The organism is Mycobacterium sp. NBC_00419 (assembly GCF_036023875.1).
Classification (GTDB): Bacteria; Actinomycetota; Actinomycetes; order Mycobacteriales; family Mycobacteriaceae; genus Mycobacterium.
This window is the reverse complement of sequence record NZ_CP107931.1, coordinates 4,799,807-4,857,138: the sequence shown is the minus strand read 5'-3', so window position 1 is coordinate 4,857,138 and position 57,332 is coordinate 4,799,807. Positions and strand designations below refer to the sequence as shown.

The following is a 57,332-nucleotide window of genomic DNA, read 5'->3' as shown; positions in this document are numbered from 1 at the left end:
ACCGAAGTCGGTGGTCTTGACCACGGTTCCGAGGAAACGCTCGCCGGTCTTCGGCAGCTGCGGGTTGGCGATCGCGTTGATCATGTCGATCGCCGCCTGGGCCGAGAGGCCGTCGGTGGCGCCCACGAACACCGTGCCGTCGTCCTCGATGGAGATCGAGGCGCCGGTCTGCTCGGTGATCGAGTTGATCATCTTGCCCTTGGGCCCGATGACCTCGCCGATCTTGTCCACCGGGATCTTGATCGCGGTGACACGCGGCGCGTACGGGCTCATCTCGTCGGGGGCGTCGATGGCCTCGGCCATCACCTCGAGGATGGTCAGACGCGCGTCCTTGGCCTGCGACAGCGCCCCGGCCAGCACCTGCGAGGGGATGCCGTCGAGCTTGGTGTCCAGCTGCAGGGCGGTGACGAAGTCCTTGGTGCCTGCGCACTTGAAGTCCATGTCGCCGAACGCGTCCTCGGCGCCGAGGATGTCGGTCAGCGTGACATAGCGGGTCTCGCCGTCGACCTCGTCGGACACCAGGCCCATCGCGATACCGGCGACGGGAGCCTTCAGCGGCACACCGGCGTTCAGCAGCGACAGGGTGGATGCGCACACCGATCCCATCGAGGTGGAACCGTTGGAGCTCAACGCCTCCGACACCTGGCGGATTGCGTACGGGAAGTCCTCGACGCTCGGCAGCACCGGCATGAGCGCCCGCTCGGCGAGCGCACCGTGGCCGATCTCGCGGCGCTTGGGCGAGCCGACGCGGCCGGTCTCACCGGTCGAATACGGCGGGAAGTTGTAGTGGTGCATGTAGCGCTTGGACTTCTCCGGCCCCAGCGAGTCGATCTGCTGAGCCATCTTGACCATGTCGAGGGTGGTGACGCCCATGATCTGGGTCTCGCCACGCTCGAACAGTGCCGACCCGTGCGCGCGCGGGATGATGGCCACCTCGGCCGAGAGCGCGCGGATATCGGTGACACCGCGACCGTCGATGCGGAAGTGATCGGTCAGGATGCGCTGGCGCACCAGCTTTTTGGTCAGCGAGCGGTAGGCCGCGCCGATCTCCTTCTCGCGCCCGGCGAAGGTCTCGCCGAGCTCGCCCAGGACCTCGTTCTTGATCTCGTCGGTGCGGTTGTCCCGCTCGTGCTTGCCGGCGATGGTCAGCGCCTGCGACAGCGAGTCGCCGGCCGCGTGGGCAACCGCGGCGTAGACGTCGTCCTGGTAATCGGGGAACACCGGGTAGTCGGCGGTCTCCTTGGCGGCCCGGCTGGCCAGCTCACTCTGCGCGGCGCACAGCGCGGCGATGAACGGCTTGGCTGCCTCCAGGCCCTCGGCCACGACGGCCTCGCTCGGCGCCTGGGCACCGCCTGCGATCAGCTCGATGACGTTCTCGGTGGCTTCGGCCTCGACCATCATGATCGCGACGTCGCCGTCTTTGACCACCCGGCCGGCGACGACCATGTCGAACACCGCGCCTTCGAGCTGCTCGACGGTCGGGAACGCGACCCACTGGCCGTTGATCAGTGCGACGCGCACGCCGCCGACCGGGCCGGAGAACGGCAGGCCGGAGATCTGGGTGGATGCCGACGCGGCGTTGATCGCCAGCACGTCGTAGAGGTCCTTGGGATCAAGGCTCAGGATCGTGACGACGACCTGGATCTCGTTGCGCAGACCCGAGACGAACGACGGGCGCAGCGGCCGGTCGATGAGGCGGCAGGTCAGGATCGCGTCGGTGGACGGCCGGCCCTCCCGGCGGAAGAACGAGCCGGGGATGCGCCCGGCGGCATACATGCGCTCCTCGACGTCGATCGTCAAGGGGAAGAAGTCGAAGTGTTCCTTGGGGCTCTTGCTGGCGGTGGTCGCCGACAGGAGCATGGTTTCGTCGTCCAGGTAGGCGACGACCGAACCGGCGGCCTGCTGGGCCAGCCGGCCGGACTCGAAGCGGATGGTGCGGGTGCCGAAGCTCCCGTTGTCAATGACGGCGGTCGATTCGAACACGCCTTCGTCGATTTCAGCTACAGACATAGACGTCCGTACAGCCTTTCTGCAATTCAACTGTTTCGCGATGTCACAGATGAACCCAGGTATCCCCGGGTGCGACGAGGCTTGAACCGAGATACGGCTACGGCCGTCGATCGAAGCGGCCGGGCACTCCCCGATTGAGATTGGGGCCCGGCAGCCACTACCGAAGACCGCCCGATTCGGGAAGCTTCGCTATGACACGCGGGAACGGGACACGCGGATGTGCGTGAACCGCACCCGATTTGTTCGCACCGTCACACGGCGCGTAACGACCCCATGTTACACGGTGGGTACTGCGCTCAGCGGCGCAGACCCAGCCGTTCGATCAACGAGCGATAGCGCGCCACGTCGACGTCGGCAACATACTTGAGCAGCCGGCGGCGACGGCCGACCAGCAGCAGCAGACCGCGCCGCGAGTGGTGGTCGTGCTTGTGCAGCTTGAGGTGCTCGGTGAGATCGGTGATCCGCCTGGTCAGCAGTGCGACCTGGGCCTCCGGCGAGCCGGTGTCGGTCTCATGCAGGCCGTAGGAGCCCAGGATTTCCTTCTTCTGCTCGGCAGTCAACGCCACGAGAATCTCCATCAATCGGTACCGCGTTTGGGTAATCAAGCAAGGCCACCGCGGACTGCAGCACATGCCGTGTCGGGTCGAACTCTAGCAGCGCGGGCGCCTCGAACCGAAATCGCGCCAGGTCAGCGGCAGGCCCTTGACAACATACAACCAATTGGTTGTATGTTGGACGGGTGATCGTGGACGAGGAGGACCGGGCCGACGCCCTGTTCCACGCCCTGTCCGACCGCACGCGGCGAGACATCATGCGCCGCGCCCTGGCCGGGGAGCACTCGGTGTCCGCGCTCGCACTGAAATACGAGATGAGCTTCGCGGCGGTGCAGAAGCACGTCGCCGTGCTGGAGAAGGCAGGCCTGCTCACCAAGCGACGCAGCGGTCGTGAGCAACTGGCCAGCGGCGACGTGACGGCTGTGCGGTCGGTGGCCTCGATGCTCGGTGAGCTGGAGCAGATCTGGCGGGGCCGGATCGCGCGCATCGACGACCTCATCTCGGCCGACGAAACCCAGGAGGATTGACCGCCATGCCCGTGACCGATGTGCAGCACGACCTCGACACCCTGACCCTGACCATCACCGCCGATTTCGCTGCGCCGGTCGAGCGGATCTGGCAGGTCTACGCCGACCCGCGTCAGCTGGAGAAGATCTGGGGCCCGCCGGACTATCCGGCGACCGTCGTCGACCACGACCTGAAGGCCGGGGGCCGGATGACGTACTTCATGACCGGTCCGGAGGGCGACAAGCACGCCGGCTACTGGGACATCGCCACCGTCGACGAGCCGAGCAGCTTCTCCTTCACCGACGGCTTCGCCGACCTGGACTTCAACCCGGTCCCCACCATGCCGACATCGCACTGCGTGTTCAGCTTCACCGAGCACAACGGCGGCACCAGGGCCACCTACGTGAGCACGTACCCGTCGGCCGACGCGCTGCAGACGGTGCTCGACATGGGCGTCATCGAGGGCGCCACCGGCGCGATCAACCAGATCGACGGCCTGGTCGGGTCACGCGGCTGATTACGACGAGGACAGGATCTGGCGGGCCTTGTCGGTGTCCTTGCCCATCGCCACGACCAGATCCTGTACCGAGTCGAACCGCAACTGGCCGCGCAGGCGGCTGACGAAGTCGACGGCGACGTGCTGGCCGTACAGGTCGGCCTCGGAATCGAGGACGAACGCCTCGACCGTGCGGGTGCGACCGGAGAACGTCGGGTTGGTACCCACCGACACCGCCGACTGGTACCGCTCACCCGGGATCACCGAACCGGTGATGGGTCCGTGACCCAGCACGGTGAACCAGGCGGCGTAGACGCCGTCGGCCGGGATCGCCGAGTACATCGGGGGCGCCACGTTGGCGGTCGGGAAACCCAGGCCACGGCCGCGACCGTCGCCGCGAACAACCACGCCTTCGACCCGGTGCGGGCGGCCCAGCGCCTCGGCGGCGGCGACCACGTCACCGGCGTCGACGCAGGAGCGGATATAGGTCGAGGAGAAGGTCACCGTCTCGCTCTTGTGGTGCTCGGCGACCAGGGACATGCCCTCGACGGCGAAGCCGAAGCGTTCGCCGGCCTTACGCAGGCCCGCGACGTTGCCGGCCGCCTTCTTGCCGAAGGTGAAGTTCTCCCCCACCAGCACCTCGACCACGTGCAGCCGTTCGACGAGCAGTTCGTGGACGTAGCGCTCCGGGGTCAGCTTCATGAAGTCGGTGGTGAACGGCATGACCAGGAAGACGTCGATGCCGAGTTCCTCGACGAGTTCGGCGCGCCGGGCCAGTGTCGTGAGCTGGGCCGGATGGCTGCCCGGGAAGACAACTTCCATCGGATGCGGGTCGAAGGTCATCAGCACCGTCGGCACGCCACGTTCGCGACCCGACTTCACCGCGCGGGCGATCAGTTCGACATGCCCGCGGTGCACGCCGTCGAAGACGCCGATGGTCAGTACGCACCGGCCCCAGTCCGAGGGGATCTCTTCCTGTCCCCGCCACCTCTCCACGTCGGCAAGCCTACGACCCGGCGCCACCGGCCGAGGCGCTAGATCCCCAGATCAGGTAATGAATGCCTAAACTTTCGGGTGTGAGTCCTGACGAGAACCCCAACAGCGGGGTACGCGACCTGACGATGGTTGCCCAGGACTACCTCAAGGTCATCTGGACCGCCCAGGAGTGGTCGCACGAGAAGGTCAGCACCAAACTGCTCGCCGAGCGTCTCGGTGTGTCGGCCAGCACAGCCTCGGAATCCATCCGCAAGCTCGCCGACCAGGGCCTGGTGCACCACGAGAAGTACGGTGCGGTCACCCTGACCGACCGCGGCCGCCAGGCCGCCCTGGCGGTGGTGCGTAGGCACCGACTGCTCGAGACGTTCCTGATGCGCGAGCTGGGCTACGGCTGGGACGAGGTGCACGACGAGGCCGAGATCCTCGAGCACGCGGTCAGCGACATGATGCTCGACCGCATCGACGCCAAGCTGGGATATCCGACCCGCGACCCGCACGGTGACCCGATCCCGGCGACCGACGGCCAGGTGCCCACCCCGCCGGCGCGGCAGTTGTCGGCCTGCTCCGACGGCGACGTCGCGACCGTAGCCCGGATTTCGGACGCCGACCCCGAGATGCTGCGGTACTTCGACGCGGTGGGGATCAGTCTGGACTCGCGACTCGAGGTCCTGGCCCGGCGCGACTTCGCCGGCATGATCTCGGTGTCGGTGCAGGACTCCGATGGCGCGCTGAGCACCGTGGAATTGGGAAGCCCTGCCGCCCAAGCGATTTGGGTAGTCGGCTCCTAGCTCACGCTTGGCGGATGCGCACCGGCAGCGACGCCGGACCCTGCAGCGACGGCGAGGTCCCCCACCGCACCGGCCCGGCCAGCTCCAGGCCGTCGATCTCGTCGAGCAGATGATTGACAGCGGTGACGGTCTCGAGGCGGGCCAGGTGCGCCCCGAGGCAGAAGTGCAGGCCATGCCCGAACGCCAGATGCCCGGTGGTGTCGCGGTGAATGTCCAAGCGGTCGGGATCGGTGAACCTGGCCGGGTCGCGATTGGCCGAGGCGTAGAACAGCACCACCTTGCCGCCGGTGGGGATCACCGTCCCGCCGATCTCGTAGGGCTGCGTGGCGACCCGGGTCACCCACTGCACCGGTGAGCCCCAGCGTGCGGCCTCCTCGACCGCAGCGGGCACCAGGGCGCGGTCGGCCTTCAACTCGTCGAATAGGTTGGGGTCCTGGGCCATTCGCATCAGCAGCATGCCCAGCAGGTTGGTCGTCGTCTCGTTGCCGGCCACCAACAGGATGGTCGCGTAGAAGAAGGCCTCGTTGTCGGTGAGTTCGCCGGAGGCCCGCGCCAGCTGCAGCCGGGTCAGCAGATCGTCGGCGGGTTCTGCTGCGCGCCTGTCCATCTCGGCGTTGATGAAACTGCGCAGCTGCACGTAGGACTGCAGCATGCCGGCAACCATCCGGGCCACTTCGGGCAGCGTCCTGGGCGCGAACGCCTGCACGATCTGCTCGGAGACCGCGCGGAATCCCGGCCACTGATCGCGCGGAATACCCAGGATCGTGGCGATCACGTTGATCGGCATCGGAACCGTGAGAGCCGACACGAGGTCGACGGTCTTGCCGTCACGCAGCGCCGAGATCGACTCGCCGGCCAGTCGTTCGATGTCCGATGTCAGCGTGTTCACGGCACGTTTGGTGAAGACGGGTGCGGCGATGTGGCGTAACCGGGTGTGCTCCGGTGGGTCGGCCAGCAGCACCGCGCTCGCGGTGAAGCTGCGCAACATGATGCCGTCGCGCGACGAGAGCACCCCACTGTTGCGGGCGGCGGCGTGGACGTCGTCGTAGCGCCCGAGCATCCAGACACCGAGGCGCTCGTTGATGACAACCGGATGCTCGCGGATTCGTTCGAGAGCGGGATAGGGGTTGGCGATATTGCCGGGCAGGGTGGGGTCGAAAGTGGTACGGGGTAAAGCTGATTGAGTCATTCGCGGTCGTGGACGGCGGATGTCCCGGTAGGCGCCGGTGGCTACCGGGCGCCACAGGTCCGACACGGATGCGCGGGCCACAGACGCCACCGCCCGCGGCGGCGGCTTGAGCAGATCAGCAGGCATAACACGGACGCTAGAGCCGGCCAGTACGCAAAAGAATGCCCGTTCCGGACATCCACTTGATACTTTCGGACACGTGGCCGCCATTTCCGGACTGGATATCGCCCGACCCTCGGCGACCGGCCGGCATGTCGTCGAAGCGGCGGCACAGTACGGACTCGACGCCGCGGCCTGTCTGTCCGGGACAGCTCTGTCGCCGGCGGACCTGCTCGACCCCAGCGGCGAGATCAGTCCGACCCAGGAACTGGCCATCATCCGAAATGTCATCGCCCGCTTGGGGAACCGTCCGGGGCTGGGCCTGGAAGTCGGGGCGCGGTACAGCCTGGCCGACACCGGCATCCTGGGTTACGCCTTGATGGCCAGCCCCACATTCGGCGATGCCATCGACGTCGCCTGGCGCTACAGTGCGCTGTCGGCCTCCTATCTGGGCCTCGCAGCGCCCGAGTTCGTCGGAACCGAAGCGGTGGTGGCCATCGACGACACCCAGATTCCTTTCGATGTACGGCAATTCCTGATCGAACGGGACTTCGGCATGGTGGTGCGAGTGATCCCGATGCTGATCGGCACGAATCATCCGCCGATGTCGTTCCGCATCGAACTGGCCACCCTGAGCCTGCCCATCGACGGCGTCGAGATCGACAACGTGACGATCACGGTGGTGAAAGGACCACGCAACGCCCTGGTGTTCCCCGCCGAGTTGATCGACCAGCCGATGCCCGCGGCCGACCCGCAGACCGCGGCGATCTGTATCCGCGAGTGCGAGCAACTGCTCGACCGGCGCCGCACCCGCCGCGGCATTGCCGCCACCGTGCGGACGCGCATCATCGCGAACTCCGCACAGATCCCGTCGATGGCCGACGTCGCCACAGAACTGTGCATCACCGAACGGACTCTGCACCGCAAGCTGACCGCCGAGGGGACGAGCTTTCGGGCACTGCTCGACGAAGTGCGGGTGACGCTGGCCGCGGAGCTACTCGACTCCGGCTTCACTGTGGAGGAAACCGCACGGCGCCTGGGCTATTCGGAGACCTCCGCCTTCACCCGGGCCCACATCCGGTGGACGGGTGAACCACCCAGCAGGCGCAAGACCTAGAGGGTGGCCGGTCGAATGACCACGACCGACCCGGTGCCGGCCGTTTTGTCCTGCAGCAGGGCGATCACGCGACCGTCGGGGTCGGTCGCGGCGTACACGCCGTCGATACCGGCCGCGGGCAAAGTTCGTCCGTGGCTGGCGTCGCCGGCCTGCTCGGCGGTGATGTCGCGGCGCGGGAACGCCAGCAGGCACGCCTCGTCGAGGGTGTAGCTGAGCAACGGCGCCTCGGCCAGCACCTCGAGCGTGCGGGCATGGTCGAGTCCGTACCCGCCGACCCGGGTCCGGCGCAGCGCCGTCAGGTGTCCGCCGACGCCCAGGGCCGCACCGAGGTCGCGGGCCAGCGCCCGGATGTAGGTGCCCGAGGAGCAGTCCACCTCGACGTCGATATCGACGGCCTCTGCAGTGCGCCGGATGTCGAGGACCTCGAAGCGGTCGATACGCACCTGTCGTTGCGCCAGCTCGACCTCCTGGCCCTCCCGGGCCAACTGGTAGGCGCGCACACCGCCGATCTTGATCGCGCTGACCGACGACGGGCGCTGCAGGATGTCACCGCGCAGGTCGGCGATCCCGGCCTCGATCTGGTCATCGGTGATATGTCCGGCCGGAATGTCCTGGAGCACTTCGCCTTCGGCGTCATCGGTCGTGGTGGACCGGCCCAGCCGGATCGTGGCGGTGTACGACTTCGAGGTGGCGGTCAGCAGACCCAGGATCTTGGTGGCCCGCTCGATACCGATGACGAGAACTCCGGTCGCCATCGGGTCCAGGGTGCCGGCATGGCCCACCTTGCGGGTTCCGAAGATGCGCCGGCACCGGCCGACCACATCGTGGCTGGTGATGCCGGCGGGCTTGTCGACGACAACGATGCCGGGCTCAGGCAGGGGACTCACAGCACGATCGCCGTCAACGCCAGTCCCCCGCCCACCGACCAGCGTCCCTCGAGTTCGGTCAGCGGCGGGCCGAACCGGGCGGACGGGTCGATCAGGATCCGGGACACGAAGCTGCCGGACAGACCGCTGGCGTCGATGTCGAAGGTGATGTGGGCGTCCTCGAAGCCCAGCCACCGCGCTGTCAGCGGGAACCACGCCTTGTACGTCGCCTCCTTGGCGCAGAACAGGACTCGGTCCCAGTGCAGTCCGCCGGGCAGCTTCGCGATCTCGTAGCGCTCGACGGGCAGGCTGATGGCGTTGAGGACCCCGTCGGGCAGCACCCCGTGCGGTTCGGCGTCGACACCGACCGAGCGCACCGACTCGCTGCGGCCGACCACCGCACCGCGATACCCCTGGGTGTGGGTGAGGCTGCCCACCACGCCCTCGGGCCAGCACGGCTCGCCCTTGTCGCCCTTGAGGATCGGCACCGGCGGCATACCTAGTTGCTGCAAGGCGACCCGGGCGCAGTGCCGCACCGTGACGAATTCGTTGCGCCGCTTGGCCACCGCCTTGGCGATCAGTGGTTCCTCCTCGGGCAGCGGCGCGAGGTCCGGTGGGTCGTCGTACAACTCCGCGTACACCAGGTCGGTGACATCGGGCAGCACCGCCCGCATGAGCTCGCTCATCCGCGACGGCTGCGCAGCCGGTCCCGGAACTTCTCGGACTGCTCCTTCATTTCCTGGGTGATGACGAAGTGGCCGCCGAAGTCGTTGAGGTAGCCCGGCGCGTACTGCGGATCGGGCAGGATCTGGCGCATCCAGCGATAGGGCTTGCGGCGCCGCCACTCTCGCGGATAGCCGACCGAGACTTCTTCGAATCGCACCCCGTCATACCACGTGGTCCGTGGGATGTGCAGGTGCCCGTAGACCGAGCACACCGCGTTGTAGCGGGTGTGCCAGTCGGCGGTCTCAGTCGTCCCGCACCACAGCGAGAACTCCGGATAGAACAGCACATCGCACGGTTCGCGGCGCATCGGGAAGTGGTTCACCAGGACCGTCGGCGTCATCCAGTCCAGCTCGTCGAGACGCTTTCTGGTGTGGGACAGCCGATCCCGGCACCAGGCATCACGGGTGGCGTAGGGCTCGCTGGACAACAGGTACTCGTCGGTGGCCACGATGTTGGCGGCCTTGGCGATCGCCAGGCCCTCGGCCTTGGTGGTGGCACCGGCAGGCAGGAATGTGTAGTCGTACAACAGGAACATCGGCACGATGGTCGCCGGGCCGCCCTGCTCGGTCCAGACCGGGAACGGATGCTCGGGGGTCACGACACCCATCTCGTCGCACATGTTGACCAGGTAGTCGTAGCGCGCCCGGCCGAAGACCTGCATGGGGTCCTTACCGGTGGTCCACAGCTCGTGGTTGCCCGGTACCCAGATGACCTTCGCGAAGCGGCGGCGCAGCAGATCCAGCGACCACCGGATCTCGTCGGTGCGCTCGGCGACGTCACCGGCAACGATCAGCCAGTCGTCAGGTGTCGACGGGTACAGCGATTCGGTGACCGGCTTGTTGCCGGTGTGACCCGTGTGCAGGTCACTGATCGCCCAGAGGGTGGGGGCCACAACCGACCAGCCTACTTGGGGCCGCGCTGGGTCGTGTTCGGTGCCGCACGGTGACGACAGCGACCCCAATCTCGGACGGGCCACATCAGTCCGTCGGCGCTGCCTATGGTGGACGACGTGACCAACACCGTTGCGCGCAGGAACTATCTCCCGGCGCGTACCCGCGTTCGCCAGTTCGCCGACCGAGCCGTGAGTCGCGCGCTGCGGTTACCGGCACCGAGCACCGACTACGTCGTCGACCACCGGGTCACCATCCCGATGCGCGACGGCGTCGGCCTGCGGGCCACCCACTACGCCCCGCTGACCGACGCGCCGCTGGGCACCATCCTGGTCCGCGGGCCCTACGGCCGGTCGTTCCCGTTCTCCCTGATCTATGCCCAGCTGTACGCCGCCCGCGGCTACCACGTGGTGCTGCAGAGCGTGCGCGGCACATTCGGTTCCGGCGGCGAATTCGTGCCCATGGTGCACGAGGCCCCCGACGCCGCCGACACCGTGGTGTGGTTGCGCGAACAGCCCTGGTTCACCGGAACCTTCGCGACCATCGGGCTGTCGTATTTGGGCTACACCCAGTGGGCCCTGCTGGCCGATCCGCCACCGGAGCTGGCCGCGGCGGTGATCACGGTGGGCCCGCACGATTTCCACGCCTCGTCGTGGGGCACCGGCTCGTTCTCGCTCAACGATTTCCTCGGCTGGTCGGACATGGTGGCCCACCAGGAGGCTCCCCCGCTGCAGCGCCTGGCGTATCAGGTCCGCTCGGGGCGCCGGCTGGAGCGCGGTGTCCTCGGGCTTCCGCTGGGCGGCGCCGGGCGCACCTTTCTGGGTGCCGGCTCGCCGTGGTACGAGTCGTGGATCGAGCACCCCGAGGCCGACGACCCGTTCTGGGAGACCATGCGGATGACGGCGGCACTGGATCGCTGCGACGTACCGGTGCTTCTGCTCACCGGGTGGCAGGACCTCTTCCTGGACCAGACGATTCACCAGTTCCAGCATCTACGTGGCCGTGGGGTCGACGTGGCGATGACGATCGGGCCGTGGACGCATTCCGACATGGTGACCAAGGCTGCAGGCCGGGCCGCCAACGAGACGCTGACGTGGTTGGGGGCGCACCTGGCAGGGGCGAATCCGGCCCCGCAGCGGTCGAGCCGGGTACATGTCCACGTCGACCACCACGGCTGGGTCGATCTGCCGGACTGGCCGCCGGCCACCGGCGAGGGAGTGATGTACCTGCAGCCGGCCGGACGACTGGCCGCCACCCCGCCCGCGACCGACGCCGCGCCGTCGACCTTCCGATACGACCCCGCCGATCCGACGCCGACGGTGGGTGGGCGGCTGCTGGCCCGGATCAGCGGGTACCGGGACGACACCGCACTGGCGCAGCGCGGAGACGTGCTGAGCTTCACCAGCGGGCCGCTGGACGCCGACCTCTACGTGTGCGGCAACCCGGTGATCGAATTGGCCCACGAATCCGATATCGGACACTTCGACCTGTTCGTCCGCATCAGCGAGGTCGACGCGCGGGGCCGCTCGCGCAATGTCAGCGACGGCTATCGCCGGTTCACCGCGAACCCCGACGGCCTGATCCGCATCGAGCTCGACGCGATCGCCCACCGGTTCCGGGCCGGAACCCGGCTTCGGGTCCTCGTGGCGGGTGGCTCGCACCCCCGGTTCGCCCGCAATCTGGGTACCGGCGAGCCGGCGATCAGCGGACACCGGATGGTGCCATCGCGGCACACCGTGCACCACGGCAGCGGAGGGCTCTCGAGGCTGGTCATGCCCGCCTCGGCCGATCCGCCGTCAGCCCACAGCCGCCCGGACGCGCCCGGCGATCGCCGCTAGCGCATCGGTGTCGTGGACCGGCTCGGCGAGCCGCGCCGTGACGGGCAGCTGTACCCAGCTGGTGCATCCGCCGTACTGCGGCTCCCGCGCGAACCGGATCGGCTCGGCGAGCCCGATCGCCTGCACCACCAACACCGTCAGCCGGTGCCGGGGCCGGAAGTCCAGCCGGTCGGCGCGTACCGACTCGGCGGTCCAGATATGCAGGTCTTCGATGTCGGCCAGGCCGTCTTCACGCTGAACAGCCACGGCGGCAACCACTTTCGCCGCAGCGCGGACAACCACCTCGCTCTCGGTGCTGTCCGGCGCACCTGCGGACAACAGTTCGCGATGCTGCGTGCGCACCCGCTCGGCGTGGCTGTGTGCGACGGTCGGGAACAGCAGGAACTCCTGCGCCGCGAGCGCGAACCGCTTCTCGTGGATACCGCCCTTGCGCAGCAAGACCGTCTGGCGGCCATCGAGTAACCCGTGGACCACCGCGCTCCACTCTTTGAGGGCGGGGGTCATCCTGCGGTCAGCCGCGCCCGGACCTCGGGACGGCGCAGCGGCGGAACGGTCTTCGGCGGCTGGCGGCGCGGTGGCAATTCGGCGAGCAGGCGGGTGGTGGCCGCCGCCACGTCGGCGACCGCGGCGTCGAAGGCCCCGGACACCGCATCGGTGGGCCGGGTGATGCCACTGACCTTGCGCACGTACTGCCGGGCCGCGGCGGTGATCTCCTCGGCGGTGGCCGCCGGCTCGAGGCCGCGCAGCTCGGTGATGTTGCGACACATGACGTCCAGCATGCCCCCGATCAGGCCGGATTTCACCGCCGGAGCCTCTGAGTCGATTACTAGGCCGCACACATCTGGCTCACACGTTCGCGTCTTACCGTGGCGACATGGCTTCCAGGCTGGCTCTGGCCGACGCACCGTATACCCCGCAGCAACGCCGTGCTGAGCGCGCTCTGCGTCCGGTGCCGCCGGTGGGAACCCGCCGGGTGGGCCGTCCCCGCGGTTCCAACAGTGACGCGCGCCGCCAGATGATCGTCGCGGCCGGAATTCAGGTCTTTGCCGCCCGCGGCTACGACGCGGCCACCCTCAAGGAGGTCGCCGACCTCGTCGATGTCACCCGGCCTGCGGTGCACCACTACTTCGCCGGCAAGGCTCCGCTGTACCAGGCGTCCCTCGAGCGGGCACGCGAAATCGTCCTGACCAATTGGACCGGGTCGACGGCGGGGCTGTTGGACGGCCGTACCAGCGACGATGAGGTCCGATTCGCCTGCGCACTGCTGGGCACCTCCCTGGCCCAGAGCCGTCGGCTGGCCGAGATCGCGCCCATGATCACCGGGATCGCCGACGAGGTCAGGCAGCTGTGCAAGTCCGCGGGAGCGGGTGTGGGATCGGGCGCGAGCGAGGACATCCTCACCGCCACGATCATCGGTCAGTGGGTGCTGACCGCCGCGACGCTGCCGCCGCTGGACGCCGATCAGGCCTGAGGGCCGCCGCGCTGTCCAGCGCGTGCTCGATATCTCCTGCTCAATGGTGCCAACGTTGCACCGTTTTATCTGTCGCACGTGTAGATTTACGGCCGACTGTCTTGACTAGAAGGCTGGAGGCGCACGTCTGTGAATCCGGCACGTTTGGGCGCCCGACGCCGACGCAGGACGCGAATCGCGTCGGCCGTCGCCCTGCTGATCGGTGTCACCGCGATAGCACCCGGCTGCGGTTCGCCGGGCAGTCTCACCCAGGTTGCCAATGACCTGCAGTCCTCGTTGCTGTCAATGCCCGGTGTCGGCGACGCGTGGGTCTACCACGAGGAGAGCTACGCCGAGGGCGTGATCTTCAACATCGCGGTCGACGTGCCGACTGCCACCCACCAGCAACTTGTCGATATCGCCGACCGCATCGACGCCAACCGCATCGGCCTGATCTCGAACTACACCCAGAACGTCCAGTTCTGGGTGACACCGGACCGGCCGGTGACGCTGCGCCGCCAGGCCCACTTCGACGCGACCCAGGCCGCCGACGACGCTGCGCAGCTGCGCTCGATGGCCGCGGGCACCGACGGCCGGATCGACTGGTTCCGCAGCGACGACGGCACCACCAATCAGCTGTCCATCGACCAGGGCCACGGCCCGGGGGGCGCGCTGCTCGACGTCGTCCGCCACAGCGCGAACCAGGCCGGGCTGACGGTGTCGGCCTCCCCGACGACTCCGTCGCGGCAGAATCCCCGCCTGGTGGTCAACTTCCCGTTCACCAGCGACCAGCAGACGGCGGTGTCGCGGCTGGTCGACCAGGTTCCCCTCGACATCTTCGGGATGCGGGTCGACACCGGTGCGGTCCGCGCGATGGAGGTCGTGACGCACGATCAGGCCACCGCCGAGCAGGATCTGACCGCGGTCATCGAGGCCAGCAGGCCCGTCGCGGCGCAGCAGATGTGGCTGGCCTGGTACTACCCCACGTTCGGCGGCGCGCGAGCGTACGGCGGTGTCGTGGAGGTGCACGACTGTTCGGTGCAGCCCGTCGCCGGCGTGCAGAACGTGGCGCAGCACATGGGCAACGAGGGTGGTATCTCGACACTGCAGGCGCGCCTGCAGGCCAAGATCGACACATGCCCGGCGGCACCCACCACCCCGCCTGTCGAATCGTCAACGGCCGCAAAGGTTCCCGGCAATGCTGTGATCCCGGTTGCGGTGCCGGACCTGAGGAACCAGATCGCCGAAGGGGTACGGCCGCCCGCACCGACGAGGTCGGCGCAAGCACCGTGCCTCGGCCAGCCGAGTTGTATCACCGCGGCCCCGGGACGCGTCACGTCGACCGGCGGTGGACCACGGCCGAGCTTCCCGACACCGCGCCCGCTGCTGCCCGGATCCGGGCTTCCTGCCATCAATCTGCCGCTGCCGGCTGCGGGCCTGCCGTTCTTCCCGCCGCCACCGCCGCCGACCGTCAACGCGGACCCGTCGGCCAACTCCTCGGGGCGCGCCGGCACGACGTCACCGCGGTCCTCGGCCGGCGGCTCGGCCCGCGCGTCCGACGACTGAGCTGGGCAGTTCTCACCCCTAGCCCCTTCCCGATGGCGCGAGACGGTGCCATTACGGTGTCGCTATGACCAGCGACCACATTCTGCTCATCGACACCACCGACCGGGTCCGCACCATCACCCTCAACCGGCCCGGTTCCCGCAACGCGCTTTCGTCGGCGCTGCGCACGCAGTTCTTCGCGGCACTGCGTGACGCCGAGGCCGACGACGACGTCGACGTGGTGATCTTCACCGGAGCCGACCCGGTGTTCTGCGCGGGTCTGGACCTCAAGGAACTCGGCGATACCACTGAACTGCCCGACATCTCGCCGAAGTGGCCACCGATGACCAAGCCGGTGATCGGTGCGATCAATGGCGCGGCGGTCACCGGTGGACTCGAATTGGCGCTGTACTGCGACATCCTGATCGCCTCCGAGCGGGCTCGCTTCGCCGATACCCACGCCCGGGTCGGCCTGATGCCGACGTGGGGCTTGAGCGTGCGACTGCCCCAGAAGATCGGTGTGGGCCTGGCCCGCCGGATGAGCCTGACCGGCGACTACCTGTCCGCCGAGGATGCGTTGCGGGCCGGGCTGGTCACCCAGGTGGTGCCGCACGAGGAACTGCTGCCGACCGCGCGGGCGGTCGCGTCGGCGATCGTGGGCAACAACCAGAAGGCGGTGCGCGCGCTGCTGGCGTCGTACCACCGCATCGACGAGGACCAGACCAACTCCGGACTCTGGATCGAGGCGGCCTCGGCCAAGGCGTGGATGGCCCAGGCCAGCGGCGACGACATCGCGGCCAGCCGTGCCTCGGTGATCGAGCGGGGCCGCGCCCAGGTCAACTAGCCTGCCGTCACACGGCTTTCGCCGCGGCCAGGATGCTCTGCCACTTGGCCAGGGTGGCGCTGTCGTTGGCGACGATGTTGCCTATCTGCAACTGGCGCAGGGTCACACCCTGCAGGGTGTAGCTGTGGTTGTTGCCGACCACGGTGATCACGACCGAACCGGACTTCTCGGTGACGTCGAACTCGGTCGGCTGCATCCAGACGAAATCCAGCTTGTCCTTGGCCGGGTTGAAACTCAGCACCGGGTTGGTGCCCCAACCCCAGGTGATCGTCGTCGTGCTGCCGCCGGTCACCGGGGTGGTGCTGCCACCGCCACCGGTACTGCCGCCACCGCCGGTGCTGCTGCCGTAGGTGACGACGTTGATGGTGCCGTAATCGTTGAACACCTTGCTGAAACTGCCTGCCGGATCGCTCAATCCCGACGCGCCGGTCGAGGCCTGCCCGAGGGTCCCCGGGGTGTCGCGCAGCACCTGCCACATCGACAGCATGCCGATGCCCTTGGTGCGGGCGAAGTCCTCCAACGCCTGCGCATCGGCCACCGTGAATACCTCGGAGACGATGTCGTTGACACCGAGCATCGGGGTGACACCGATCTGGCTCCAGCCGAAGCTCTTGCCGTACTTGGCGTACAGCGACGACAGTTGGGTGTAGGTCGACTGCGCAGACTGAATCGCGTACGCGCCCATGGTCTTTGCACCAGCCCCACTGGTCGGCGCGGCGGATTCGCCATAGTCCATCGCCATCACGTTGACGCCGTCGAGTTTGACCCCGGCCTTGACCGCGGCATCCACCACGTTGACGCCGTCGGCGGTCAACCCGGTCGGCAACACCGGCAGGGTGTACCAGATCTGCACGCTGGGCTTGGCTTTCTGCAGCAGTGCCAGCGCTGCACTGTTGAGTGCGATCGAGGCCGGATCGGCCACCGCGGCACCCTCGATGTCGAAGTCGATGTGAGTGATGCCGTAGGTGTCGATCACCGCCGCGTAGGCGTTGGCCAGATCCTGGGCACTCTTACCCTTGGCCGCGTAGGCCTGGGCGATGCTGGTGCCCGACGCTCCGCCGAAGGAGATCATCACGTCACCGCCGGCCGCCTTGAAGGTGGCGATCGAGGTGTTGATCGCCACCGCCTGTTCGTTGGTGGAACTCGGCTCCAGCGCAGCCAATCCCGCCCAGGCAAGGTTGCCGTTCTGGTCGGCCTGCATGAAGCCGAGCGTCATCAGCGAGGTGCCGTAGGTCTTCGACAGCGCCAACAGGTTAGGCACGGGCCATGCGCCCATGTCGACGTAGGGCGCGAAGAACGAGGTGCCCCACTGCGCGGTGCTGCCGGGGGCGGTGGCGGTGTCGTCGTTGGTGATCGTGCCGGTCGCTGATGCGACGGCGATGCTGGCACCGGTCGGGTTCGAGAGGGTGACGGTGAACGTCTCGGTCGATTCGACCGTCGTGTCACCGATTACGCCGACGGTGATCGTCTGGGAGACCACGCCGGGGGCGAACGTGACGGTGCCCGAGGAGGCCGCGTAGTCCTGGCCGGCCGTCGCCGTGCCATTGGACGTGGCATAGCTGAGGGTGATCGCCGTCGTCGACGCCTTGGACAGCGTCACCGTGAAGGCCATGGTGGAGTTGCCGCTGTTGCCCTCGGCCAGAGAGGCGTTGGCGATCGATACGGTCGGCGGCGTGACGGGCGCGGCGTCGTCATTGGTGATCGTCGCAGTCGCGGTGGCCCGGGCGACAGTGGCGCCGGAGGCATTCGACAGGGTGACGGTGAACGTCTCGTTGGGTTCGTACGTCGCATCACCAGCGACGGCGACAATGATGGCCTTGGAGGTCTCACCCGCCGCGAAGGTCACCGTGCCCGACCCGGCTGTGTAATCCTGGCCGGCGGTGGCCGAGCCGTTGGACGTCGTGTAGCTGACCGTCACCGGTTTGGTGGATGCCTTCGACAGAGTCACGGTGAAGGCCGCGTTGGTGGTGCCGCTGTTGCCTTCGGTGACGGTGGTGTCGGCGACCGAGACACTCGGAATCGCCGTCTGCGCGTTGCTGATCAGGGACTGCCACTTGGCGACGGTGCCGGCGTCCTTGGCAACGATGTTGCTCATCTGCAGTTGCCCGAGACTGACGCCCTGCAGCGTGTAGGTGTGGTTGTTGTCGACGACCCCGATCACCACCGAACCGGCCTTCTCGGTGACGGTGAACTGGCTGGACTGCATCCACCCGAAGTCGAGTTTGTCGGTGGCCGGGTTGAACGCCAGCACCGGGTTGGAGCCCCACGCCCACGTCACCGTCGTCGTCGTGCCGGTCGTCGCCGAGGCCACCCCGGCACCGGCCGTCAGGCTCGCAGTGATTTGAGTGGGCAGCAGTGCCGTGAGCTGTTTGACGAAGGACTCGATCTCCCGGCGCACCAACTCCAGCGCGCCGGTCAGGAATTGCAACGGCGACGCCGGCAGTCCGGTGCCAGCCCCCGACGGGCTCAGCCCCAGCAGCGACAGAAAGCCCGACATGATATTCGTCGAGCGGGCCGCAACCGCCGTGGCCCGCCGAGAGGGAGCCAGCACACTTTGCGGTGCCGGGTCGACAGCCGCCGTCACAGTCGCGGATGCTTCAGCAGGGACAGAAACCTGTTCTGCTGCAGCAGAATTCGTCGCACTGTCGTCGACCTCACCGGCGTGCGCGACAGCGCCGGACACCGCCGCGGTGGCGGCCTTCGGAGTATCCGAGCTGTGTGAGTCCGGCTGCGTAATCGATGCCGCGGCGGCGCGCTTCTTGGGCCCCGCGGCGGCACCACCGGAGTGGGCCGAGGACGCCCGCCGTGATGTGCCGACCGAGCGGGTCGGTGCCGCGGAGTTGTTGGCATCCGACGGATTCGACGATTGCGACGTCCCGGCGGAGTCCGGATTGTCAGCTAACGCGACCCCGGGGCTGCTCGCGACCGCGAGACCCAGGCCCATAGCGAACGCCGCCGAACCGATACGCAATCCAAACGCATTCGAACTCATAGCACCCCCGTCGAAGTTCAATAAGTCAGCAACGCCATTAGTACCGCATCTGGGCGATTGTCACAGCCAATGCAGCGAAGATTTGTGCGGCGAGTCGACAGCGTGTCACCTTGCCGCCGGCCGGTTAGCCGGTACCCGACACCAGCCAGCGGCCCGAAAATGCGCGCCAGCCAACAAACCCGAGCCGCAACACCATGAAGGCGCTCAGCCCGGCCCAGATGCCGAGCAGGCCCCAGCCGAACACCAGCGACAGCCAGATCAGCGGCAGGAAGCCGACCAGCGCGCTGATCAACGTCGCCGTGCGCATGAACGCCGCATCCCCGGCGCCGAGCAGCACCCCGTCGAGGGCGAAGACGATGCCGGCGATCGGCAACTGGGCCACCATGAACCACCACGGCACCCCGATCGCGTCCAGTACCGAGCGGTCATCGGTGAACAGCGCAGGCAACACCGAGGCACCCGCGGCGAATACCGTCGCCAACCCCGCCGCGGCGATCGTCGAGAACGTCGTCACCCGCCATGCCACCGACTTGGCGTGCTCGGTGCTGCCCGCCCCGAGCGCCGCGCCGACCAACGACTGCGCGGCGATCGCCAGCGAATCAAGCACCAGCGCAAGGAAATTCCACAGCTGCAGTACCACCTGGTGGGCGGCCACCGCGGCGGCACCGAACCGGGCGGCCACCGCAGCCGCCGAGACGAAGCAGGCCTGGAACGCCAGGGTCCGCACCACCAGATCACGGCCCATGACGACCTGTGCCCGCAGCACCGACAAGTCCACCCGCAGCGGCACCTTCTCGGCCAGCAGCGCGCTGCAGAACAGCACCGCCGCCAGCCACTGCCCCACCAGGTTGGCCACCGCCGAGCCGGCCAGCTCCAGGCGCGGCAGCCCGAGCCAGCCGTAGACCAGCAGCGGGCACAGCACCGCCGACGTACCGAAGCCGACGAGCACGTAGCGAAGCGGTCGCATGGTGTCCTGCACGCCGCGCATCCAGCCGTTGCCCGCGGCCGACACCAGGATCGCCGGCACCCCGAAGATCGCGATGCGCACCCAGGGCAGCGCGGCAGCCGCGATGCCCCCGCCACCGGACTTGCCCCCGGCGATCGCCGACACCAGCGGCACCGCGGCCAGTTCGACGGCGGCCACGATCACCGCCCCCATGGCGAACGCCAGCCAGGTGGCCTGCACCCCCTCGCCGACTGCCGCAGGCCGGTTGCCTGCGCCGAAGAACCGCGCCGAGCGGGCCGTGGTGCCGTAGGACAGGAACGTCAGCTGCGAGCTGACCACTGACAGGATCAACCCACCGATCGCCAATCCGGCCAGCGCTACGGCGCCAAGCCGGCCGACGATCGCGAGGTCGAACAACAGGTAGAGAGGTTCGGCGGCCAGAACGCCGAGAGCCGGGATTGCCAGCGCCGCGATCCGCCGCGGGGACGCCGCGTCCGAGTCAATCAATGCAGACCACCGTCATCATCGAGATCGAGTTTCACCTTGTGCACTCGAAGTGCGAGTAGGTCCCTACCAAAGGTGAAATTCGATTGTGGGCGACGGCCTGGTCAGCCGAGGGCGGCGGTCAACTCCGCCACCACGTCGTCGAGCGAGCCTGCGGTCGAGTAGCCGGCGGCCAGCCTGTGCCCGCCGCCGCCGAAACCGCTGGCCACCGTGGTCAGGTCGTAGCTCTTGGCACGCATCGACACCGACCAGTGCGCCGGCTCGATCTCCTTGAAGACCGCCGCCACTTCGGCCTCGTGTGCGGTGCGCACGATGTCGACGATGCTCTCGATCTCCTCGGAGCGGCTGGTCATCCAGTCGTCGTGGGTGACCACCACGTACACCAGGCCGTCACCGCCTGCCGCCTCGGGCGCCAGCCGCGCGGTGGACAGCACCCGGGACAGCAGCGGCAGCCACACGAACGGATGGGTGTCGAACAGTTCGCGGCTGATCGCGGCGTTGTCGACGCCCAGCTCGACCAGCCTGGCCGCCAGCCGCAACGCCCGCGGGGTGGCCCAGCGGAACGATCCGGTGTCGATGGTCAGCCCCGCATACAGACACGAGGCGACGTCGCAGTCGATGGGCTTGTCCCAGGCGTCAAGCAGGTCAGCCACCAACATGGTGGTCGAATCCGCTTTCGGGTCAACGTAATTGGCGCTACCGAACAGGGTGTTCGACTTGTGGTGGTCGATGACCAGGACCTCGCGGTTACCTTCGGTCAGCACCGCCAGTCCGCCGAGCCGGTTGATGCTCGGGGCGTCGACCGTGACCACCAGATCCGCGTCGGGGCGCATCTCGCCGGGAGCCACCATCAGGTGCCCGCCGGGCAGCATGCGCAGCGACTCCGGCAGCGTCGACGGTGTCGCGAAACTCACCTGTACCGCGGTGCCCGCACGCTCGAGGACGAGGGCCAGCGCCAGACCGGCACCCACGCTGTCGGCATCGGGATGGACATGGCAGATCACGGCAACCGACCGCGCAGCGGTCAGCAGCCCAACCGCACCGTGGGCATCCACCCGCCTGCCGAGGCGAGTGATCTCAGTCGTCGAGTCGATCGTGGTCACCGGCGTCCTGGTCGTCGTGCGCGGCGGAGACATTCCCCGGGTCGCGCTCCTGCTGCTCAGCGCTCCCCTCTTCTCCTACCACACGGTACGGCTGTGCGTCTCCCGCAGGAGTGGCACCAGCGCGAATCCGGGCCACGTCGGCGTCGGCGGCGCGGGCGCGAGCCAGCAGTTCCTCCATCTTCTGCGCAGTGTCGGGCACCTTGTCCAACACGAACGACAGCGTCGGGGTGAACCGCACACCGGTGCCGGCACCGACCTTGGTGCGCAGCGTGCCCTTGGCCCGCTCCAGCGCCGCGGCCGCGGCCGCGTAGTCCGGCTCCTCGTCGAGGGTGTTGCCGCGCACCGTGTAGAACACGGTCGCGTCGTGAAGGTCACCGGTGACCTTGGTATCGGTGACCGTCACGAACGCGAGCGGCGGATCCTTGATCTCGAACTCGATCGCCGAGGCGACGATGGTGGCGATGCGCTTGGAGAGGCGCTTCGCCCGCGCGGGGTCAGCCACGCCGGCCTCTGCTCTTCCAGCAAGCCGTCATCGCCACTAGACCCGCTCTTTCTCGACCAGCTCGTACGCCTCGATGACGTCGCCCTCTTTGATGTCGGAGTACGTCAGCGTCAGACCGCATTCATAACCTTCGCGGACCTCGGTGGCGTCATCCTTCTCACGCTTGAGCGAGGAGATGGTGACCGTCTCGGCGATGACCACATTGTCACGCAGCAACCGCGCCTTGGCGTTGCGCCGCATGATGCCCGACTGCACGAGGCAGCCGGCGATGTTGCCGACCTTCGACGACCGGAAGATCGCCCGGATCTCGGCGCGGCCGAGTTCCTTCTCCTCGTAGACCGGCTTGAGCATGCCCTTGAGCGCGGCCTGGATCTCGTCGATGGCCTGGTAGATCACCGAGTAGTAGCGGATGTCGACGCCTTCGCGGTTGGCCAGCTCGGTGGCCTTGCCCTCCGCACGGACGTTGAATCCGATGATGATCGCGTTCGACGCCGACGCCAGGTTGACGTTGGTTTCGGTGACACCACCGACACCGCGGTCGATGACGCGCAGCTCGACCTCGTCGCCGATCTCGATGCCCAGCAGGGCTTCCTCCAGCGCCTCCACGGTGCCGGAGTTGTCGCCCTTGAGGATCAAGTTCAGCTGCGACGTCTCCTTCAGCGCTGCATCCAGATCGTCCAGGCTGATGCGCTTACGGCTACGGGCCGCCAGTGCGTTGCGCTTGCGCGCGCTGCGCCGGTCGGCGATCTGGCGGGCGATCCGATCCTCGTCGACAACCAGCAGGTTGTCGCCGGCACCGGGCACCGACGTGAAGCCGATGACCTGAACCGGACGCGACGGGAATGCCTCTTCGACATCATCGCCGTGCTCGTCGACCATGCGCCGCACGCGGCCATAGGCGTCGCCGGCCACGATCGAGTCGCCGACCCGCAGGGTGCCGCGCGAGATGAGCACGGTGGCCACGGGACCACGGCCACGGTCCAGGTGCGCTTCGATCGCCACACCCTGAGCTTCCATATCTGGATTGGCCCGGAGGTCCAGCGAGGCATCGGCGGTCAACAGAACCGCCTCCTCCAGCGCCTGGATGTTGACACCGTTCTTCGCCGAGATGTCGACGAACATGGTGTCGCCGCCGTACTCCTCGGCCACCAGGTTGTACTCGGTGAGCTGGGCCCGGATCTTGGCCGGGTCGGCGCCCTCCTTGTCGATCTTGTTGACCGCCACCACGATCGGCACATCGGCCGCCTGCGCGTGGTTGATGGCCTCCACCGTCTGCGGCATCACACCGTCGTCGGCGGCGACCACCAGGATCGCGATGTCGGTGGCCTTCGCACCGCGAGCACGCATGGCGGTGAACGCCTCGTGACCCGGGGTGTCGATGAAGGTGATCAAGCGCTCGATGCCGTCATGCTCGACGGCCACCTGGTAGGCACCGATGTGCTGGGTGATACCGCCGGCTTCGCCCTCGCGGACGTTGGCCTTGCGGATGGTGTCGAGCAGTCGGGTCTTGCCGTGGTCGACGTGGCCCATGACGGTGACGACCGGCGGGCGGATCACCAGATCCTCCTCACCACCCTCGTCCTCGCCGTAGGTCAGGTCGAAGGACTCGAGCAGTTCGCGGTCCTCGTCCTCCGGGGAGACGACCTGAACGACGTAGTTCATCTCGCCGCCCAGCAGTTCGAGGGTTTCATCCCCCACCGACTGAGTGGCCGTCACCATCTCGCCCAGGTTGAACAGTGCCTGCACCAGCGCTGCCGGGTTGGCATCGATCTTCTCGGCGAAATCGCTCAGCGATGCGCCGCGGGCCAGCCGGATGGTCTCGCCGTTGCCGTGCGGCAACCGCACGCCGCCGACGATCGGTGCCTGCATGCTCTCGTACTCGGCGCGTTTCGCCCGCTTCGACTTACGGCCGCGGCGAGGTGCGCCACCGGGACGACCGAACGCACCGGCCGCACCGCCACGCTGGCCCGGGCGACCGGCGCCACCACCGCCGCCACCGGGACGACCGCGGAATCCACCACCGGCGGCCGGAGCACCGGCACCACCGCCGGCACCACCGGGGCCGCCGGTGCGGTAGTTACCGCCACCGCCGCCACCGGGACGACCGCCGCCGGCACCGGGGCCGGGACGGGGTCCGCCGCCGGGCCGGGGAGCACCCGGACGGGCCGGGCGCGCGGCGGCACCGCCGCCGGGACGCGGCGGCATGTTGCCGGGAGTCGCGCCACCCGGACGGGGAGCGCCGGGGCGCGGGCCGCCGGCACCGGGTCCGGGACGCGGGCCCTGCGGACGGGGGATCGGACGTTCGACCGGCTGTGCGCTGGAGAACGGGTTGTTGCCCACGCGCGGCGGCTTGGGCATGCCGGGCTTGGGGGCGGCCGGGCCGGGACGCGGGCCCGGCGTGGGGCCCGCTTCAGACGGCGCGGGCGCCGAGGCCGTGGGAGCCGAGGCCGTGGGAGCCGCCGACACTTCCGACACTGCCGGGGCAACCGGAGCTACGGGCGGGGCGGGCGGTGCCGGCGGGGGTGCCGCCGGGGCCGGAGCGGCCGGCTTGGGTCCCGGAACCGGCGAAGGGGCCGCGACGGATCCACCGTCGGCCACCGGGGCCGGTGCGGGTGCACCGTTTCCTGCGGCCTTGGCCGGGGACGCCTTGGGGGCCGCGGCAGGCTTGCCGCCGCCGAAAGCCTCACGGAGGCGCCGCGCGACGGGGGCTTCCACCGTCGACGACGCGGATTTGACGAATTCGCCCTGTTCGCTCAGGCGGGCGAGAACTTCCTTACTACTGACACCGAGTTCCTTTGCCAACTCGTGTACGCGGGCCTTACCGGGTGCTGCCACTGAATCTCCTACTCAGGAGGCGACAGCGGTGGTAGGGCCGCGCCTCGGGTTTAGCTACAACGCATGGTCATCGTCGGAACTTCACGGTGTGCTCATGTTCTTCGCTACCTGTTCTTCATGGGCCGTGGCGGTCGAGAGGTACTCGCCCACCGCGGTGGTGTCCGGTGAACCGGTGATGCGCAACGCTCGGGCGAAAGCTCGCCGTCGAATCGCTGCCTCAAGGCACCGATCGTCGGGATGCAACCACGCACCCCGCCCCGGGAGATTACCTGCTGTATCAACGGTGACGGCCAAGTGACCGTTCCCGTTCGATACCGCCACCGCTCGGAGGAGATCGACGGCCAACTCTCGCTTCCGGCACCCGATGCATGTTCGCACCGGTCCTTCGGTGCGGCGATGCCGGTTTTGGGCAGCCGGAGTCTCGCGCTGGATCACGGCACAGTCTACCGTCACCGCGGCACTGCTCAGTACCACCCTCAGGTCGGGCTTTCCTGCCCGGCGCCGTGCGCCGCGCCCGGATCGGCGGTCCCCTCCGGTGTGGCCGCGTCGCTGCGGATGTCGATACGCCAGCCGGTCAGTCGCGCCGCCAGCCGGGCGTTCTGCCCTTCCTTGCCGATGGCCAGCGACAGCTGGAAGTCGGGCACCACGACGCGCGCCGCCCGGGCTTCGGCGTCTATGACGGTGACCGACACCACCTTGGCCGGGGACAGGGCGTGGGCGACGAACCGGGCCGGGTCCTCGTCGTAGTCGATGATGTCGATCTTCTCGCCGGACAGCTCGCTCATCACATTGCGCACCCGCTGCCCCATCGGGCCGATGCAGGCGCCCTTGGCGTTGAGTCCGGAGACCCGTGAGCGCACGGCGATCTTGGAGCGGTGGCCGGCCTCGCGGGCCACCGCGACGATCTCGACCGAGCCGTCGGCGATCTCGGGAACTTCGAGGGAGAACAGCTTGCGCACCAGGTTCGGGTGGGTGCGCGACAGGGTGATCACCGGTTCGCGGGCGCCGCGGCTGACGCCGACGACGTAGCAGCGCAGCCGCTCGCCGTGCTCGTAGCGTTCGCCGGGAACCTGCTCGGCGGACGGGATGACACCTTCGGCGCCCTTGGTCTCGCTGCCGACGCGCACCACCACCAGGCCGCGCAGGTTGGCGCGGTTGTCGCGCTGGATGACCCCGGCGACGATGTCGCCCTCCTTGGCGGAGAACTCGCCGTAACTGCGTTCGTTCTCGGCGTCGCGGAAGCGCTGCAGCATCACCTGCCGGGCGGTGGTGGCCGCGACCCGGCCGAAGCCTTCCGGGGTGTCGTCCCACTCGCTGATGAGGTTGCCGTCTTCGTCGGTCTCGCGGGCGAGCACCTGTACGGCGCCGCTCTTGCGGTCGATCTCGATCCGCGCGTCGGGCTGATGGCCTTCGGTGTGGCGGTAGGCGGTCAGCAGTGCCGACTTGATGGTGTCGACCAATTCGTCGACCGAGATGCCGCGATCGACCTCGATCGCGTGCAGGGCAGCCATGTCAATGTTCATGCTCCGGTCTCCGTTCCGGCAGCTCCGGCCAGCTCTAGTTCCCGCGGATTGGGTGGTGAAAACTCCACCTGCACAACGGCTTTGCGAATATCAGTGAGGGGAATGCGCCGTACCGTCCAGTCGCCGCGGCCGCGTACCACCAGGTCGACGGCGCCGTCCGAGACCGCGCCGAGCCGGCCCTTGACGGTGTCGGCGTCCTCGAGTTCGACCTCCACCAGGCGGGCATGCGCGCGGCGGAAGTGCTTCTCTTCGGTCAGCGGACGATCGATCCCGGGTGAGGTGACTTCCAGCACATAGGGCTCGCTGCCGGTGTCGAACTCGTCGAGCAGCGCCGAGGCCGAGCGCGCCAGTTCCGCGACGGTCTGCAGGTCGAGGGGGGTGTCGCCGTCGGCGATCACGGTGATCTGAGCCGGACGGGTGCGTGCGTTGATCGCGACGTCTTCGATTTCGTATCCGGCGCGCGCGAACTCGCCATCGAGTAGCTCGATCACCTGCTGCGGGGACGGTAATCCCGTTGACCGGCCAGTCACGGCGAGCTCCTCATCTTGAATTGTCCTGAACAGCCATCAACGATACGCCAGCGCAGCCCGGGTCAATGGCAGGATGTTTCGGGTGCTCACGCAGGACAGCGGCCACGGCGCCGCCATCAGCCGACGACGGGTCCTCGCCGACGGCGGTCGCGGCCTGGCGTTGCTCGCCCTGTTCGGCGGCGCGATCACGGCCTGCGGGTCGGGCGAACCGCCGGGCCCCGATCCACTGGAGCAGCAGGTAGAGCTGGCCCGCCACGACAGCGAGCTGGCCACCGCGGCCGCCGCGGGTGCCCCGGTCGCACTGGCCCGTGCGTTCACCGAAGTGGCCACCGAACGGTCCCGGCACGCCACCGCACTGCTCGAGGAGATCGCCCGCGTGGCGCGGACCCCGGTGCCGACGACGAGTCCGTCGACCACCACCACTTCGGCGCCGCCCGCGCCCGCACCGAGCCTTGACGAGATCGTCGCCACCCTGCGCAGTTCCGCCGAGAGCGCCGCCACGCTGTCGCCGACCCTGTCCGGGTATCGCGCGGGTCTGCTCGGATCGATCGCCGCATCCTGCACCACGCTGTATTCGGTGGCGCTGCCGTCCGGGAGGCGCCCGCAGTGACCTCGCCGACCCCCTCGCCTACTCCGTCGACGACGCCGGACCCCGACCGGCCGTCGGAGGCCGACAAGGGCGCCCTGTTCGACGCCGTCGCCGTCGAGCACGCCGCGATCTACGGCTACGGGATCGTGTCGGCGCACAGCTCGCCGGAGGAGAACCCCCTGGTGTCCGACGCGCTGGCCCAGCACCGCGAGCGGCGGGAGGCGGCGATCGCGATGCTCACCGGACGATCGGCCAAGGCGCCGCTACCGGCCGTGGGTTATCAGCTGCCGTTTGCGGTCGTGACGCCCGACGACGCGGCGAAGCTCGCCGTGCGGATGGAGAACGACTGCGCGGTCGCCTGGCGTGCGGTGATCGAGCAGGCGACCTCGGAGGATGACCGGCGGTTCGCGGTCACAGCGCTGACCGAATGCGCGGTCATGGCCGCGCGCTGGAACCGGGTGCTGGGTGTGTGGCCGGTGACCGTAGCGTTTCCCGGCGGCAGCGAGTAGCCCGACAGTAACGCCACGGCGGCCAGAGCGGCGCTGGGCCGCCGTGAGGTTACTGTCGGCTGCTGGTCAGGGCTGGGCTTCGGCGATCGCCGACGCGATCTCGGTGACCGCGGTCGCTGCCGGGACTTCCCGGCTGTCGTGGCTGAACCGGTTGCGCAGTTCCACGATTCCGTCGGCCCAACCGCGGCCGACCACCACGATCCACGGCATCCCGAGCAGTTCGGCGTCCTTGAACTTCACCCCCGGCGAGGCGGTGCGGTCATCGAGCAGCACCTCCAGGCCCAGCCGGTCGAGGTCGCGGGCCAGCTCCTCGGCGCCGGCGCGGGCCTCAGCATCCTTGTTGGCGATCACCACGTGCACGTCGAACGGCGACACCGATGTCGGCCAGCGCAGGCCGAGCCCGTCATGGTGCTGTTCGGCGATCACCGCGACCAGTCGCGACACACCCACGCCGTAGGAACCCATGGTCAGCCGTACCGGCTTGCCGTCCTCGCCGAGGACATCGGCGGAGAACGCGTCGGTGTACTTGCGGCCCAACTGGAAGATGTGGCCGATCTCGATACCGCGCGCCGAAACCAGCGGCCCGGCCCCGTCCGGTGACGGGTCGCCGTCGCGCACCTCGGCCGCTTCGATGGTGCCGTCGGCGACGAAGTCGCGCCCGGCCACCAGGCCGACGACGTGTTTACCGGTCTCGTCGGCTCCGGTGATCCACGACGTGCCGTCGACCACCCGCGGATCGACCAGGTAACGAACACCGTTGGCCAGCAATGCTTTCGGCCCGATGTATCCCTTCTTCAGGAAGGGGTACTTGGCGAAGTCGGCGTCGTCGAGCATCGCGTAGTCGGCCGGCTCGAGGGCAGCCCCCAGCCGCTTGTCGTCGACCTCGCGGTCACCGGGCACGCCGATGGCCAGCACCTCCCAGTCGCCGCCGGGCTGGCGGGTCTTGAGCAGCACGTTCTTGAGGGTGTCGGCCGCGGTGATCTCCCGGCCCAGGTTCGCCGAGTTGGCCCACTCGACCAGGGTGGCGATGGTCGGGGTGTCGCCGGTGTCGTGCACGGTCGGCTCGGGCAGTCCTTCGAACGGAACCGCATCGGGGACCGCGGTGGTGACCGCCTCGACGTTGGCCGCGTAGCCGGACTGCAGGCAGCGCACGAAAGTGTCCTCGCCGACTTCACTTTCGGCCAGGAACTCCTCTGAGGCGCTACCGCCCATCGCCCCGGACACCGCCGAGACGATCACATAGCGGATCGCCAGCCGGTCGAACATCTTCTGGTAGGCGTCGCGGTGCGCGTGGTAGGCGTTCTTCAGCCCACCCTCGTCGATATCGAACGAGTACGAGTCCTTCATCACGAACTCGCGGCCGCGCAGGATGCCGGCGCGTGGGCGGGCCTCGTCGCGGTACTTGGTCTGGATTTGGAACAGCAGCACCGGAAAGTCCTTGTAGGAGCTGTACTCCCCCTTCACCGTCAAGGTGAAGAACTCCTCGTGGGTGGGGCCCAGCATGTAGTCGTTCATCCGGCGGTCCTTGAGCCGGAACACCCCGTCGCCGTACTCGGTCCAGCGGTTGGTGGTCTCATACGGCGCCCTAGGCAGCAGCGCCGGGAACAGGATCTCCTGGCCTCCGATGGCCACCATCTCCTCGCGCACGACCTTCTCGATCTTGCGCAGCACCCGCAGTCCCAGCGGCAGCCAGCTGTAGAGGCCTGGTGCGATCGGTCGGACGTAGCCCGCCCGGATCAGCAGTTTGTGGCTGGGCACTTCGGCGTCTGCCGGGTCGTCGCGCAAAGTGCGCAAGAACAGCTCGGACATGCGGGTGATCACAGTGGGCCAGCCTATCTGTCCTTAGTCGCGCCCCTGCCAGGTGCAGATGCAGACCTCGTTGCCCTCCCGGTCGGCCAGTACCCAGAAGGCCGGCGCCGCGGCGTCGGACACCAGCTCACCGCCCGCGGCGAGCGCGGCGTCGATGCGCCCAAGGGCGACGTCATGAGCGACGTCGACGTCGAGGTGGATGCGATTGCGCTGCGGTCGCGGCGCGTCCATCTGCTGAAACCAGATCGCCGGACCCCGCCCCAGCGGATCGATCAGCCCGTCGCTGAGGTCGGACGGTCCCGGCTCGTCGATGTAGCCGGTGACCGCCTTCCAGAACGGGCGGACGCCCGCGATGTCGAGGGCGTCGATGGCGATCTCGAGGGCCTGAACGGTTCCCGCGCGCAGCTGCCATCCCCGCGCGTTCAGAGCAGTGGCCAGCGAGCGGGCCAACCGGACATCGAGGTCGGTCATTCCGCCGAGCGCGGTGGACTGCAACCGCAGGATCGCGCGGTCGGCACGGACGTCGACGCTGAGGTGGCCGTCACCGTCACCGCCGGCCGCCTCGGCGGCCACTGCGGCGACCTCGGCTGACTGAGCCAGCGATTCGGTGGCGACGTCCGCGTAGATCGCGCCGAGCACCAGCCGCCAGCCCAGATGTCCTACCGCGTCGGAGATCTGTTGGCGGCTCGGCCGGGCGGGGCTCATAGCGGGAGCCTAACGACGCCCGGTGACAAATCTCCGTCGCGCAGGTTTTCCCACGCGCACCCCCGGCCGTGCATGTTGTGATGTGCGGGTACTCATGAGCGGGGAGGCCGCAGTGTCACCGGAATCAGCCGACCACACCGACGAACCCAGTCCGCCTGCCGTTGCGGCACGCGGAATTCGGATGCGCGGGCCGTGGGGACCGGTCTACGGACCCGTCGACCTCGAGATCCCGCGCGGCGGGCTCAATGTCCTGGTGTGCCCGGCAGGATCCGGGCGTACGGCGCTGTTGATGACGATCGCAGGACGGATGGCTCCCCAATCCGGGGATCTGGATGTGTTGGGCGCCCGCAGCGCCCGCCAGATCTTCGCGCTGTCCGCCCTCGCCGGTATCGACGAACTGGACACGGTGCCCGAGTCCGTCACCGTGCGCGACCTGATCACCGAGCAAATGCGTTGGGACGCAGCGTGGTACCGCCTGGTGTCCAGAGCAGACCAGGCCGCACTGACGACGATGTGCGCCCGGGTGTTCGGACCTCATCCGCTGCCCCCGCTCACCGAGTACTTCGAGGAACTCTCCGAACTCGATCGTCTGCTGCTCCGCATCGCGCTGGCCAACACCAAGACCCCGCCGCTGCTCGTCGTCGGCAACCTCGACTTCGTGACCAGTGACGTCAACCGGGACCTACTCATCGAGCGGCTCATCGACCTCGGCACCGACCAGACGGTCGTCACGGCCACGGTCAACGGCGTCACCGGCCACGCCGTGCGGTCACAGATCGCGGTGGCCAACACCGATCGGGCTGAACTGGCTCAGACACAGAAAAGGACGGGGTGACGATGCTCTCCGGAATGTCGCTGGGTACCGATCTCAAGCGCTACTCGCGAGGTCTTCTCCCCCGCATCGCCTTGGCGACCATCGTATTGATGCCGCTCCTGTACGGCGCGATGTATTTGTGGGCGTTCTGGAATCCGTTCGCCGCGGTGAACAAGGTGCCCGCGGCCCTGGTCAACGAGGACACCGGCGCCGAAGCGCAGGGCAAGCCCCTTCGGGCCGGCGAACAGGTTGCCAAAGCGCTCACGGAATCCGGCCAACTGCAGTTGCATGAGGTGTCGGCAACGGAGGCCGCCAAGGGCCTGGCCGACGGCACCTACTACTTCACCATCACGATCCCCCGCGATTTCAGCGCGAACATCACCTCCCCATCCGGAGGCGACCCCGCCCAGGCCAGCTTGCAGTTCACCTTCAACGACGCCAACAACTATCTGGGTTCGATCATCGGGCAGAACGCTGCGCGCGAGGTGATCAACCAGGTCAACGCCAGCGTCGGAGAGCAGACCGTGGGGACCGTGCTGACCGGTCTGACCGACGCCGGCGCGGGCCTCACCGCCGCAGCCGACGGAGCCGACCGGCTGGCCTCCGGCCTGGTCACCGCAGACTCGGGGGCACATCAGCTCGCGACCGGCTCGGGCACGCTGGCGACCAGCATGACCACCGCCCGCGACGGTGCAGCCCAACTGGCCTCCGGCACCCGCCAGCTGAGCTCTGCCATCACCACCGCGACCGAACCGCTGGTCGACGTGCTGGCGCGGGTCGACAGCCTCGGCATCGACCCGGCCGAAGTCGGGGCTGCCGCCGAACACCTCAGCGGAGCTGTCCGGTCGACAACCGACCGCGTCGCGGCGCTACACATCGACCAGAACCAGGCGGCGGCGATCATCGATCAAGCGGTCGCGACTCTGTCGGCCAACCCCGACCCGACGGTGCGCGACGTCGGCAATGTTCTCGCCGGTGCCCGCCGCCTGCTGACCGCCCAAGGCATCGACCCCGCCACCGACGACGGCCTGGCGCGGTTGCGCGACAGCGCAACCCGGCTCGAGGACGAACTCGGCGATCCCGCCAGCAAGCTGCGGATGCTCCTCACCCATACGGTGGACGGCACACTGCGCGCCGACGTCCTCAAGCTGCAGTCCGGCGCCAAGCAGCTCGACTCCGGCGCACAGCGGCTCAGCTCCGGCCTTGTCGCGCTGACCGACGGCAGCCGCCAACTCGCAGCCGGTGCACAACGGTTGGCCGACGGCACCGGCCAACTGAAGGCGGGCAGCCAGGAACTGGCGGGCAAGCTACGGGAAGGCTCCACCCAGGTGCCGTCGTGGACGCCGCAGCAACGGCAGCTCGTCGCCAAGACCGTCGCCTCCCCGGTGAAGCTCGATCTGGTCACCCAGAACCCGGCCGACACCTTCGGCACCGGTTTCGCGCCGTTCTTCCTGCCGCTGGCGCTGTTCATCGGGGCGCTGATCATCTGGATGTTGTTGACGCCGTTGCAGTCCCGCCCGATCATCAACGGACTCGGCGCACTGCGCGTGGTGCTGGCGTCCTATTGGCCGGCGCTGCTGGTGGCCATCGCCCAGGTCGTCGTCATGTATGCCGTGGTGCACTACGGCGTCGGCCTGAAAGCCCGTTACCCCCTGGCCACGGTCGGATTCCTCATCCTGGTGATCGCCACATTCCTCGGCATCATCCAGGCGTTCAACGCGGTATTCGGCGTCGCGGTCGGACGCGTGGTGACACTGGCGTTCCTGATGCTGCAACTGGTGTCGGCGGGTGGGATCTATCCGGTGGAAACCACCGCCAAGCCGTTCCAGGTGATTCATCCGGCCGACCCGATGACCTACGCCGTCAACGGGTTACGCCAACTCATCAACGGCGGGATCGACCACCGGCTGTGGATTGCGGTGGCCGTACTGAGCGGGGTGCTTGCCGGTTCGCTGGCGGCCACCGCGTGGGCGGCCCGCCGCAACCGCCAGTACACGATGGAGCGATTGCACCCGCCCATCGAGGTGTAGGCCCATCTGCCACTAGGGTGATCAGGTGACAGCTGAATCATCGTCGGTCGGTTCTGCCCTGGCGGGCCAAAGCTACTCCGGCCGGATGCCCACCCACGCCGGCGACATGGCCGTCGAGACGCATGGCATCGCACCGGTGCCCACCGGCAACCGGTACGGCAACCCGCGCCGGCTGTTCACGGTGTGGTTCGCCCCCCAGGTCAACATGACGGTGGTGTTCACCGGCACGCTGGCCGTGGTGCTGGGGCTGGGTTTCTGGCTCGGCCTGCTGGCCATGGTGATCGGCACGGTGGTCGGCTGCCTGGCGGTCGGCTATCTGTCCACCTGGGGCCCGCGGACCGGGACGGCGCAACTTCCCAACGCCCGCATGGCTTTTGGCGGCACCGTATCGGTGGTGGCGGTCATCCAGTGGTTGTCGTCGATCGCCTGGGACGGGCTGGTCGGACTCTTCGGCGGTGAGGCGCTGGCCGAGCTGCTCGGCATTCCGTTCTGGCTGGCGGTGGTGATCGTGCTGGCGGCCCAGGGTGTGGTGGGCGTGTTCGGCTACGAGGTCATCCACCGTGTGCAGGCGGTGATGACGGTCGTGCTCATCGTCACCTTCGCGGTATTCGCCTGGAAGCTGATCGACGGTCACCAGGTGATCTCACTGCCCACCCTGTCCGGCGCCGACCTGGGCGGCGCCTTCGTCCTCGAAGTCACCATCGCACTGAGCCTGGCGATCTCGTGGGCGAGCTACGCCTCGGATTACAGCCGCTACCTGCCGGTGGACACCTCACGCAGGGCGGTGTTCGGCTACACCTTCGCCGGGCTGGCGGTGGCCTACATCGCGGTGCAAGCCATCGGGGTGGCCGCGGCGGGAACGCTGACCGACCAGACCGCCGCCGGTGTCCGCGAGATCATGGGCGGCGGCGTGCTGGGCGCGCTGGCCCTGCTGGTGATCGCGCTGGGCTCGGTGGCCTCGAATGCGATGAACGACTACAGCGGCTCGCTGGCGTTGCAGACCGTCGGAGTGCGGGTGCGCAGGCCGGTGTCTGCGGTCGTCGTCGTGGTGATCGCGTTCGCGTTGATCATGTGGCTTCATTCCGGTGACATGGCGGCCCGCTTCCAGGGTGTGCTGCTGTTCGTCAGCTACTGGATTCCGGCGTTCGTCGCGATTGTGGCGATCGACTGGCGTTACCGCGCCGCCGGCCGCGACGCGGTCAACCCGGCCGAGGAGACCACCGACCGCACCGCCGGTGTGGTGGCCCTGGTGAGCTTCTTCGCGGCGTTCGCCGCGGCGGTGCCGTTCATGCACACCAACCTGATCGTCGGACCGGTGGCCACCGCGCTGCACGGTGCAGATCTGGCCTACTTCGTGAATTTCCTTGTGGCAGCAGCTGTTTACGGCGGCTACCGCCGGTGGCGGGCGCGTCGGGTCTAGAGTTCGCCGGCCTCGACGGCTTCGCGGGTGTGCTGGGCGGTCGCGATGTCGCGGGTCGTGAATCCGATGCCGAGCGCAGCCACTCCCACCAGTACCGCGATGCCGGCCACCCACAGCAGCGAGTAGGTGTAGCCGTAGCCGAGCGCGTCAAGCTGGGCGGGCGTCATGTACTTGACCGGGCCCGTCGTCCCGCCGAGATACAGCGTGCGCGAGGTCTGCACCGCCTGGACGACCACCAGCACCAGCGGCCCGCCCAGATTGAACACCATCAGGGTGATCGAGGACACCGGGCCGACCTCACGCGGGCCCACATTGGCCAGGGTGCACAGCGGCAGGATCACCGAGATGATGCCGATACCCAGGCCGCCGACCGTGATCGGGACGAACAGGTCCGGGAAGTACGGAATCGCCCGATTCAACGTGGAGCCGTAGAGCATGGCAGCCAACACCAGCAGGCCGCCGCCCAGGATCACCCAGCGCGGCGCCACCCGCAGCGCCAGCCGGGTGGCCGCGACGTTGCCCGCCACGAAGGCCGCCGCGAACGGCATGAAACACACCCCGGCGCGCAGCGGTGAATAGCCCAGTACGTCCTGCACCAACAGGCCCATCATCACGCTGAGCGTCAGCATCACCCCGCCGGCGAGGAAGTAGGCGACGAACGAGGCCACCCTGCTGCGGCTGTCGAACACCGAGAACGGCACCAGCGGGTTGTCGGCGCTGCGCTCGACGACCAGGAATGCCACGAAGAATGTCGCGGCGGCCACACCGGCACCGATCACCCATGGGTCAACCCAGCCGCGCGGCGGGCCCTGGGTGAACACCAGCACCGCTGCGCTGCACGCCAGGGTCGCCAGCACCGCGCCGGTGATGTCGAGCTTGAGCCGTTCGTGGCGGGTTTCCTCCAGCCGGGTCAGCCCGATCCCGATGATCAGCAGGCCGATCGGCACATTCACCAGGAAAGCCAGCCGCCACGACACCACGGTCAGCGCCCCGCCGAGCACCAGGCCGAGCACCGATCCAAGGCCCTGCATGGCCGCCGAGACCGCCATTGCCTGAGTGCGGGCACGCCCGACGGCGTAGGTGGTGGCGATGAGCGCCAGTCCGGTCGGTGCGGCCACAGCGGCGCCCATGCCCTGCACGGCGCGCGCCACGATCAGCGTCCACTGTTCAGTGGCCAGCCCGCAGGCCAGCGAGGCGATGGTGAACACCCCGACGCCGGAGAGGAAGGCCCGTTTGTGGCCGATCGCGTCGCCGACCCGGCCGCCGAGTAGCAGCAGCCCGCCGAAGGCCAGCACGTAAGCGGTGATCACCCAGCTCTTGCTGGCGTCGGACAGTCCGAGTTCGGCCTGCATCCGGGGCAGGGCGACGATCACGATCGTGCCGTCCAATGTGGACATCAGCTGCATGCCGGTGATGGCAACGATGGCCACACCGAGGATGCGGGTGGCCAGCGGTCTGGCGACGGGCTGGGGACCGCTCGCGCCAGACATGGGTAGCTACCCTACCCAGGCCCCAGCCGGGCCCGACTTCGGCGCGCTTCTACAACCGAGCTTTACAGCTCTCGCTGCCCGATGTCGAGCTCTACAGCTCTCGCTGCCCGATGTCGAGCTCTACAGCTCTCGCTGCCCGATGTCGAGCTCTACAGCTCTCGCTGCCCGATGTCGAGCTCTACAGCTCTCCGGCGTCGATCGCTTCCTTGACTTCCTGCGCGTGAGCCACCTGCTCAGAGGTGTAGCCGATGAACAGCGCGACCGCGCCCACGATGACCGCCACCGCGGCGACCCACAGCAATCCGTAGGTGTAGCCCTGGTCGAGGGCGTGCAACTGCGCGGGGTTCATGTTCTTGACCGGGCCGGTGGTACCGCCCAGGTAGAGCGTGCGGGAGGTGATGACGGCCTGGATGATGGCCAGCACCACCGGACCGCCCAGGTTCTGCAGCATCAGCGCGATCGCCGACACCGGGCCGATCTGGTCGAAGCCGACGCCGGCAATGGCCGACACGGTCAGCGGCACGACGATCATGCCGATGCCCATGCCGCCGACGGTGATCGGGATGACGAGGTTCGGGAAGTACGGGATGCCCCCGTTGAGGGTGGAGCCGTAGAGCATCGCCGCCAGCACCAGCACACCGCCGGCGATCACCAGCACCCGCGGCGGGAATTTCGACACCAGCTGCGACGAGACGCCCAGACCGATACCGAGGGCGATGACGAAGGGGATGAAGCCGATACCGGCCTTCAGCGCGCTGTAGCCCATGATGTCCTGCACGTACAGGCCGATCAGCACCGTCAGGGTGAACATCACGCCGCCGGCCAGGAACACCGCCGCGAACGTCGACAGCCGGTTGCGGTCACGGAACAGCTCGAAGGGCACCACCGGGTTGACGGCGCGGCGCTCGACGAAGTAGAAGGCGATGAAGGCCAGCACCGCGGCGATCGCCGAGACCAGGCTGACCGGCGTCAGCCAGCCGTTCTCGGGTGCCTGGGCGAAGCCGAACACGGCCGCGGTACAGCCGATGGTGGCCAGCAGGGCGCCCGCGGCGTCGAGCTTCATCCGCTCGCGCTGGGTCTCCCGCAGGGTGGTGCGCGCCAGGTAGATCATCACCAGGCCGATCGGCACGTTCACCAGGAAGGCCAGCCGCCAGGACACCTCGACCAGCGCGCCGCCGACCACCAGGCCCATCACCGAGCCGATGCCGGTCATCGCGGCGAAGATCGCGGTGGCGGCGTTGCGGGCCGGCCCCTTCGGGAACGTGGTGGCGATCAGCGCCAGGCCGGTCGGCGAGGCGATGGCCGCGCCCACACCCTGCAGCAAACGCGCAACGACCAAGGTGGCCTCGTCCCAGGCGATGCCGCACAGGATCGAGGCGATGGTGAACAGGGCGACGCCGACGATGAAGGTGCGCTTGCGCCCGATCGTGTCGCCGAGGCGACCGCCGAGCAGCATCAGACCACCGAACGTCAGCACGTAGGCGGTGATGACCCAGCTGCGACCGGCGTCGGAGAGGCTGAGTTCGTCCTGGATCTTCGGCAACGCCACAATCGCCACGGTGCTGTCCATGGTGGCCAGCAGCTGCATACCGCCGATGGCGATGACAGCGGCGACGAAGCGCCGCGACGGCAGCCAGTCCGGGTAGAACTTGCTGGTCTTGGTCAGAGCCTTGGGCTCGAGGCGCATCGGGAGGGCGCGCTCTGAACTGTCGGCGTGGCGATTCATCGCTCGCTCCGCATCGTTGAGAGCCGTCATGAATGGCTACCCTACAGTAATTTTAAGAGAACTTTAAGTGGCGAAGGCCGCCACCGGACCGATTACGACGATCGCCGGCGGCCTAATGCCGTCGGTGCGAATTCGCATCGGCGCATCTCCGAGAGTAGTCGTCAGAATCCGTTCCGCGGCCGTAGTTCCGTGCTGAACCACAAGTACCGGCGTTTCCGCTGGTCTGCCGCCTGAGATCAGAGCGTCGGCAAACAATTCGATACGTTCGACGGCCATCAGCAGAACTAACGTCCCCGACAATTGGGCCAGTGCATTCCAATTCACTAACGATTCCGGGTGATCGGGTGCCAAATGCCCGCTGACCACCACGAACTCGTGATTGACACCGCGATGAGTGACCGGAACTCCGGCCAGCGCCGGAACGGCTATGGCACTGGTCACACCGGGCACGACTGTGACCGGAATCCCAGCTTCGGCGCAGGCGAGAACCTCCTCGTAGCCGCGCGCGAACACGAACGGATCGCCGCCCTTGAGCCGGACCACGAACTGTCCGGCCCGGGCCCGGTCGACCAGAACTGCGTTGATGGCGTCCTGCGCCATCGCCCGCCCGTAGGGGATCTTGGCGGCGTCGATGACCTCGACGTCGGCACCGAGTTCGGCCAGCAGTTCCGGGGGCGCCAAGCGGTCGGCGACGACGACGTCGGCGCGGGCCAGCAGCCGCCGGCCCCGCACCGTGATCAGTTCGGGGTCCCCGGGGCCGCCACCGACGAGCGCGACACCGCCGCGCATGCCCTCGGAGGTGTCCGGGTTGATGACGCCCTGCTGGAACGCCTCGCGGATGGCCGACCGGATGGCCGCGGACCGGCGGTGCTCCCCGCCGGCGAGCACGCCGACCAGCAGGCCGTCGTGGTCGAAGGAGGCGGGCGTGACCGCGGTGCCCTCGCGGGCCGCGTCAGCACGCACGCAGAAGATCTGTCTGCTCTCGGCCTCGGCGACGATCGCGGCGTTGACCGCCGGGTCGTCGGTGGCCGCGATGGCATACCAGGCGCCGTCGAGGTCGCCGTCGCGATAATCGCGCAACTGCAGCGTGATGCCGGGCTTCTGTTCGGCCAGCGCCTCCACGGCCGGGGTGGCGGCCCGGGCGATGACGTGCACGTCGGCGCCGGCCCCGATCAGCACCGGCACCCGCCGCTGCGCGACAGTTCCCCCGCCGACCACGACGACCTTCTTACCGGTCAGCCGCAGTCCGACGAGGTAGGCGTTCTCGGTCACCCGGCGAGCTTAGTGACTGAGGCCGCGGTGCTGACAAACCGCGCGACCGATGCGGGGGCGGCGGCGGCATGGGTGTGCAGATACGACGCGTGCACCCCGCCCAGGATCGCGCCGTCGCGAACCGGCTGCCCGTCGGTGCCCCGGAACACCCACGCGGGTTCGTAGTCATCGGTGAATTCGACTGCGGTGCGGTGGAATTCGTGGCCGACGACGCGCCGGCCCGCCTCACAGAGCGACGAGTCGGCGACCGCCACGGCGTCGCGGTAGCCGAGGGTCAGCCGCGGGGTGAACCGGGCGGTGCCGCTGAGCACACCGCACATAGCGTGCCCGTCCAGTTCGGTCATCAGGTAGGCCAGTCCCCCGCACTCGGCCTGAACCGGCGCGTGCGCGGCCAGGGTGCGGATCTGGGCGCGCAGGTCGGTGTTCGCCGCCAGTTCGGGCAGGTACTGCTCGGGGAACCCGCCCGGCAGCACCAGCGCCGCGGTCCCGGCAGGCAGGCGCTCGCACAGCGGGTCGAACTCGACGACCTGCGCACCGGCGGCGGCCAGGAGTTCGGTGTGCTCGGTGTAGCCGAAGCTGAACGCCCGGCCCGCGGCCATCGCCACCACCGGGTCTCCCGCCAGGGGCTCTCCGATGGCGTCACGGGGCGACCACGCCGGGGACTGCACCGCGGACCCGGCGAGCGCGGCGACCGCGGCCAGGTCCACGTGGCGGGCGATAAGGCTCGTCATCGCCGCGACCGCCGAACGGGCCGCCTCACCGTGCTCCACGGCGGTGACCAAACCCAGGTGACGCGAGGGCACCGACAACTCGTCGTGGCGCGGGATCGCGCCGAGCACCGGGACACCGGCGGCGTCGCAGGACTGGCGCAGCACCTGTTCGTGGCGTGGCGATCCGACCCGGTTGAGGATCACCCCGCCGATCCGCACACCGCGATGGAACGTCGAAAAGCCATGCACCACAGCGCCGATACTCTGACTCTGCCCGCGGGCGTCGACCACCAGAACCACCGGGGCGCCGAGCAGTTCGGCGACGGCCGCGGTGGATCCGCGCGCCGGGGTCACCGCCTGCTCGTCGATGCGACCGTCGAAAAGGCCCATGACGCCTTCGATCACGGCGATGTCGGAGCCCTGGGAGCCATGCCGGTACAGCGGGCCGATCAGTTCCTCACCGACGAGGACGGGGTCCAGGTTGCGTCCCGGGCTGCCGGCCGCCAGCGCGTGATAGCCGGGGTCGATGAAGTCGGGGCCGACCTTGAACGGCGCCACCCGGTGCCCGGCTGCCCGCAGTGCACCGATCAAACCCGTTGCGACGGTGGTCTTTCCGCTTCCCGAGGAGGGGGCGCCGATGATGACGCCGGGTACGCTCACCATTCGATTCCGCGCTGGCCCTTGCGGCCGGCGTCCATCGGGTGTTTGACCTTGCTCATCTCGGTCACCAGGTCGGCGGCGTCGAGCAGCGGGCCGGGAGCGTCGCGTCCCGTGATGACGACGTGCTGGCCGCCGGGCCTGGTGCGCAGCACCTCGACCACCTCGTCGACGTCGACCCACCCCCACTTCAGCGGGTAGGTGAACTCGTCGAGAACGTAGAAGTCGTGGCGCTGTTCACGCAGGCGGGTCGCGATCTCGGTCCAGCCTTCGGCGGCCGCAGCGGCGTGATCGTCGTCCGAGCCGCCCTTGCGGGTCCACGACCAGCCCGACCCCATCTTGTGCCACTCCACGGCACCGCCGAGGCCGTGCTCGGCGTTGAGTTGGCCCAGCGCGGCGAACGCCGACTCCTCGCCCACCTTCCACTTGGCGCTCTTGACGAACTGGAACACAGCCACGCTCATCCCGGCGTTCCACGCCCGCAACGCCATTCCGAATGCGGCGGTGGACTTTCCCTTGCCGGGACCGGTGTGCACCGCAAGCACCGGGGTGTTGCGCCGGGCCCGGGTGGTCAGGCCGTCATCGGGCACCACGAGCGGTTGACCCTGTGGCATCTGCGATCCCCTTCCCGGCTCAGGCGACGCGGCGCACAGCTTGCGCCAAATAGTCTGCGCGCAACTGCTCCAGGCGCAGCATCGGGGCCGCCAACTGCTCGGCCAGCTCGACTGCCAGACCCAGCCGTACATACGAGGTCTCGCAGTCCACCACCACCGCGGCCGCACCCTCGGCCACCAGAAGCGCTGCGGCGCTGCGGGTACGGCCGAGTGGATCCGGGCCACCGGTGGCGCGCCCGTCGGTCAGCACTACCACCAGCGGGCGACGCGTGCGGTCGCGGACCCGCTCTCGCAGCACCACGTCACGCGCGGCCAGCAGTCCCTTGGCCAGCGGCGTGGTGCCGCCGGTGTCGAACCGGGTCAGCCGCCGAGACGCGATGTGTGCCGAGGTCGTCGGGGGCAGCACCAGGCGGGCGTCGTCACCGCGGAAGGTGATGACCGCGACCTTGTCGCGGCGTTGGTAGGCATCGCGCAGTAGCGACAGGGCCGCGCCGGTGACGGCCGACATCCGGTCGCGCGCGGCCATCGAACCCGACGCATCGACGACGAAGATGACCAGATTGCCTTCCCGGCCGATCCGAACCGCGCGGCGGATGTCGTCGGGAGCCGGGCGGCGCCGGCCCTGTCCGGCCGCGGTGAGCACCGTCGCGAACAGGTGCAGGCCGTGACCGGACTCCGGCTGGTCGGTGGCGCTGATCACCGCCCCCGAACGGTTGCGGGCCTGCGACCGCCGCCCGGGGGTGCCCTCCCCTACGCCGGGCACCCGCAGCGCGCGGGTCCGAAACGTCGCCGCCGGCGGCGCCGACTGCCGGGTGGTCGATGACGACGGGTTTTGTTGCGGCACAGTCTGTCCCGAATTCCCGTCGGCGCTCTGGCCGCCGCCGGGTGGGTCGGGTTCGGGGTCGGGTTCCGGGTCGGTTTCGGTTCCGCCGTCGGCGGTGGCGGCCAGCGCCTCGTCGAGCTGGGCCGGGTCCAGACCGGGGTCGTCGAACGGGTCGCGGCGGCGCCGGTGCGGCAACGCCAGCTCGGCCGCCACCCGGATGTCCTCTTCGGCGACGGCGTCCGCGCCACGCCAGGCCGCGTGGGCGATCGCGGTGCGGGCCACCACCAGGTCGGCGCGCATGCCGTCGACGTCGAATGCCGCGCACAGTGCCGCAATCCGATTCACTTCGGCGTCGGGCAGGACTACTTCGTCGACCCGGGCGCGCGCGGCGGCGATCCGCGCCGCCAGGTCGCGATCCTGTTGCGCGTAGCGGGCGGCGAACCCGGCCGGGTCGGCCTCGTAGGCCAGCCGCTGGCGGATCACCTCGCTGCGCACTGCGACGTCGCGGGAGGCGTGCACGTCGACGGTCAGGCCGAACCGGTCGAGCAACTGCGGACGCAGTTCTCCCTCTTCGGGATTCATCGTGCCGATCAGGACGAAGCGCGACTCGTGCGAGTGCGATACTCCGTCGCGTTCGATGTGCACACGACCCATCGCGGCGGCGTCGAGCATGATGTCGACGAGGTGGTCGTGCAGCAGGTTGACCTCGTCGACGTAGAGCACGCCGCCGTGCGCGCGGGCCAGCAGGCCCGGCGAGAACGCGTGCTCGCCGTCGCGCAGCACCTTCTGCAGATCCAGCGAGCCGACCACCCGGTCCTCGGTGGCGCCGATGGGTAACTCCACCAGCCGCGAGCCCGCGTCCACCTCGGCCAGCACCGCCGCCAGGGCGCGCACCGCCGTCGACTTCGCGGTGCCCTTCTCGCCGCGGATCAGCACACCGCCGATCTCGGGTCGCACCGCGCACAACACCAGAGCCAGCCGCAGCCGGTCGTGACCGACGATGGCGCTCAGCGGGTAGCCGGCGGTACTCACGACGGGCTGTTCTTGAGCATCGGGACGTGCGGGATGCCGTCCTCGACGAACTCGTCGCCGTCGACGACGAAGCCGTGCCGGGCATACATCCCGGCGAGGTAGGTCTGGGCGTTGATCCGGCACGGGTGATCGCCGACATCGGCCAGTGCGGCCTGCATCAACCGGGTGGTGTGGCCCTGACCGCGCGCCGATCGACGGGTACACACCCGACCGATGCGGAAGGCCTTCTCCCCGGCGGAGTGCTCCTCCATCAACCGCAGCGTGGAGATCACCGCGCCGTCGGGCTGCTCCAGCCAGAAGTGGCGGGTCTCGGCGAGCAGGTCACGGCCGTCGAGTTCGGGGTACGGGCAGGCCTGCTCTACGACGAACACCTCGACGCGAAGCTTGAGCAGCTCGTAGAGAGTGGCCGCGTCAAGGTCCTTGGCCCAGGAGCGGCGCAGTGCGACCGTCACACCACCCCTGCCGGCTCCGGGTCACCGGTGGCCGGGGTGGAATCAGCGCCGACGGCTTCGGCGGCGCGGGCGGCGTCGGCTCCGCTGCCCAGGCCGAGCACCTTGTTGCCGTGCGCCCAGACCTCGGCGAACAGCTCCGGATTCTCCGACAGCTTGACGCCGAGTGACGGCACCATCTCCTTGAGCTTGGGCTGCCAGGACTGATAGCGGTCGGCGAAGCAGCGCTGCATCACGTCGAGCATGGCCGGCACCGCGGTCGACGCGCCGGGTGAGGCGCCCAGCAGGCCGGCGATGGAACCGTCGGCGGCGGCAAGCACGGTGGTGCCGAACTCGAGGACACCCAGCTTCTTCTTGTCACGGCGGATGACCTGCACCCGCTGGCCGGCGATGTCGATCTCCCAGTCCTGGCTCTGTGCCGTCGGGGCGAACTTCCGCAGGGTGTCGACGCGGTCCGCAGGAGATTGGAGCAGCTCGCCGATCAGGTACTGCAGCAGCGGCAGCTCGGTGAGCCCGACGCCGATCATCGAGGCGAGGTTGTTCGGCTTGACCGACAACGGCAGGTCGGTGACGTTGCCGGCCTTGAGGAACTTCGGCGACCATCCGGCGAACGGGCCGAACAGCAGCCAGTCCTTGCCGTTGATCACCCGCGTGTCCAAGTGCGGCATCGACATCGGCGGGGCGCCCAGCGGCGGCAGGCCGTACACCTTGGCGTGGTGGGCGCCGGTGAGGTTCGGGTTGTTGGTGCGCAGCCATTCCCCGCTGACCGGGAAGCCGCCGAAGCCCTTGGCCTCTTTCATGCCCGACTTCTGCAGCAGCGGCAGCGCGCCGCCGCCGGCGCCGACGAAGACGAACTTGGCCGACAGCTTGCGCTTCTCACCGGTGCGGCCGTTGACAATCTTGACCGTCCAGCTGCCGTCGGACTCCTGGCGCAGGTTGCGCACCTCGTGGCCGAACAGTGTGGTCATTCCGCGCTCGGCGCCGTACCCGAGCAGTTGGCGCGACAGGGAGCCGAAGTCGACGTCGGTGCCGTCCTGGCTCCAGTTCAGCCCGACCGGGTCGCTGAAGTCACGACCTTCGGCCATCAGCGGCAGCCGGCGGGCGAACTCGTCGGCGCCCTCGATGAATTCCATGCCGGCGAACAGCGGGTTGCGCACCAGGGTGTCGCGACGCCGGCGCAGATAATCGACGTTCGCGGCGCCCTGCACGAAGCTGACATGCGGGATGGGGTTCAGGAAGCTGCGGACGTCGGGCAGGATGCCGTGTTCGTGGGCGTACGCCCAGAACTGGCGGGTGACCTGGAACTGTTCGTTGACGTTCACCGCCTTGGCAATCTCGATGGTCCCGTCGGCGGCCTCGGGGGTGTAGTTGAGCTCACAGAGCGCCGAGTGCCCGGTGCCGGCGTTGTTCCACGGATCACTGCTCTCAGCGGCCGCGGCGTCCAGGCGCTCCACCAGAGTGATCGACCAATCCGGCTCGACCATCCGCAGCAGCGCGCCCAGGGTGGCGCTCATGATCCCGGCGCCGATCAGCACGACATCAGTTTTGGTGGTTTCAGGCACCAGTTCGTCCTTTACTCGTGACGGCTGTACTACTTGCCAGGTTATCCCGAGCCACCCGGAACTATTCGGTCGAGTCGCCAGCACCACACCGCCGCTAAGGTAAGCCCTGTGACGGCAGCGCACGCCGAATGGTCCGACGACGACCTGCTGGGCTTCCAGCAGACCACCCTGGCCCTGGGCCCCGACCCCGATGGCGAGGGCGACCTGTTCGCCACCCTGGTGCGCCGCGGCGGTGAGGCGCAACCGGCCGCCCACACCGTGCTCGCGGTGCACGGGTTCACCGATTACTTCTTCAACACCGAGCTCGCGCACCACTTCACTTCCCGTGGCTTCCGCTTCTACGCCCTCGATCAGCACAAGTGCGGGCGGTCGTGGCGGTCCGGCCAAACCCCGCACTTCACCACCGACCTGGCGCGCTACGACCGCGAACTGGAACGCGCGGCCGCGATCATCCTCGCCGAGAATCCGGGCACCCGGATTCTGGTCTACGGGCATTCGGCAGGCGGGCTCATTGTGTCGCTGTGGCTGGATCGGGTGCGCAGGCGCAAAGCGACGGCGACGCTCGGGATCGGCGGGCTGGTACTCAACAGCCCGTGGCTCGATCTGCACGGACCGGCCATCCTGCGCACCCGGCTGACGTCGACGGCCATCGGTGCCCTGTCCCGGGTGCGGAAGACCTCGGTGGTGCGCGGTACCAGCAAGGGTGGTGGCTACGGGCTGACCCTGCACCGCGAGTACCACGGCGAGTTCGACTACAACCTGCAGTGGAAACCGCTGGGCGGATTCCCGGTGACGCTCGGCTGGATTCATGCGATCCGGCGCGGACACGCCACGCTGCACCGCGGCCTGGACGTCGGGGTGCCCAATCTGATCCTGCGCTCCGATCACAGTGTGCGCGAAACGATCGTGCCCGACACGATGCAGCGCGGTGACGCGGTACTCGACGTCAGCCAGATCGCCCGCTGGGCAGGGTGTATCGGAAACCGGACATCGGTGGTGCCGGTCGTCGACGCCAAACATGACGTGTTCCTGTCGTTGGCGCAGCCGCGCACAGCGGCCTACCGTGAGCTGGCCGGCTGGCTGGACTTCTATCTCGAGCACTGTGCCGAGACCGCATCGGCGCCGGGCCGGGATTAGGGGACGTTGTGGAGCACTTCGACATCGCGATCATCGGAACCGGTTCGGGCAACTCGGTTCTCGACGAGCGCTACGACACCAAGAAGGTCGCGATCTGCGAGCAGGGCGTGTTCGGTGGCACCTGCCTGAACGTCGGCTGCATCCCGACGAAGATGTTCGTCTACGCCGCCGAGGTGGCGGCGACGGTGCGCGACGCCGCGCGCTACGGGGTGGACGCCCACATCGAACGGGTGCGCTGGAGCGACATCGTCTCGCGGGTGTTCGGGCGCATCGATCCGCTGGCGATGGGCGGCGAGCACTACCGGCGCTCGCTGCCCAATGTGACCGTCTACGACTCGCATACGACCTTCGACGGGCGCGGCGACAACGGCTACCGGCTGCGTACCGCCAACGGCGAGCAGTTCACCGCCGAGCAGGTGGTGATCGCGGCCGGCGCCCGGGCGATGGTTCCCGACGCGATCGCCGGCTGCGGGGTCGAGTTCCACACCAGCGACACGATCATGCGGATGGCCGAACTGCCCGAGCACCTGGTCATCATCGGCGGCGGGTTCGTGGCCGCCGAGTTCGCCCACGTGTTCTCCTCATTGGGCTCGCGCGTGACGCTGGTGATCCGCGGCAGCGCGCTGCTGTCGCACTGCGACGACACCGTCTGCGAACGGTTCACTGACATCGCGGGCAAGAAGTGGGAGATCCGCAGTCACCGCAACATGATCGGGGCGCACCAGGACGGTTCGCAGACCGTCGTCGAACTCGACGACGGATCCACCGTGCGGGCCGACGCGGTGCTGGTGGCCACCGGCCGCATACCCAACGGCGACCTGCTCAACCTCGAGTCGGTGGGCGTGGACCTCGAAGACGGCCGGGTGGTGGTCGATGAGTACCAGAGGACAACGGCGCGAGGCATTTTCGCTCTCGGCGACGTGAGTTCGCCGTATCAGCTCAAGCACGTCGCCAACCACGAGGCCAGGGTGGTCAAGAACAACCTGCTCGCCGACTGGGATGACACCGAGACGCTGATGCCCTCGGATCATCGCTTCGTGCCGTCGGCGGTGTTCACTGATCCGCAGATCGCCTGCGTGGGATTGAGCGAGAACGAGGCGCGTGCAGCCGGATACGACATCAGGGTCAAGATCCAGGACTACGGCGACGTGGCCTACGGCTGGGCGATGGAAGACACCACGGGTTTCGCGAAGGTGATCGTGGAGGCGGGCACGGGCACGATCCTGGGCGCGCACATCATGGGCCATCAGGCGTCGTCGTTGATCCAGCCGCTGATTCAGGCGATGAGCTTCGGGCTGGCCGGCCAGGACATGGCCCGCGGGCAGTACTGGATTCACCCGGCGCTGCCCGAGCTGATCGAGAACGCGCTGCTGGCCCTCTGTGGTGAGCGGCCGTGGCCGCCGGCCCGGCGGCACTGACGCTTTCTCCCGCGAGAAGTAGAGTCCGGCTCAGCGCGCCGGAACCACGAAGCCCCAGGGCAGTTCCAGCCGGTGCGCGGCCAGTAGCTCACTGTCGGAGAGCACCGCGGTGACGGTGTCGTCGGCGACCACCACCCCGTCATCCAGGACGATCGCTCGGTCGCACAACTGCGCGGCATAGGGCAGGTCGTGGGTGACGATGAGCATGGTCGCGGGCAACGTGGCCAGGGTTTCGGCGAGTTCGCGGCGTGCCACCGGATCGAGGTTGGCCGACGGTTCGTCGAGCACCAGGATCTCCGGTTCACACGCCAGCACCGTGGCCAGTGCCGCACGCCTGCGCTGGCCCACCGACAGGTGCGCCGGGCTGCGGTCGGCATGCTCGGACATCGACACGATCTCCAGCGCGGTGTGCACACGGGCGGCCAGTTCCTCGCCGGTCACCCCGAAGTTCGCCGGACCGAATGCCACGTCCTGGGCGACGGTCGGCATGAACAACTGGTCGTCGGGGTCCTGGAACACCAGGCCGACCCGGCGTCGGATATCGCGAAGACTCTTGCGGTCCAACAGGGTTCCGCCGATCTCAACGGTGCCCGACGTCGCGGTCAGCACGCCGTTGAGGTGCAGCATGAGGGTGGTCTTGCCCGCCCCGTTGGGTCCGAGGACGGCCACCCGCTCGCCGGGGGCGATGCTCACGTCGACGCCGTCGAGGGCGATCCGGCCGTCCGGGTAGCGATAGCGCAGGGCGTCGACGCGGATGGCGGGCGGGCTCACCGGAGTAGCCATGCGGCCCCCGCCACGGCGACCGCTGCCGCCGCGGGCATCAGCGCGCCCAGCCACTGCGCGGCCGACGCCTGCGGCCGCGCGCCAACGATCGCCAGTTCGGGGACCCGGCCGTCGAACCCGCGCGAGGTCATGGCCAGGTAGACCCGCTCCCCGCGTTCGTAGGACCGCAGGAACAGGGCGCCAACACCTTTGGCGATCGCACCCGCCTGATGCAGGGCACGCGGCGAGTCGCCGCGGGAGATCCGGGCCATCCGCATCCGGCCGATCTCGGCCGACAGCAGGTCGATGTAGCGGATCATCAGCACGAGCATAGAGGTGATCAGGCCTGGCACCCCGAGCCTGCTCAGCGCCAGCGGAAGCTCACGTGCCGAGGTCGTGGCCGCCACCGTCAGCGAACCGGCCACACCCAGCGTTCCTTTGACCACGATGCCCCACGCCGCCCACAGACCGGTCACCGACAGCTGCATGCCCGCGAACTCCACGCGCTCGCCGCCCTCGGCGAACGGCAGTAGCACGGCCAGAACGACGAACGGCGCCTCGATCAGCATCCGCGGCAGGATCCAGCGCAGTGGGATCCGCGCCACCTGCCACACCACGAGGACGATGCCGGCGTAGCACGCGAACGGCCAGATCATCTCCCGCGGAGTGGCCACCACCGCCAGGACGAACACCACCAGGGCCGCGATCTTGACCTCGGCGGGTGCGTGGTGCACCACGGAGTGCCCATCGCGGTACAGCGGATGGGAATGCCCGGCTCCCACGGGGTTCAGTTCCCGGAGCGTCGGCTGCGGGCGAGCAGCCAGAACGCCCCGCCGGCCAGCGCCAGCACGGCGAAAGCTCCGATGATTCCGGCCAGTCCGACGCTTCCGGAATGCCCGAAGACGGTGTAGTCGGCCAGCGGGGACACCGACATCGGGTGCTCGGTGGCGTGCTGGGCGATGCAGTTGCCGGTCAGCTGCTCACCATGCGGGGCGTCGACGACCTGGCAGCCCTGCAGCGTCGCCGAATCCAGTCCGTCGGGGCTGGAGCTGGCGAAGTAGGACACCACTCCCGCGATCACCACGATGGCCGCGAGGAACCCGGCCCAGAACCGCCAGTGCTGCCTCATGCCGGCACCGGCGTCTCGGTGCGACTGCGCCGAAGGAGATACACCAGGTCGGGCCGCGACCGGGCCACCGCCATGACCGTGACCGCGGTGATCACCCCTTCACCGATTCCGATCAGGACGTGGGTGCCGAGCATGTAGGTCGCCACCGTGGTCAGCGAGGTGGGCGCCGCTCCCCCGATCGCGTACTCGATGACGAAACCCATTGATGCGCACACCGTTCCGACCACAGCGGACACGAAAGCGACGACACCGAGTGCCGGCACCGAGCGCTCCTTGCCCTGGCGTCGAACCACCGCGAACAGAACGACCGCGGTCGAGTAGCCGGCGGCCACCCCGATCAGGGCCATGTTGGTGATGTTCATCCCGAGCGCCGTCACGCCCCCGTCGGCGAACAGCAGCGACTGGACGATCAGCACGATGGCGATACACAGCACACCGGTGGACGGGCCGACGAGGATCGCGGCCAGCGCACCACCGAGAAGGTGCCCGCTGACACCGGGCAGGATCGGGAAGTTGATCATCTGCACGGCGAAGATGAACGCCGCAACCAGACCCGCCAACGGAACCGCGCGCTCGTCGAGTTCGGCCCGGGCCCGCCAGGCGCAGAAGCCCACGGCGGCGATCGCGAGGGCTCCGAACATCACCGAGGTGGGAGCGTTCACCAGGCCATCGCTCATATGCATGGCCGTGATCTGGACGCTCACGCGTGCCTCCTCGCCGAAACGGGCGCCCTGCTGGCGGCCGCATTCCAACCTAGTGCGGGCAGCCGTCATCTGTCTACATGTTCAGATGAACTATTGGTTACTCACTGTGCGCGGCGCCGATCCAGTGCAGCAGATCGTGCACGGTGTGATCTTCGAGACGGTAGCTGACCAACCGGCCGACCCGCGTCGAGGTCACCCATCCCTGCTGGCGCAGCACCCGAAGTGCTTGCGAGACAGCGTTTTCCGACCTGCCCAGCGCCGACGCGAGATCGCCGACGCAGATTCCGGGGGCGCGGTGCAGGCAGAGCAGGATTTCCAGTCGGTGCGGGTCGCTGAGCAGGTCGAAGCGCTGCGTCCAGCCGTTGATGTCCACGTCGGCCAGCGCAGAGGAGGCACGTTCGACCGTCACCTCGTCGCCTGGCCCGTCCATGACTAGGAATCTAGTCGAGCAGTAGGCCAATCCCGATCAGCTGGAACAATCCGGCCCCGGTGCGCGACTATTGACTCGTGGACTGCGATGTCGCCCGCGAGGCGCTATCAGCTCGGATCGACGGAGAACGGGAGCCTGTCCCGGCACCCCGCGTCGACGAGCACCTCGGCACGTGTGACACGTGCCGCGAGTGGTACTCGCGCGCCGTCGATCAGACCCAACTGCTGCGCCGCCTGGCGGGCCGGTCGCAGGTGCAGGCTGTCGCCGCACCCGCCGAGCCCGCGCGGCGCACGTTGGCACCGGCCTGGGCCGCGGGGGGGCAGCGCTGGGCGCTGGGGGCAATCGGTGTCGCCCAACTGGTGCTGGCCATCGCGCAGGGCTTCGGCGCCAACGTCGGGACCTCGGCCGGTCACCACGCCATGATGGCCGGGCATCTCCTCAACGAGTCGACCGCATGGTCGGCAGCGCTGGGCGTGGTGATGATCGTCGCCGCGGTGCGCCCGGGCGCCGCCGCCGGGCTGGCCGGTGTGCTCACAGTGTTCACCGTGACCCTGGCCGGCTACGTCGTCAGCGACGCGATGACCGGTGCGGTCACCCTCGACCGGATTCTGAGTCACCTCCCCGTCCTGCTCGGCACGGTTGCGGCACTGCTGGTCTGGCGCGCCGACCGCACGCCGGGGCCCGACGGCCGCTCCGACGCCGCCGCGGCGACCGACGGCCTGGTGCTGCCCGACAATGCCGCGCGCGGACGCCGGCGCGGTCACCTCTACCCCACCGACGGCTCCGCGGCCTGACGGCGAACGCCCGCGGAATGCCGACAGTAACCTCACGGCGGAAAATCGGGCCTTCGGCCGCCGTGGCGTTACTGTCGGCGATCGGGTCGCAACGCCTACAGCATCACCGCGAACATCACCGCCATACCGATCGCCATCATCGCCTGGCTGAGCAGACCCAGTTGGTGCACCGCGTCGCCGGATGACCGGGACTGGCGCGCGGCGAGATACCGGTACAGCCACACCACCGCCGCAACAGCGAAGCCGATGGTGCACACCCAGTTCAGCGTGGCGATCCAGGCCGGATACCCGCCGCCCGCGGGCGCCGGGTCCCCCATCGGCATGTCCGGCATATCCATTCCCGGCATGTTCATATGACCCGAGTGGTGACCGCCCGAGCCGGCGGCATCCGTGGACCCCGACGGCTCGCCGGGCAGAATGCGCCCGTTCATCGCCGCGTACATCCACGCCATCGCCAGCATCATCAGCGCGTGGTAGCCGGTCACCAACCGATGGCCGGCCCCCGCCGCACTTGCCGCGATGGCGGCGAACCACACCGTGGCGAGCAGAAAGAACAGCATCGGCGGGACCGTCGGCAGGGCGGCGCCACGCGGCCAGGCCATCACAGCCATGGCCACCGCCATGATCGCGTGCAGCGAGTAGCTGACGACGCTGGGCCAGCGGCGATGCCCGGTGGCGATAGCGAAACCGCACTCCGCGGCGCTGAGCACGAACAGCAGCGTGACGACCCAGCGCACCGTCAGATCCTGGATCATCGGCCATCATCTTTCGATCTCGGGAACATGTCTGCATTGGTCGACCGGCGGCGCCCCGTAGTTCCCACCGCACGGGATTCACTACGACGAAGAGTCGTAGACTAGCGGCGATGGAGTCGAGCCGCACGGGCACCCGACCCGCCGGACGATGGACCCTGGTCGGCGGATACCTCGCCATGGCCGCAGCCCTGATCGGCTACGCCGCGGCGTCCGGCAACGCCCGCTTCCTGATAACCGGGGACTCCTTCCCCGGACTGCTGACCAGCGCCGCCGAGATCGTCGGCAGCTTCACCGCCATGCTGGCCGGCGCGATCTGCCTTGGTGCGCTGGTCTTCGTCGTCGTCACGGCGTGCCCCGATGAACGCGGGGTGCTCGACGCGTCCTCATTCCGCGTGCATCTGCTCGCCGAACGGGTTGCACCGCTGTGGGCGGCTACCGCGGGGGTCATGGTGGTGGTCCAGGCGGCCAATGATTCCGGCGTGTCGGTTTCCCGCCTGGTCAGCGGCGGCGGCATCGGTTCGGCAGTGGGCGCCTCGGAGATGGCCCGCGGCTGGGTGGCGGTGGCCGTGTTCGCCGCCGTCGTCGCCGTCGCGCTGCGTCTGACGGTGCGCTGGGTCTGGCACGTGGCGTTGCTGATCCCGAGCCTGATCGCGGTGCTCGCCGTCGCGGTGACCGGGAACGCCGGGCAGGGACCCGACCATGACTATTCGACGAGCGCCGTCATCGTGTTCTCCCTCGCGCTGGCCGTGCTGGCCGGGACGAAGATCAGCGCGGCCGTGGCACCGCCGGAGGCTGCGCTGCGGCACCGAGTCCTGCTGGTCGAGGTCATCGCCGCTGCCGTGGCGCTCGGTTACGGCGGGCTGCTGCTGTACCTGCTGACCGACCCAGGCTCGCTCGCCGGCACGGACTACGGGCGGCTGGGACTGCTGGCGGGCGCGGTGCTGCTGGTGACCGTGCTGCTCGACATCGCCCGGCTGCGGACCCGCACGGCCGAAACACCCAGTCCCGCCGGTGCGGTGGCGATGATCGTCGCGCTCGCGGCGGTCTCGGCGATGGCGACCCAGACCGCACCGCGGCTGCTGGCCCACAAGTTCACCGCGTGGGACGTCTTCCTCGGGTACGAACTCCCCCAGCCGCCGAATGTGGTTCGGCTGCTGACGGTCTGGCGTTTCGATGTGCTACTCGGGGTCGCCGCGGTGGTGCTGGCCGCGCTCTACGTCGTCGGGGTGGTCCGGCTGCGCCGCCGCGGCGACGCCTGGCCGCCGGGCCGGCTGGTGGCCTGGCTGCTCGGTTGCCTGGCGCTGCTGCTGGCCACCAGTTCGGGTGTGCGGGCCTACGGCTCGGCCATGTTCAGCGTCCACATGTCCGAGCACATGGCACTGAACATGTTCATCCCGGTGTTCCTGGTGCTGGGCGCCCCGATCACCCTGGCGTTGCGGACGCTGCCCGCCGCGGCGGCCGGCCAACCGCCGGGGCCGCGGGAATGGCTGATGTGGCTGGTGCATTCACCGGTGTCGCGGTTCCTGTCGCATCCGGCGACGGCGTTCGTCCTGTTCGTCGGATCGCTCTACGCGGTGTACTTCACGCCGCTGTTCGACACGCTGGTGCGCTACCACTGGGGTCATGAGTTCATGACCGTGCACTTCCTGATCACCGGCTACCTGTTCTTCTGGGGCATCATCGGCATCGATCCCGGCCCGCGCCGGCTGCCCTTCATCGGCCGGCTCGCCATGTTGTTCGCGGTGATGCCGTTCCACGCCTTCTTCGGCATCGCCACCATGACCATGACGTCGGTCATCGGGGACAGCTTCTACAGCAAGCTGGATCTGCCGTGGCTGTCCAGCCTGCTCGACGACCAGCACCTCGGCGGCGCAATCGCCTGGGGCTCAAGCGAACTGCCGGTGATCGTGGTGGTCATCGCCCTGGTGGTGCAGTGGGCCCGCCAGGACCGCAAGCTCGCTACGCGTACCGACCGGCACGCCGACGCGAACTACGGCGACGACCTCGACGCCTACAACGCGATGCTGCGGGAACTGTCCAATACCCGGCGCTGAGGCCGCTGAGGCAGTAGCAATTGCTGGCGCTCGGATGCCGACAGACCGCCCCAGATTCCGTACGGCTCACCGGTGGCCAGGGCATGCCTTCGGCACTCCACCATGACCGGGCAGCGCTGACAGAGGGTCTTGGCGGCCCGTTCTCGGCCGATGCGCGCGGTGTGGGTCTCGCCGTCCGCGCCGAAGAAGACCGACGAGTCGGCTGCGTGATCGAACGTACGCATGAAGCGACCAAAGGCGGGCAACCTGTACTGGAAGGGCCGAGGATGGGCGGTCCCCCGAGGGGCGGGCACCATCCACAACGGCTTGGGATTGACGCATGGTGCGACCCGGCTTATAGAAATGGGCACCGCGTTCAGGCACCAGAAAGTGTCCTGCCGTCCGTCCGATGTCGCTCGGTACGGGCCGGCCCTATTGGCGCCTCTCAGCGTTCCGCCCTCTGGTGGTCCATCATATGCAGAGATCGAATATGAAGCGTTACCAGAAGAAGCCGAAGTCTTCTCAAGTAATCTGTGCTACAACGTTTTTCGGCTGCCCGGCTCCAATGGATCTGGTGGATATCTCATCAAACCTGGCGGTCGTCGGATCTTGCCGGGCCTCTGAATTATCTGGCGGCCGAGTTTGAACAGCATCAGTCCCGATCTCCTTCTCGGACATGGCGGCAGTGACTTGCCAGCGGGGGCGCCCCTGCATAGCCGTCGCGCCTTCTAGGCACGAGTGATCGTCAGGACGTCACCCACCCTGCGGCGTGGACGGTAGGCCGCGGCGGCGGGGGAGCATGACTTGTCGGTGGCCAGCCGCACACTGTTCCGATGTCGAGCAAGCGCAGGAGCACCAAGGCGCCACCAACACCGCGCACCGCTGTGCGGTTCAAGTTCGGTCCTGACGTCAGGCCACACACGATCGCCGAGTTCAAGCGCACCCGTGGGCTACCGAGAATCCCTGGTCTGCATCAGACCCCCGGACTCATAGCAGAGCGCGTCCGCTCCTTCACGCAGACGGTGAACGATGTCGTGCCGCCCGGTACGACGGTGTCCGTGTGGCCCGCGATCGACATGGCCGTCACTCTTGCGCACGTCGCGCCGGAGCAGTTCGGGCCGGCGGCGGGGGCCGCTTACACCGTCGACCGCGGCGCGAACATCGCTGTGGCAAAGACCATCACGCGCGCCGACGGGAGCGGCTTCGACATCGTCGTGGACGGCAACCTATTCATCAGCGCGCAAGCGGACAGCGATGAACAGGTCGGGTACAGGTCCGCTACGCTCGCACACCTCGCGGCGCACGAGCCGCAACACATCGTCCAGACTCTCGCTGCACTGGACACCGGGGATCTGGCTGAGGCCGCCCGAGGCGAATCCCCCGCGGTGAACGACCTCCTGCTGCCGTTCGCCGAGGCGATCAACGAGTACCAGTGCGATCTTGCCGCCAACCGCATCATCGTCGAGCCCTTCCCACATGACGACCAGTCTCTGTCCGACGACCTACATGCGTTCCGGGCGGCGCTCTCGGCATCCGTTCGCTTGAACGACACGGACCGGCACCTGGCGTGCAGGACCGTCCTGACCGCCGCGAAGGAACTGGTCAAGAGCGTCGGATATGCTGCCGCCTACCGCTTCCACGACGGTGCCGATCGGTCGGCCCCGGACCCATTGCCCGAGCAGTGGGACCGCTATCTGGAGGGGCTCTGGGCGGACCTGCTGGACATGTTCGCCACAATTCCCGCCGCCGGTGAGGCCACCGACATAGCCGCGTTGGCGCAAACCGTCTATGCGATGACCGAACGAGCGCTTCGGTGGCTTGAGGAGATTGGGGTCAGGTACGAGGTGGAGGTGCGGGGGGACGAGTGGCTAAGGTCGTGCTGGTGGAGCGTCGCCGAGCCGATCTGACGACTCTGCGCCGCGCTGAGCCAGAGGCGGTTGAGCGGATGTCCACCGGGTGTCGGCGGCCCACCCTAAGCTGCGCTTATGGCGCGGAACCGCAACCAACGTCGCAAGCCAAAGGTTACTGCTCCAGCCAAACCTCGACTGGCGCACGAACGGTTCGCCCCGAGCGCCCCACAGACTCTCCGAGAAATCTGCCTCGGAGTGGGACCGCATCGTCTGCGGTTTGCGGGCCTAGATTTTCTGAAGCCTGAGGATCTCCGCCCGAGCACAAGACCAGCTACGGCCGGTGGCGTGGGTAGCCAGTTGCGCACGCAGCTGCCCCACTGGTGGACTTGCCAACGGCCGGACGTTGCGGAACCGGGGCTTGGCCGGCGAGTCGACGCACCCCCGTAGATGGCCTCGCTGGGGGTGGCGCCGACCTCGCTCGGCCCGCTGCAGGGTTACGCGATTATGCGGTGCAGCGCGGCCGCCACGGTGCAGGCGGTGACGATCGCGGTGACGATGCCCGCCGAGAGGTAGCCGACTCCCCCGGCGGCGCTAGCAAGCAGTGCGATCACCACCCAGCGCAGGGGCAGGCGTTCGGCCGGCAGATGGTTGCGGTCCCGAGAAGGCCGCAGAGACGGTACCTTCGACATTGTGTTGTTCCTCCAGTTCGCGCTTACGGGATGACGCACCGCGGCCTTCGGGGATTGGAGCCCCGAAGGCCGCTTCGTTGGCTTACATTTCTCAACCCGCGAGCTGATGTTCTGCAGGCCGCTGACGTGCGCCTATGACTGTTGTACGCGGTTTTCGAGCGGCCCGTGCTACCGTGTGCCCAACGGCTTAACCCGCCAGAAAGAAAGTGTCCACGTCAGCGAACCGTGTTTTTAGGAGGGTTAAGGCGTTGCGGGTAGCGCGGTGAACTAAGTCCGAAACGTGAGGTAAATCACTATCGCGATACAGGTTGGGCTGCAGCCTTTCTTTGAAATGAGCATTTCCCGGCCTCCGAACGCCCGCGAACGAGCCGTTCTGACTGCTCGGCTCAAGCGGCTCAGGAAAATGGAGCAATCCGTGGCCGACGCTGGCCAGCGGCTCCAGGAGCTCCTGGCCAGCCGGACTACCCCGCCCGGAGACATTCGGATTCGGCACCGCTTCGTGCGTCTCGATGACCCGGACCCTGCGGCAGAGACGACCACACGCAACGCCACCAGGCGGGAACAAAGGCC

Annotated in this window: 53 protein-coding genes (1 of these 53 cut by a window edge); 18 read left to right on the top strand and 35 right to left on the bottom strand. The window is 68.4% G+C overall.

Features of this window, described 5'->3' with window-relative positions; genetic code table 11:
- Positions 1-2,010, bottom strand: the 5' portion of a protein-coding gene (locus OG976_RS23225; protein WP_328354259.1) for a polyribonucleotide nucleotidyltransferase. Its footprint begins 240 nt before the window's first position; the window shows 2,010 of its 2,250 coding nt (coding positions 1-2,010); it begins with the start codon at positions 2,008-2,010; the stop codon falls past the left edge of the window.
- A gap of 296 nt (positions 2,011-2,306) precedes the next feature.
- A complete protein-coding gene (rpsO, locus tag OG976_RS23220) occupies positions 2,307-2,576 on the bottom strand; it encodes a 30S ribosomal protein S15 (RefSeq protein WP_328354256.1) in 270 nt (89 codons plus the stop codon).
- 173 nt (positions 2,577-2,749) lie between these two features.
- On the opposite strand from rpsO, the gene OG976_RS23215 reads away from it, so the two are divergent.
- Positions 2,750-3,091 carry an ArsR/SmtB family transcription factor gene (locus OG976_RS23215; protein ID WP_328354253.1) on the top strand — a complete coding sequence of 114 codons (342 nt, stop codon included), beginning with the start codon at positions 2,750-2,752 and terminating at the stop codon, positions 3,089-3,091.
- 5 nt (positions 3,092-3,096) lie between these two features.
- Positions 3,097-3,588: an SRPBCC family protein gene (locus tag OG976_RS23210; protein WP_328354250.1), complete on the top strand. Its 492-nt coding sequence runs from the start codon at positions 3,097-3,099 to the stop codon at positions 3,586-3,588.
- On the opposite strand, the gene OG976_RS23205 is transcribed toward OG976_RS23210, so the two are convergent.
- Entirely contained in the window at positions 3,589-4,563 is a 975-nt protein-coding gene (locus OG976_RS23205) for a bifunctional riboflavin kinase/FAD synthetase (RefSeq protein WP_328354247.1), read from the bottom strand.
- Positions 4,564-4,643: 80 nt separating this feature from the next.
- On the opposite strand from OG976_RS23205, the gene mntR reads away from it, so the two are divergent.
- Entirely contained in the window at positions 4,644-5,351 is a 708-nt protein-coding gene (gene mntR / locus OG976_RS23200; RefSeq protein ID WP_442930375.1) for a manganese-binding transcriptional regulator MntR, read from the top strand.
- Position 5,352: 1 nt separating this feature from the next.
- Here mntR and OG976_RS23195 read toward each other — a convergent pair whose 3' ends face one another.
- Positions 5,353-6,666 carry a cytochrome P450 gene (locus OG976_RS23195; protein WP_328354244.1) on the bottom strand — a complete coding sequence of 438 codons (1,314 nt, stop codon included), beginning with the start codon at positions 6,664-6,666 and terminating at the stop codon, positions 5,353-5,355.
- Positions 6,667-6,739: 73 nt separating this feature from the next.
- On the opposite strand from OG976_RS23195, the gene OG976_RS23190 reads away from it, so the two are divergent.
- Complete coding sequence (locus OG976_RS23190; RefSeq protein WP_328354241.1) at positions 6,740-7,756, top strand: AraC family transcriptional regulator; 1,017 nt, start codon at positions 6,740-6,742, stop codon at positions 7,754-7,756.
- On the opposite strand, the gene truB is transcribed toward OG976_RS23190, so the two are convergent.
- From truB to OG976_RS23175, 3 genes are read right to left on the bottom strand one after another with little or no spacing between them, the layout of a single operon-like run.
- Positions 7,753-8,634, bottom strand: a complete 882-nt coding sequence (gene truB, locus OG976_RS23185) for a tRNA pseudouridine(55) synthase TruB (RefSeq protein WP_442930562.1) — start codon at positions 8,632-8,634, stop codon at positions 7,753-7,755. The two genes, OG976_RS23190 and truB, sit on opposite strands and share 4 nt — an antisense overlap.
- 5 nt (positions 8,635-8,639) lie before the next feature.
- Positions 8,640-9,308 (bottom strand): 4'-phosphopantetheinyl transferase PptT, encoded by a 669-nt coding sequence (pptT, locus tag OG976_RS23180; RefSeq protein WP_328354235.1) that lies wholly within the window; start codon positions 9,306-9,308, stop codon positions 8,640-8,642.
- Entirely contained in the window at positions 9,305-10,240 is a 936-nt protein-coding gene (locus OG976_RS23175) for a metallophosphoesterase family protein (protein WP_328354232.1), read from the bottom strand. The genes pptT and OG976_RS23175 overlap by 4 nt, the downstream gene beginning before the upstream one ends.
- A 117-nt stretch (positions 10,241-10,357) precedes the next feature.
- Between OG976_RS23175 and OG976_RS23170 the strand changes: the two genes are divergently transcribed.
- On the top strand, positions 10,358-12,076 hold the full coding sequence (locus OG976_RS23170) for a CocE/NonD family hydrolase (RefSeq protein WP_442930374.1): 1,719 nt from the start codon (positions 10,358-10,360) through the stop codon (positions 12,074-12,076).
- Here OG976_RS23170 and OG976_RS23165 read toward each other — a convergent pair.
- Both OG976_RS23165 and OG976_RS23160 read right to left on the bottom strand, forming a co-directional pair.
- Positions 12,035-12,580 carry a DUF1802 family protein gene (locus OG976_RS23165; protein ID WP_328354229.1) on the bottom strand — a complete coding sequence of 182 codons (546 nt, stop codon included), beginning with the start codon at positions 12,578-12,580 and terminating at the stop codon, positions 12,035-12,037. The genes OG976_RS23170 and OG976_RS23165 overlap by 42 nt on opposite strands.
- Complete coding sequence (locus OG976_RS23160; RefSeq protein WP_328363919.1) at positions 12,577-12,843, bottom strand: DUF2277 family protein; 267 nt, start codon at positions 12,841-12,843, stop codon at positions 12,577-12,579. Before OG976_RS23160 ends, OG976_RS23165 begins: the two co-directional genes overlap by 4 nt.
- A 107-nt stretch (positions 12,844-12,950) precedes the next feature.
- Between OG976_RS23160 and OG976_RS23155 the strand changes: the two genes are divergently transcribed.
- The 3 genes from OG976_RS23155 to OG976_RS23145 all read left to right on the top strand — a co-directional run bounded on the left by OG976_RS23155 (position 12,951) and on the right by OG976_RS23145 (position 15,915).
- Positions 12,951-13,547, top strand: a complete 597-nt coding sequence (locus OG976_RS23155) for a TetR/AcrR family transcriptional regulator (RefSeq protein ID WP_328354226.1) — start codon at positions 12,951-12,953, stop codon at positions 13,545-13,547.
- A gap of 129 nt (positions 13,548-13,676) precedes the next feature.
- Positions 13,677-15,092: a hypothetical protein gene (locus OG976_RS23150; RefSeq protein WP_328354223.1), complete on the top strand. Its 1,416-nt coding sequence runs from the start codon at positions 13,677-13,679 to the stop codon at positions 15,090-15,092.
- Positions 15,093-15,156: 64 nt separating this feature from the next.
- Positions 15,157-15,915: an enoyl-CoA hydratase gene (locus tag OG976_RS23145; protein ID WP_328354220.1), complete on the top strand. Its 759-nt coding sequence runs from the start codon at positions 15,157-15,159 to the stop codon at positions 15,913-15,915.
- A gap of 7 nt (positions 15,916-15,922) precedes the next feature.
- On the opposite strand, the gene OG976_RS23140 is transcribed toward OG976_RS23145, so the two are convergent.
- The 8 genes from OG976_RS23140 to rimP form a co-directional block, all read right to left on the bottom strand.
- The gene (locus OG976_RS23140; RefSeq protein ID WP_328354217.1) at positions 15,923-18,907 is read right to left on the bottom strand and encodes a Calx-beta domain-containing protein; all 2,985 of its coding nucleotides are present in this window, start codon (positions 18,905-18,907) and stop codon (positions 15,923-15,925) included.
- 124 nt (positions 18,908-19,031) lie between these two features.
- On the bottom strand, positions 19,032-20,360 hold the full coding sequence (locus OG976_RS23135; RefSeq protein WP_328354214.1) for an MATE family efflux transporter: 1,329 nt from the start codon (positions 20,358-20,360) through the stop codon (positions 19,032-19,034).
- A gap of 101 nt (positions 20,361-20,461) precedes the next feature.
- Positions 20,462-21,460 carry a DHH family phosphoesterase gene (locus OG976_RS23130; protein WP_328354211.1) on the bottom strand — a complete coding sequence of 333 codons (999 nt, stop codon included), beginning with the start codon at positions 21,458-21,460 and terminating at the stop codon, positions 20,462-20,464.
- Complete coding sequence (gene rbfA / locus OG976_RS23125) at positions 21,435-21,962, bottom strand: 30S ribosome-binding factor RbfA (protein ID WP_328354208.1); 528 nt, start codon at positions 21,960-21,962, stop codon at positions 21,435-21,437. Before rbfA ends, OG976_RS23130 begins: the two co-directional genes overlap by 26 nt.
- A 36-nt stretch (positions 21,963-21,998) precedes the next feature.
- Positions 21,999-24,797 (bottom strand): translation initiation factor IF-2, encoded by a 2,799-nt coding sequence (gene infB, locus OG976_RS23120; RefSeq protein WP_328354205.1) that lies wholly within the window; start codon positions 24,795-24,797, stop codon positions 21,999-22,001.
- Positions 24,798-24,878: 81 nt separating this feature from the next.
- Complete coding sequence (locus tag OG976_RS23115; protein ID WP_442930561.1) at positions 24,879-25,118, bottom strand: DUF448 domain-containing protein; 240 nt, start codon at positions 25,116-25,118, stop codon at positions 24,879-24,881.
- 155 nt (positions 25,119-25,273) lie between these two features.
- Entirely contained in the window at positions 25,274-26,320 is a 1,047-nt protein-coding gene (nusA, locus tag OG976_RS23110; protein ID WP_328354199.1) for a transcription termination factor NusA, read from the bottom strand.
- Positions 26,317-26,850, bottom strand: coding sequence for a ribosome maturation factor RimP (rimP, locus tag OG976_RS23105; protein WP_328354197.1), 534 nt, complete (start codon positions 26,848-26,850; stop codon positions 26,317-26,319). The genes nusA and rimP overlap by 4 nt, the downstream gene beginning before the upstream one ends.
- A 73-nt stretch (positions 26,851-26,923) precedes the next feature.
- Here rimP and OG976_RS23100 point away from each other — a divergent pair, with 73 nt between their 5' ends.
- Positions 26,924-27,460 (top strand): hypothetical protein, encoded by a 537-nt coding sequence (locus OG976_RS23100; protein ID WP_442930373.1) that lies wholly within the window; start codon positions 26,924-26,926, stop codon positions 27,458-27,460.
- Positions 27,457-27,948, top strand: coding sequence for a ferritin-like domain-containing protein (locus OG976_RS23095; RefSeq protein ID WP_328354191.1), 492 nt, complete (start codon positions 27,457-27,459; stop codon positions 27,946-27,948). Before OG976_RS23100 ends, OG976_RS23095 begins: the two co-directional genes overlap by 4 nt.
- Positions 27,949-28,014: 66 nt before the next feature.
- Here OG976_RS23095 and OG976_RS23090 read toward each other — a convergent pair whose 3' ends face one another.
- A complete protein-coding gene (locus tag OG976_RS23090; protein ID WP_328354188.1) occupies positions 28,015-29,769 on the bottom strand; it encodes a proline--tRNA ligase in 1,755 nt (584 codons plus the stop codon).
- A 21-nt stretch (positions 29,770-29,790) separates the two neighbouring features.
- Complete coding sequence (locus tag OG976_RS23085; protein ID WP_328354185.1) at positions 29,791-30,462, bottom strand: VOC family protein; 672 nt, start codon at positions 30,460-30,462, stop codon at positions 29,791-29,793.
- Positions 30,463-30,643: 181 nt separating this feature from the next.
- Here OG976_RS23085 and OG976_RS23080 point away from each other — a divergent pair, with 181 nt between their 5' ends.
- From OG976_RS23080 to OG976_RS23070, 3 genes are all read left to right on the top strand, one after another.
- Complete coding sequence (locus OG976_RS23080; protein WP_328363916.1) at positions 30,644-31,297, top strand: ATP-binding cassette domain-containing protein; 654 nt, start codon at positions 30,644-30,646, stop codon at positions 31,295-31,297.
- Between the two features lie 2 nt (positions 31,298-31,299).
- A complete protein-coding gene (locus tag OG976_RS23075; RefSeq protein WP_328363913.1) occupies positions 31,300-33,306 on the top strand; it encodes a YhgE/Pip domain-containing protein in 2,007 nt (668 codons plus the stop codon).
- A gap of 85 nt (positions 33,307-33,391) precedes the next feature.
- On the top strand, positions 33,392-34,726 hold the full coding sequence (locus OG976_RS23070; protein WP_328363910.1) for a purine-cytosine permease family protein: 1,335 nt from the start codon (positions 33,392-33,394) through the stop codon (positions 34,724-34,726).
- Here OG976_RS23070 and OG976_RS23065 read toward each other — a convergent pair.
- From OG976_RS23065 to mqo, 8 genes are all read right to left on the bottom strand, one after another.
- Positions 34,723-36,216: an MFS transporter gene (locus OG976_RS23065; protein WP_328354182.1), complete on the bottom strand. Its 1,494-nt coding sequence runs from the start codon at positions 36,214-36,216 to the stop codon at positions 34,723-34,725. The two genes, OG976_RS23070 and OG976_RS23065, sit on opposite strands and share 4 nt — an antisense overlap.
- A gap of 178 nt (positions 36,217-36,394) precedes the next feature.
- A complete protein-coding gene (locus OG976_RS23060; protein ID WP_328354179.1) occupies positions 36,395-37,972 on the bottom strand; it encodes an MFS transporter in 1,578 nt (525 codons plus the stop codon).
- A 33-nt stretch (positions 37,973-38,005) separates the two neighbouring features.
- Positions 38,006-39,214 carry a uroporphyrinogen-III C-methyltransferase gene (cobA, locus tag OG976_RS23055; protein ID WP_328354176.1) on the bottom strand — a complete coding sequence of 403 codons (1,209 nt, stop codon included), beginning with the start codon at positions 39,212-39,214 and terminating at the stop codon, positions 38,006-38,008.
- On the bottom strand, positions 39,211-40,587 hold the full coding sequence (locus OG976_RS23050; RefSeq protein WP_328354174.1) for a cobyrinate a,c-diamide synthase: 1,377 nt from the start codon (positions 40,585-40,587) through the stop codon (positions 39,211-39,213). Before OG976_RS23050 ends, cobA begins: the two co-directional genes overlap by 4 nt.
- Positions 40,581-41,195, bottom strand: coding sequence for a cob(I)yrinic acid a,c-diamide adenosyltransferase (gene cobO / locus OG976_RS23045; protein WP_328354171.1), 615 nt, complete (start codon positions 41,193-41,195; stop codon positions 40,581-40,583). Before cobO ends, OG976_RS23050 begins: the two co-directional genes overlap by 7 nt.
- Before the next feature lie 19 nt (positions 41,196-41,214).
- Positions 41,215-43,050 carry a VWA domain-containing protein gene (locus OG976_RS23040; RefSeq protein ID WP_328354169.1) on the bottom strand — a complete coding sequence of 612 codons (1,836 nt, stop codon included), beginning with the start codon at positions 43,048-43,050 and terminating at the stop codon, positions 41,215-41,217.
- Positions 43,047-43,502 carry a GNAT family N-acetyltransferase gene (locus OG976_RS23035; RefSeq protein WP_328354167.1) on the bottom strand — a complete coding sequence of 152 codons (456 nt, stop codon included), beginning with the start codon at positions 43,500-43,502 and terminating at the stop codon, positions 43,047-43,049. Before OG976_RS23035 ends, OG976_RS23040 begins: the two co-directional genes overlap by 4 nt.
- On the bottom strand, positions 43,499-45,013 hold the full coding sequence (gene mqo / locus OG976_RS23030; protein ID WP_442930560.1) for a malate dehydrogenase (quinone): 1,515 nt from the start codon (positions 45,011-45,013) through the stop codon (positions 43,499-43,501). The genes OG976_RS23035 and mqo overlap by 4 nt, the downstream gene beginning before the upstream one ends.
- 156 nt (positions 45,014-45,169) lie before the next feature.
- Between mqo and OG976_RS23025 the strand changes: the two genes are divergently transcribed.
- Both OG976_RS23025 and mtr read left to right on the top strand, forming a co-directional pair.
- The gene (locus OG976_RS23025) at positions 45,170-46,198 is read left to right on the top strand and encodes an alpha/beta hydrolase (protein ID WP_328354163.1); all 1,029 of its coding nucleotides are present in this window, start codon (positions 45,170-45,172) and stop codon (positions 46,196-46,198) included.
- A gap of 8 nt (positions 46,199-46,206) precedes the next feature.
- Positions 46,207-47,616: a mycothione reductase gene (gene mtr / locus OG976_RS23020; RefSeq protein ID WP_328354161.1), complete on the top strand. Its 1,410-nt coding sequence runs from the start codon at positions 46,207-46,209 to the stop codon at positions 47,614-47,616.
- 30 nt (positions 47,617-47,646) lie between these two features.
- On the opposite strand, the gene OG976_RS23015 is transcribed toward mtr, so the two are convergent.
- The 5 genes from OG976_RS23015 to OG976_RS22995 form a co-directional block, all read right to left on the bottom strand.
- The gene (locus OG976_RS23015) at positions 47,647-48,399 is read right to left on the bottom strand and encodes an energy-coupling factor ABC transporter ATP-binding protein (protein ID WP_328354159.1); all 753 of its coding nucleotides are present in this window, start codon (positions 48,397-48,399) and stop codon (positions 47,647-47,649) included.
- The gene (cbiQ, locus tag OG976_RS23010) at positions 48,384-49,160 is read right to left on the bottom strand and encodes a cobalt ECF transporter T component CbiQ (protein WP_328354157.1); all 777 of its coding nucleotides are present in this window, start codon (positions 49,158-49,160) and stop codon (positions 48,384-48,386) included. The genes OG976_RS23015 and cbiQ overlap by 16 nt, the downstream gene beginning before the upstream one ends.
- Before the next feature lie 5 nt (positions 49,161-49,165).
- On the bottom strand, positions 49,166-49,507 hold the full coding sequence (locus OG976_RS23005) for a PDGLE domain-containing protein (RefSeq protein WP_328354156.1): 342 nt from the start codon (positions 49,505-49,507) through the stop codon (positions 49,166-49,168).
- Complete coding sequence (locus tag OG976_RS23000) at positions 49,504-50,190, bottom strand: energy-coupling factor ABC transporter permease (protein ID WP_328363907.1); 687 nt, start codon at positions 50,188-50,190, stop codon at positions 49,504-49,506. Before OG976_RS23000 ends, OG976_RS23005 begins: the two co-directional genes overlap by 4 nt.
- 118 nt (positions 50,191-50,308) lie before the next feature.
- The gene (locus OG976_RS22995) at positions 50,309-50,641 is read right to left on the bottom strand and encodes an ArsR/SmtB family transcription factor (RefSeq protein WP_328354155.1); all 333 of its coding nucleotides are present in this window, start codon (positions 50,639-50,641) and stop codon (positions 50,309-50,311) included.
- Between the two features lie 77 nt (positions 50,642-50,718).
- On the opposite strand from OG976_RS22995, the gene OG976_RS22990 reads away from it, so the two are divergent.
- Positions 50,719-51,435 carry a zf-HC2 domain-containing protein gene (locus tag OG976_RS22990; RefSeq protein WP_328354153.1) on the top strand — a complete coding sequence of 239 codons (717 nt, stop codon included), beginning with the start codon at positions 50,719-50,721 and terminating at the stop codon, positions 51,433-51,435.
- Between the two features lie 95 nt (positions 51,436-51,530).
- Here the strand turns inward: OG976_RS22990 and OG976_RS22985 are convergent, their stop codons facing one another.
- On the bottom strand, positions 51,531-52,190 hold the full coding sequence (locus OG976_RS22985; protein WP_328354151.1) for a DUF5134 domain-containing protein: 660 nt from the start codon (positions 52,188-52,190) through the stop codon (positions 51,531-51,533).
- Positions 52,191-52,300: 110 nt separating this feature from the next.
- On the opposite strand from OG976_RS22985, the gene OG976_RS22980 reads away from it, so the two are divergent.
- Complete coding sequence (locus OG976_RS22980) at positions 52,301-54,244, top strand: cytochrome c oxidase assembly protein (RefSeq protein ID WP_328354148.1); 1,944 nt, start codon at positions 52,301-52,303, stop codon at positions 54,242-54,244.
- On the opposite strand, the gene OG976_RS22975 is transcribed toward OG976_RS22980, so the two are convergent.
- Positions 54,202-54,468 carry a WhiB family transcriptional regulator gene (locus tag OG976_RS22975; RefSeq protein WP_328354145.1) on the bottom strand — a complete coding sequence of 89 codons (267 nt, stop codon included), beginning with the start codon at positions 54,466-54,468 and terminating at the stop codon, positions 54,202-54,204. The two genes, OG976_RS22980 and OG976_RS22975, sit on opposite strands and share 43 nt — an antisense overlap.
- A gap of 588 nt (positions 54,469-55,056) precedes the next feature.
- Here OG976_RS22975 and OG976_RS22970 point away from each other — a divergent pair.
- Complete coding sequence (locus OG976_RS22970) at positions 55,057-56,130, top strand: hypothetical protein (protein ID WP_328354142.1); 1,074 nt, start codon at positions 55,057-55,059, stop codon at positions 56,128-56,130.
- A 437-nt stretch (positions 56,131-56,567) separates the two neighbouring features.
- Here OG976_RS22970 and OG976_RS22965 read toward each other — a convergent pair whose 3' ends face one another.
- On the bottom strand, positions 56,568-56,762 hold the full coding sequence (locus OG976_RS22965) for a hypothetical protein (protein WP_328354139.1): 195 nt from the start codon (positions 56,760-56,762) through the stop codon (positions 56,568-56,570).
- Between the last annotated feature and the right edge of the window lie 570 nt (positions 56,763-57,332).

Excerpts from the sequence above, each read along its gene's own strand:
- OG976_RS23005 (WP_328354156.1), bottom strand. The coding sequence starts at position 49,507 with ATGAGGCAGCACTGGCGGTTCTGGGCCGGGTTCCTCGCGGCCATCGTG.
- OG976_RS23160 (WP_328363919.1), bottom strand. The coding sequence starts at position 12,843 with ATGTGTCGCAACATCACCGAGCTGCGCGGCCTCGAGCCGGCGGCCACC.
- OG976_RS22985 (WP_328354151.1), bottom strand. The coding sequence starts at position 52,190 with ATGATCCAGGATCTGACGGTGCGCTGGGTCGTCACGCTGCTGTTCGTG.
- cobO (WP_328354171.1), bottom strand. The coding sequence starts at position 41,195 with ATGCCACAGGGTCAACCGCTCGTGGTGCCCGATGACGGCCTGACCACC.
- OG976_RS22980 (WP_328354148.1), top strand. The coding sequence starts at position 52,301 with ATGGAGTCGAGCCGCACGGGCACCCGACCCGCCGGACGATGGACCCTG.
- OG976_RS23195 (WP_328354244.1), bottom strand. The coding sequence starts at position 6,666 with ATGCCTGCTGATCTGCTCAAGCCGCCGCCGCGGGCGGTGGCGTCTGTG.
- OG976_RS23015 (WP_328354159.1), bottom strand. The coding sequence starts at position 48,399 with ATGGCTACTCCGGTGAGCCCGCCCGCCATCCGCGTCGACGCCCTGCGC.
- OG976_RS23000 (WP_328363907.1), bottom strand. The coding sequence starts at position 50,190 with ATGCATATGAGCGATGGCCTGGTGAACGCTCCCACCTCGGTGATGTTC.
- pptT (WP_328354235.1), bottom strand. The coding sequence starts at position 9,308 with ATGAGCGAGCTCATGCGGGCGGTGCTGCCCGATGTCACCGACCTGGTG.
- OG976_RS23065 (WP_328354182.1), bottom strand. The coding sequence starts at position 36,216 with ATGTCTGGCGCGAGCGGTCCCCAGCCCGTCGCCAGACCGCTGGCCACC.
- OG976_RS23165 (WP_328354229.1), bottom strand. The coding sequence starts at position 12,580 with ATGACCCCCGCCCTCAAAGAGTGGAGCGCGGTGGTCCACGGGTTACTC.
- OG976_RS23085 (WP_328354185.1), bottom strand. The coding sequence starts at position 30,462 with ATGAGCCCCGCCCGGCCGAGCCGCCAACAGATCTCCGACGCGGTAGGA.
- OG976_RS23145 (WP_328354220.1), top strand. The coding sequence starts at position 15,157 with ATGACCAGCGACCACATTCTGCTCATCGACACCACCGACCGGGTCCGC.
- OG976_RS22995 (WP_328354155.1), bottom strand. The coding sequence starts at position 50,641 with ATGGACGGGCCAGGCGACGAGGTGACGGTCGAACGTGCCTCCTCTGCG.
- OG976_RS22970 (WP_328354142.1), top strand. The coding sequence starts at position 55,057 with ATGTCGAGCAAGCGCAGGAGCACCAAGGCGCCACCAACACCGCGCACC.
- OG976_RS22975 (WP_328354145.1), bottom strand. The coding sequence starts at position 54,468 with ATGCGTACGTTCGATCACGCAGCCGACTCGTCGGTCTTCTTCGGCGCG.
- OG976_RS23050 (WP_328354174.1), bottom strand. The coding sequence starts at position 40,587 with ATGGTGAGCGTACCCGGCGTCATCATCGGCGCCCCCTCCTCGGGAAGC.
- OG976_RS22965 (WP_328354139.1), bottom strand. The coding sequence starts at position 56,762 with ATGTCGAAGGTACCGTCTCTGCGGCCTTCTCGGGACCGCAACCATCTG.
- OG976_RS23210 (WP_328354250.1), top strand. The coding sequence starts at position 3,097 with ATGCCCGTGACCGATGTGCAGCACGACCTCGACACCCTGACCCTGACC.
- OG976_RS23075 (WP_328363913.1), top strand. The coding sequence starts at position 31,300 with ATGCTCTCCGGAATGTCGCTGGGTACCGATCTCAAGCGCTACTCGCGA.
- nusA (WP_328354199.1), bottom strand. The coding sequence starts at position 26,320 with ATGAACATTGACATGGCTGCCCTGCACGCGATCGAGGTCGATCGCGGC.
- OG976_RS23155 (WP_328354226.1), top strand. The coding sequence starts at position 12,951 with ATGGCTTCCAGGCTGGCTCTGGCCGACGCACCGTATACCCCGCAGCAA.
- OG976_RS23080 (WP_328363916.1), top strand. The coding sequence starts at position 30,644 with ATGCGCGGGCCGTGGGGACCGGTCTACGGACCCGTCGACCTCGAGATC.
- OG976_RS23140 (WP_328354217.1), bottom strand. The coding sequence starts at position 18,907 with ATGAGTTCGAATGCGTTTGGATTGCGTATCGGTTCGGCGGCGTTCGCT.
- OG976_RS23070 (WP_328363910.1), top strand. The coding sequence starts at position 33,392 with ATGCCCACCCACGCCGGCGACATGGCCGTCGAGACGCATGGCATCGCA.
- OG976_RS23060 (WP_328354179.1), bottom strand. The coding sequence starts at position 37,972 with ATGACGGCTCTCAACGATGCGGAGCGAGCGATGAATCGCCACGCCGAC.
- mqo (WP_442930560.1), bottom strand. The coding sequence starts at position 45,013 with ATGAGCGCCACCCTGGGCGCGCTGCTGCGGATGGTCGAGCCGGATTGG.
- OG976_RS23100 (WP_442930373.1), top strand. The coding sequence starts at position 26,924 with ATGTTTCGGGTGCTCACGCAGGACAGCGGCCACGGCGCCGCCATCAGC.